The organism is Arthrobacter sp. Bz4 (assembly GCF_003075455.1).
Lineage (GTDB): Bacteria > Actinomycetota > Actinomycetes > Actinomycetales > Micrococcaceae > Arthrobacter_D.
The window spans coordinates 1-56036 of the sequence record NZ_QDAE01000020.1 but is presented as its reverse complement, the minus strand read 5'-3'; the positions used below and the strand labels follow the sequence as shown (position 1 = coordinate 56036).

Sequence of the window (56036 nt, the reverse complement as noted above, 5' to 3'; positions counted from 1 at the left end):
TGCGGTTCCAATTCAACCCCGGCGGGCAATATCGACGACGCTACCGGCGAGTCAGACGTCACTCTCACCGTTGCCACCTTCAACGAGTTCGGGTACGAAGACCTCTTCACCGAATACGAAGAACTCAACGACAACGTGACCATCGAACACAAAAAGGCGGCCACCTCCAACGAGGCCCGCGACAACCTCACCACCCGGCTAGCCGCAGGATCGGGACTCTCCGACATCGAAGCGATCGAGGTTGACTGGCTGGCGGAGCTGATGGAATTCCCCGACCAGTTCGCCGACCTCGCCGACCCTGCGGTCGACGGCCGCTGGCTGGACTGGAAGACCGAGGCCGCCACCACCCCGGATGGCAAGCTCATCGGCTACGGCACCGATGTGGGCCCCCAGGGTGTCTGCTACCGGGCCGACCTCTTTGAGGACGCTGGCCTGCCCACCGACCGGGACGAAGTCGCTGCGCTACTGGGCGGCACCTGGGACAGCTACTTTGAGGCTGGACGGGACTTCGTCGCCGCCAGCGACGGAGTCGCCTGGTTCGATTCAGCCGGAGCCACCTACCAGGGCATGATCAACCAGGTCGAGAATGCCTACGAAAATGAGGACGGCACGGTCATCGCCGCCGATAACGCCGAGGTCAAGGAAATCTACGAGACCGTGGTCGCTGCCTCGGTGGATGACAACCTCTCGGCGCATCTGGGCCAGTGGAGCGAAGACTGGACGGCGGGATTCCAGTCCGATGCGTTTGCCACCATGCTGTGCCCCGGCTGGATGCTCGGTGTCATTGAGGGCAACGCCGAAGGCGTCGAAGGATGGGACATTGCCAATGTCTTCCCCGGCGGTGGCGGCAACTGGGGCGGGTCCTACCTGACGGTCCCCGTGCAGGGCGAAAAACAGGCCGAAGCCAAGAAGCTCGCCGACTGGCTCACCGCACCCGAACAGCAGATCAAGGCATTCAACGCGAAGGGCACCTTCCCCAGCCAGGTCGAGGCACTGGAAAGCACCGACCTGCTGGACGCGACCAACGAGTTCTTCAACGACGCACCCACCGGGGAGATCCTCGCCGAGCGGGCGCTGGCCGTGGACGTCACCCCCTTCAAGGGACCGAAGTACTTCCCCATCAACGATGCGATGCAGCAGGCCCTGACCCGTGTCGACGTCGACCAGACCGACGACGTCGCCTCCTCCTGGGACAAGTTCGTCACCGCGGTCAACGCGCTCTGACACCATGGCCGTCACCGACCGGGCGCTGAAACCAGCCCCACCCCGGCGCCCGCCGTCGTCCAAAAAGGTCCGGCGGATCACCTTCTCCCATCGGCTTTCCCGCTGGGATGTGAAGTTTTCCCCGTACCTCTACATCTCGCCGTTCTTCCTCCTGTTCGCCATCACCGGCCTCTTTCCCCTGGGATACACGGCCTGGGTTTCCATCCACAACTGGAACCTGATCGGCGGCCAGGGGGAGTTCGCGGGGCTGGATAACTACACGTTCATCCTGTCCCAGCCGTTCTTCTGGAACGCTGTGGGCAACACGTTCAGCATCTTCCTGCTCTCCTCAGTGCCACAGGTGGTGGCGGCAATCGTCATCGCCGCCTTCCTCGACGCGAACCTGCGGGCGAAAACCTTCTGGCGGATGGGGGTACTGGTTCCGTTCGTCGTCGCACCGGTGGCCGTGGGGCTGATCTTCAACAACCTGTTCGCCGACCAGTTCGGGTTGGTCAACGAGATTCTCAGGTCGCTCGGCTTCGAGGGCGTGCGCTGGCACTCCGATCCGACCGCCAGCCACATGGCCATCGCCACTATGGTGAATTTCCGCTGGATCGGCTACAACACGCTGATTTTCCTGGCGGCCATGCAGGCCATTCCGCGGGACGTTTACGAATCGGCGGCCATCGACGGGGCGGGCCGGCTCCGCCAGTTCTTCTCGCTCACCGTGCCGATGCTGAGGCCCACGGTCATCTTCGTGGTGATCACCTCGACCATCGGCGGACTTCAGATCTTCGACGAGCCGCGGGTGTTCGACCAGTACGGGTTGGGTGGAGCCGACCGGCAATGGCAGACCCTCACGATGTACATCTGGGAACTGGGGTGGGGCCAACGCAACTTCGGACGCGCCTCGGCCGTCGCCTGGCTGCTGTTCCTGATCATCGTGTTGATTGCAGTCCTGAACTTTTTCATCACCCGGCGCATCGCCAACCAGGGAGGCACCAAGTGAGCTCCATTCCCTTGACCGCACAAACGGCAGGAAAGGGGGCAGCACGCGCTGCGTCCCGCCGGGGCAACCGACGTCGTCGGAAAGGCCCGGGCGGAACCGGGCGGCGCCCCGGGTTCCTCACTTACGGGTTCCTCGGCGCCGTCCTGCTCGGTTCGCTGTTCCCGCTCTACTGGTCCTTCCTGGTCGGCAGCCACGACAGTACCGTGTTGTCCCGCGGGATCCCCCTGCTGCCGGGCGGTAACTTCCTGGCCAACGCGGCGCAGGTGCTGGACAGCATTCCCTTCTGGACAGCGCTCGGGAACTCGTTGCTGGTCTCCAGCGTGACCGCGTTCTCGGTGGTCTTTTTCTCGACGCTGGCCGGGTTTGCCTTCGCCAAACTGAAGTTCAAGGGCAGTAAGTGGCTGCTGGTGTTTGTGATCGCCACCATGGCGGTCCCCACCCAGCTCGGCGTGGTGCCCCTGTTCATTGTGATGTCCAGGTTTGGCTGGACCGGGTCCCTGTGGGCGGTGATCATCCCAGCCCTCGTGACGGCGTTCGGCGTGTTCTGGATGACCCAGTACATCCGGGATGCACTGCCCGATGAGCTGATCGAGGCGGTGCGGGTCGACGGGGCGTCGATGATCAGGGCGTTCTGGCACGTGGGGCTCCCGGCCGCTCGGCCAGCCGCCGCCATGCTGGCCCTCTTCACCTTCATGGCCACCTGGACCAACTTCTTCTGGCCTTTCATCGTGCTCGACCCCAGCAATCCCACTCTTCCGGTGGCACTGCAGCTACTCCAGGCAGCCCACTTCGTTGACTACTCTGTGGTTCTCGCCGGTGCAGTGCTTTCGACCATCCCTCTCCTGCTGGTATTCGTTCTCGCAGGACGCCAACTCGTTTCAGGAATCATGCAAGGAGCAGTCAAAGGATGACCAACACAGACATCACCTTTCCGGAGGGATTCCTCTGGGGTGCGGCCACGGCGGCCTACCAGATTGAAGGGGCAGCCCACGAGGACGGCCGGCAGGATTCCATCTGGGACGTGTTCTCCCGGGAGCCCGGAGCGGTTGCCGATGCGCACAACGGTGACATCGCCTGCGACCACTACCACCGCTCAGCCGACGACGTGGCGTTGATGAAACAGCTCAACCTGCAGGCCTACCGCTTCTCTACTTCCTGGGCCCGGTGCATGCCGGACGGGGTGACGCCGAACATCGAGGGCATCGAGTTCTACTCCCGCCTGGTGGATCAGCTGGTCGCCGCCGGCATCAAGCCCTGGCTGACCCTCTATCACTGGGACCTGCCGCAGGCGCTGGAGGAGCAGGGCGGCTGGGCCAACCGCGACACCGCCTACCGGTTCGCTGAGTATGCAGCAGTGCTGCATGAAGCCCTCGGCGACCGGGTCCGCATCTGGACCACCCTGAACGAGCCGTGGTGTTCAGCGTTCCTCGGGTACGCGGCGGGGATTCACGCGCCCGGCAGGCAGGACCCCCGCGCCGCGCTCGCCGCAGCGCACCACCTGCTCCTCGGCCACGGGCTGGCGGCGCAGGAGCTGCGCCGGCGTGACCCGGCAGCGCAGCTGGGGCTGACGCTGAACCTCACCGTCCCGGATCCGGTCGACCCGGACAGCGACGCCGATGTCGACGCCGCCCGCCGCATCGACGGCCAGTTCAACCGGATCTTCCTCGATCCGGTGTTCAGGGGCCAGTACCCCCAGGACGTGCTCGACGACGTCCGCCACCTTGGCCTGGAGGATTTCATCCACGACGGCGACCTGGCCGTCATCTCCGAGCCTCTTGACCTGCTGGGCGTGAACTATTATCACGGCGAGGCGGTGACGACGTCGGTCGATCCTGCCAGCGACGACGGCGGGCACGCCCCGCAGGGCCGACCGGTCGCGTCGCCGTATGTCGCAGCCGACGGGGTACGGTCCGCACCGCGCGGCCTCCCGGTTACCGGGATGGGCTGGGAGGTGCAGCCCGACGGCCTGCGCCGGCTGCTGGTCCGCATCCACGAGGAGTACACCGGGCCGGCGGGCATCCCCGTCTACGTCACCGAGAACGGTGCTGCCTACGATGACGTGCCTGACGGGTCGGGGTTCGTTGACGACCAGGACCGGCTGGCCTACTTCGACAGTCATCTGAGGGCGGTCCGGGCAGCGATCGACGACGGCGCGGACGTGCGCGGCTACCTCGCGTGGTCCTTTTTGGACAACTTCGAATGGGCGTGGGGCTATCACCAGCGCTTCGGTCTGGTCCGGGTGGACTATGACACTCAGCAGCGGACTCCGAAGGCCAGCGCCCTCTGGTATGCCCGGGCCGCCGCGGCCAACGCGCTGCGGACCCCCGGACCGGTGCACCAGGTGGGACCCGGCCCCGCGGAGGCGGTGACTGGCCCGGGGGACACCGTGCTGGCCACCAGCAGGTAGGCCCCGCTGGCAGGTCATCGTGTCGTATTCTCTAGGTGATGAATGATCAGCAACCACGGGCCGGGCGTCCCGGACTCGCCCACCCGCCGGGAACGAAATACAGCCCCACCCTGGAGGATCTGGCGGCGGCGGCCGGCGTGTCCCGGTCGACGGCGTCGCGTGCCATCAACGGGGGCAGCCGGGTGAGCCCGGAGGCGCAGGCTGCGGTGGACGCCGCCGTCGTTGCCCTCGCCTACACGCCCAACCGTGCGGCACGGTCACTGGTCACCCGGCGTACCGCGTCGATAGCGCTGGTCATTCCTGAACCGGACATGCGCGTCATGATGGACCCCTTTTTCGCCATGGTCATCACCGGCGTCACCGAGTCGCTGCGGGAAACCGATGTGCAGCTGGTCCTGCTCATGTCCCGCAGCAACGATGCGGCGCGGACCGTGCGCTACCTGCGGGGCGGGCACGTGGATGGGGCCATCGTGGTGTCGCACCACCAGGGGGACACCTGGGTGGGGCCGCTGGCGGAGAGTGGCCTGCCCATCATCTTCATCGGCAGGCCCTGGCAGAGCCAGCACGGACTGACGTACGTCGACACCGACAACTATGGTGGCGGCACCCAGGCAGCGCAGCACCTGCTCGCCGCGGGTAGCCAGCGCCCCGCCACTATCGCCGGACCCGCCGACATGACCGCCGCCGTCGACCGCCTCCGCGGCTGGCAGGACGGGCTGCGCGACGCCGGGGCGGCGCCAAGCCCCGTCGAGTTCGCCGACTTCACCACCGTGGGCGCGGCCGAGGCGACCCGGCGGCTGCTCGACGCTGCCCCCGGCACCGACGCGATCTTCGCCGCATCCGACCTGATGGCCGTCGGTGTGCTGGAGGTCCTGCGGTCCCGCGGGCTACGGGTACCCGACGACGTCGCCGTGGTGGGGTATGACAACCACAGCATTGCCGCCCTGGCGTCGCCGGCCCTGAGTACCATCACCCAGCCGATGGTGGAGATGGCAACCAAGGCCGGCGCCATGCTGCTCGAGGAGATTGAGGCTCCCGGCACTCACCCCGACCCGGTGGTCTACCCGGCGGAACTGGTGGTCCGGAGCTCCTCGGCACCAAGGGCCGCCGCCACGAAGGCGTAGTCCCAGGCGACATCCTTCCACCGCTCATACCGTCCACTCGCACCGCCGTGGCCACCGTCCATCTCGGTCTTCAGCACAATCGGCTCGCTGCCCGTGGTGGTCTCGCGGAGCTTGGCCACCCATTTGGCGGGCTCCACATAGAGCACCCGGGTGTCGTTGAAGCTCGTCACCGCCGCGATCCGCGGGTACCGGGTCGCCTTGATGTTCTCGTAGGGGGTGTACTCCTTCATGTACTGATACACCGCGGGGTCGGTGATCGGGTTGCCCCATTCCTCCCACTCCAGTGCCGAGAGCGGCAGCTCGGGGTCGAGGATGGTGGTCAGCGCGTCGACGAACGGCACCTGTGCCACCACCGTCCGGTACAGGTCGGGTGCCAGATTGGTGATCGCGCCCATCAGCAGCCCGCCAGCGGACCCGCCCATTGCGGCGATCCTGCTGGGATCGACAAAGGGCGACGCCGCCACATGCCGGGTCGCATCGACAAAGTCGGTGAAGGTGTTCTTTTTGTTGAGCTTCTTGCCGCCCTCGTACCAGGTGCGGCCCATTTCTCCGCCGCCCCGGATATGCGCCACCACGAAGACGAACCCGCGGTCCAGCAGCGACAGCCGGGCGATCGAAAAGCCCGGGTCCATGCTGATTTCGTAGCTGCCGTAGGCGTAGACCAGTGCGGGGTTGGCGCCGTCGTCGGCGAGGTCGGCCCGGCGCAGGACGGACAGGGGGATCAGCGTGCCATCAGCGCTGTGGCCCACTGCCGCTCCGCCGTGTAATCCTCCGGGCGGTAGCCGCCACGCACCTCGGTCTCCTTGCGCAGCAGCAGGCTTCCGGTGTCGAGGACATAGTCGTAGACACGTGGGGGAGTGAAGAAGGAGGTGTAGGAGAGCCTGATGATCGGCGAATCGAACTCGGCGTCGGCCAGGTGGCAGGTGAAGAGCTCTTCATAGAACCCTGGCTCCTCGGGGGCGGGCTGGTCGGCCGCGCCGAGCCCGGCGAGCGGGAGTACCTGGACACGTTCGATAGTGCCTTGCGGACCGAGACGATCAGGTGGGTGGAGGTGACGGCGACTCCGCCCACCCGGACGGCGTCGTCGTGCGCCACCACCGTGTTCCACCGCTGGTCGGAGAGTGGCTTGGCGAACTCGGACTCCGCGGCCAGGCTGACCATTGAGTTCCGGGCATTCCGGTTGTGCGTGAGCACATAGTGGCGCTCGCCGTCGACCGTTACCGGATCGGCCTCGTAGAGGACCTTTTCGCTGCGCGGAATCAGGGTGAGCAGGCCGGCTGACTGGTTGGTCAGGTCCAGCACACGGTACTCGCTGTACTCGGAGCAACCGATGCCGATGAGCAGTTGGGTCCGGTCGGCTGACAGGTCGAAGCCGGTCCACATGGCGACGTCGTCCTCCTGATAGACCACCGTGTCCTGCTCCACCGGGGTGCCGAGCGTGTGGGATCTGACCTGGTAGGGGCGCCAGGAATCGTCGACCACCGTGTAAAACACCTGGGTGCCGTCGGGGGAGAAGGCCAGCCCGTAGAAGATGTTCGGCACCACGTCGGGAAGCAGATCGCCGGTACGCAGATCCTTGATCCGCAGGGTGAAACGCTCGTCGCCCGCGTTGTCTTCGCAATAGGCCAGGAGGTTCCCGTCCTCGGCAACCGCCAGCCCGCCAAGGGAGAAGAAGGGCTTCCCTTCGGCCTCCGCGTTTCCGTCCAGCATCACCTGTTCGCCCTCAATCGGCTTGCCGGGGACAATCTCCGGTGGCGTCCAGTCGCTGGCGAGATCACCAGTGTCAGTGGCGGCGACCCGGCAGTTGATGGCGTACTGCTTGCCCTCCTCGGTGCGGGCGTAATACCACCAGCCCTTCTTGCGGGACGGCACGGACAGATCGGTTTCCTGCGTCCGGTTCTTGATCTCGGTGAAGATGTCCTGCCGGAGCTGTTCCTGGCCGGCGGTCACGGCGTCGGTGTACTTGTTCTCGGCCGTGAGGTGGGCGAGGACCTCGGGGCTTTCCTTTTCCCGCAGCCACTCGTACTCGTCCACGAAGGTATCCGAGTGGTGGGTGCGTTCCGTCGGCACCTTTTTGGCAACGGGAGGGGTGGGGAAGTGCGTCTCTGCAGTCATGGAAACCATCCTGCCAGAGAGTCAGGCGTGCAGGTTTCAGCTGGTCCGGGCCCTGGAATAGCTGAGCTACGCGGCCAGGAAAGCCCCGACTGTGAATATCGCTGCTCCGATGGCCATCAGCCACGGAGCCAAAGCGACCATCACGCGCTCTACCGCACCGTCTTTGTCGTCGGTCGACGCCGCATTGGGTGGCGTAATGACACCCTCGCTGTTGTTGATCGCCGCTCGGGTCCAGAATCCGGCACCCACTAGAAGGACTCCAGTGATTGTTGCTACTGCGCCCGCGTTGGCTTCCAGCTCGGGAAGGTCAAGCAGCAGAGGGAGGAGCGAGGCGAGGATACCAAGACCAACGACAGCCATCCAGATCGCCAGAAGCCACCACCACTGCTTCACCAACCGAAAGATGTTCTTCACGATCAGCACCATGGATACCCCGAGGACGAGGAACAGTGCGAATTCGGTGCCGGTGAACCTCACCGGCTGTCCCTGTGCGACTGCGGCGATGGCAGGCAGGTAATGCATCAGACCGAAGATGCCGAGCAGAGCCGGCAGCAGCACCGGTGGAAGGCTCTCGTCCGGAGTGTCGGCGAACTCCAGAGCCTGGGCGTAGTCAACTGGGCTCCCAAACGCCTCCTCAGCTGATTCCCCGCTGTCGGCGAGGTGGGATTCGACTGATGCCTTGGCGTCGCCGATGTCCCGTCCGCCGACTCCGCGGTGCGAGAGCTCGAGGACAAAATCCGTCAGCCACTGCTGGTCTTTTTTGGTGTCGGTCACGGGGTGTCTCCGTTCAGATGGGTCAGTGTCCGGGTGGTGAAGGCCTGCCACTCGGCGGTCTGCCGAGCCAGTTCGGAGCGGCCGGCGTCGGTGAGTGAGAAGTACTTCCGACCCGGGCCGCCGTCGCCCGCGCGCCACTGAGTGGTGACCAGCTCGGCCGACTCGAATCGGGTGAGGAGCGGGTAGAGCGTGCCACCCTTGATCGAGCCGAGTCCCGCTTCCTCCAGGGCCGTGGCGATCGCGTACCCGTAGGTGGGTCCGGCCTCCAGGACCTTGAGGACGCTCATGCCTAAGGCTCCCCTCATCCACTCGCTGGGCCATTGTCTGTCGCTCATGACTACATAGTTGCACTAACTAGTCAGCCTGTCTACCTAGTCCAGCACACCCGAGCGCGGAGAGGCACAGTGGGTGGCGCCGCGGGTGGGGACGGCAGGCTGACGGCGGCTGTTGACTGTCCGGCCACCCTCCCGATATCCTGAACGAACGGTCGGTAATTAATTTGCGGCCGACCCCGCGTACTTTCGACGCTCACAGTGAGGTGACCACCATGGCAACAGCGCCAGCAGTTGACCAGATGCCGTCCGGGAACAGGTCCGAGGCAAGGACTGAAACCGAGGACGAGCGAGCTGGCCGGGAACAGTTTGAACGGCTCATCAGCGAGGACTCCCGCATCGAGCCCCGCGACTGGATGCCCGAGGCTTACCGGAAGACCCTCGCCCGGCAGATCTCCCAGCACGCCCACTCCGAGATCATCGGCATGCAGCCTGAAGCCAACTGGATCTCCCGCGCACCGTCGCTGAAGCGCAAGGCCATCCTCATGGCCAAGGTCCAGGATGAGGCAGGCCATGGCCTGTACCTCTACTCGGCGGCCGAAACCCTCGGCACGCCAAGGGACAAGATGACCGAGGACCTGATCGCCGGCAAGGCCCGCTACTCAAGCATCTTCAACTATCCGGCCGTCACCTGGGCCGACATGGGTGCCATCGGCTGGCTGGTCGACGGCGCCGCAATCGCCAACCAGGTGCCCCTCTGCCGCGCCTCCTACGGGCCCTACGGCCGTGCCATGGTGCGGATTTGCAAGGAGGAATCCTTCCACCAGCGCCAGGGCTTCGAGATCCTCCTGGAACTGGCCAACGGCACCCCCGCCCAGAAGGAAATGGCCCAGGATGCCGTCAACCGCTGGTACGCGCCGTCACTGATGATGTTCGGCCCACCCGACGACGATTCGCCGAACTCCAAGCAGTCGATGGCCTGGAACATCAAGCGGTTCTCCAACGACGAACTGCGCTCACGCTTTGTCGGCATGATGGTCGAGCAGGTGAAGGTGCTCGGCCTGACCCTCCCAGATGACGAGATCCGGTTCAACGAAGACACCCAGCAGTGGGAGCATGCCCCACTGGACTGGAACGAGTTCAAGGAAGTCCTCGCCGGTCGGGGGCCCTGCAATGCCCAGCGGATGGAACGCCGTCGGGAAGCCCACGAAGACGGCGCCTGGGTGCGCGAAGCAGCGGCAGCCTACGCCGACAAGCGGGCAGCAACAGCACAGCAGAAGGCGGCCTAGATGACCGGCGGTTCAACAACAGGCGACGACGGCTCGACAGCGCCGGCTCCATTGGCTCCCGAGAAACGCCAGCCCTGGCCCTTGTGGGAGGTGTTCGTGCGCTCATCACGCGGTCTGTCCCATGTGCACGCGGGTTCGCTGCACGCGCCCGACGCCGAGATGGCAGTCCGTAACGCCCGTGACCTGTACACCCGGCGTAACGAAGGTGTGAGCCTGTGGGTGGTGCCGGCGTCGTCAATCATTACCAGCGACCCTGATGCCAAGGGACAGTTCTTTGAATCCCCGCAGGGCAAGGATTACCGGCATGCGACGTACTACACAAAGAGCGATGGGGTGAAGCACCTGTGAGCGAATCGAACGCCAGCGCCACCCGCACCACGCCGGGCAACGCGCTGCGCCCGGAGGACATTGCCGCATCGGACCTGAAGCCGAGCACCGACGTCGCGGAATATGCGCTGCGTCTCGGCGACGACTCGCTGATCCTCGCCCAGCGGCTGGGCTGGTGGATCTCGCGGGCACCGGAGCTGGAAGAGGACGTGGCCCTCGGCAACATTGCCCTGGACCTGATCGGTCACGCCCGTTCCTTCCTCAGCTACGCTGGCCACGGCCTGGACAAGACCGAGGACGATCTTGCCTACTTCAGGCGCGAACCGGAGTTCCGCTGCGCCCACCTGTTCGTGCAGCCGAACGGCGACTTCGCCCGCACCATCGCCCGCCAACTGGTGGTCTCGCACTACCAGTTCGAGCTGTACTCGCGGCTGATGCATTCGACCGATCCGACCCTCGCCGCCATCGCGGCGAAGGCCGTCAAAGAGGTGGATTACCACCGCGACCACAGCAGCCAGTGGGTCCTTCGCCTGGCCCTCGGCACCGACGAGTCGCGCCGCCGCATGATTGCCGGTCTCAAACTGACCTGGCCCTATGTGGAGGAACTGTTCGTCGACGACCAGCTCATCGACACGCTCGGCGACGCGGCAGTTCGCCCGAGCACGCTGCGCGCACCGGTTGATTCCCTTCTCGCCTCTCTGTTCGCTGAGGCCGAACTCGAGATTCCTGCGGTGCCTGCCGCGGTGGGCGGCGGACGCCACGGCAAACACAGCGAACATCTCGGCTACCTGCTCGCCGAAATGCAGGTACTCGCCCGCGAGCACCCCGGCGCCACCTGGTAACGGAGGCGACAACCGTGAGCATTGATACATCTGGAGTCAACACCAGTACCAACACCGCCCACCGGCCCGCCGGTGCCGAGGCCGGGAAGGTCTGGGATATCGCCGCCACTGTGGTGGACCCTGAGATCCCGGTCCTCACCATCGAGGATCTGGGGATCCTCCGCGAGGCGCAGATCGACGACGACGGCGCCATCACCGTAACCATTACTCCCACCTATTCGGGGTGCCCGGCTATGGATGCGATCCGCGACGACGTCACCAGCGCGCTCGCCGGCCACGGGTATCAGAACGTATCGGTCAAGCTCACGCTCGCGCCGGCCTGGACCACCGACTGGATGACCAGCGCCGGCAAAGCGAAACTCGACGAGTACGGCATCGCCCCGCCCTCCGGGATGGCCGCGGCGGGCCCGGTCAGGGTGGGTCTCAGCGTGAAATGCCCCCAATGCTCCTCCCTGAATACCCGCGAACTCACCCGCTTCGGTTCCACCTCCTGCAAGGCGCTCTACGTCTGCAAGGACTGCAAGGAACCCTTCGACTACTTCAAGGTGCTCTAAATGGCCGTCAAGCTAGCCCCATCCACCCAGCGCCGTACGGCCTTCAACGAGCTCACGGTCGCCGAGGTCCGGCGCCTCACCGGAGACGCCATCGAGGTGACCTTCGCCGTCCCCGACCACCTGGCCGACAAGTACAACTACCTCCCGGGCCAGTACGTGGCGCTGCGCACCACGCTCGACGTCGACGGCGCCCCGGTGGAGGTGCGGCGCAGCTATTCCATCTGCGCCGAACCGGTGCCCGGTGAGATCCGGGTGGCCATCAAGAAGGATCTCGGTGGCGTGTTTTCCAGCTGGGCCAACGAGTCGCTGAAGGCCGGTGACCGGCTCGACGTGATGAGCCCCATGGGCCAGTTTATCTCGAAGCACGAGATGAACGAGCTCAACCGGCCCGAGGACCTGCAGGGAAATCTGGCTGTCGCCGGGGAAACAACTTTCGTCGCAGTGGCTGCCGGCTCAGGCATTACCCCGGTGATCGCCATCGCCCGAACAGTCCTCGCCGCGAACGCCTCCGTGCGTTTCGACTTGATTTACGCCAACAAGGCCGCCATGGACGTCATGTTCCTGGAGGAGCTCGCCGACCTGAAGGACCGCTATCCGGCCAGGTTCGCACTGCACCATGTGCTGTCCCGCGAGCAGCGTATCTCCCCGCTGCTGAGCGGACGGATCGATGCGGACAAGCTGCAAAAACTGCTGGGCACCGTGATCCGGACCGACGACGTCGACGAATGGTTCCTCTGCGGCCCCTTTGAACTCGTCCAGCTGTGCCGCGACACCCTGGGGGAGCGCGGCGTCGCCCCCGAAAAGATCAGGTTTGAGCTTTTCTCGACCGGCGAACCCACCCGTCCCGAAGGCCAGATTGGCCGCCCCGTCCGTGCCGACGACGGCGGCGAGAACTTCACCATCTCGTTCAACCTCGACGGGTTGCAAGGCCAGGTCACCAGCCCCACCCACGCGCGGGAATCGATCCTCAACGCGGCGCTGCGGGTCCGGCCGGATGTGCCCTTTGCCTGCGCCGGCGGGGTCTGCGGTACCTGCCGTGCCAAGCTGGTCACCGGCACGGTTGAAATGGAAGAAAACTACGCGTTGGAGGCGGACGAAATAGAGAAGGGCTACGTCCTCACCTGCCAGTCCCGGCCGACCAGTGACGCAGTATCGGTCGACTACGACGCCTGAGTCTTTCCAGAAAATCTGCTCCTGCTGCATCCAAAGTGCCCCCGCCGACGGTAGTACCGGGTGTAAGCATCTGGTGGCCCACCCGGGCCCGAGTGAGGAGCAAGAAAATGCGAAAGAGTCTTTATGCAGTAGGTGCTGTCGCCGTGCTCGGCGCCGCCTCGGTTGCCGCCCCGGCGGTAGCCACCGAGACCGCCGATACGGCCTCATTGTCAGTTCTGCACGCTGTCCCCGATCTCACGGTCGACGTCTATGTCAACGGTGACCTGACCCTCGACGACTTTACCCCCGGTGAACTTGCCGGACCACTGAACCTACCGGCAGGTGACTACGAGTTGGCCGTGACAGCTGCCGATGCCGCAGACGCCAGCGCACCGGTCATTGGTCCAGTGGCGGTGACCCTCGCGGCGGGTGGAAACTACACGGCCACGGCCAACCTCGATGCCGAGGGCGCCCCGACCGCCAACTTCTACACGAATGACGTTTCAGCGGTCGAGGCCGGACAGTCACGGCTGACCGTCCGCCATACCGCTGCCGCCCCAGCTGTCGACGTCCTCGCCGGCGACGCGGTAGTGGTTGAGAACCTCAGCAACCCGGACGAAGCGACCCTGACCACTGATCCAGGAACCATCTCCGCCTCGGTTGCTGCCACCGGAACCACTGATCCGGTCATCGGTCCAGCAGACCTGACCCTCGGCGAAGGCACCGCGACGATCGTCTATGCCTGGGGAAGCCTTGAGGACGGCAATCTCGCCCTCGCCACCCAGGTCATCGAGGGTTTGCATTCCGACCCCGCAGCTGTACCCGGTGCCCAGGCCGGTCCAGCTCAGGACAACACCGTAGCCATCATCGGAGCTGGGGCCCTCGGCCTGGTGCTCCTCTCGGGTGCAGCGGTCGCCGCACGGGTCCGGACCGCCCGCGCCGACAAATAAGCCAGTGTGGGCAGGGTGGGGCCCCTCTCGTTCCTTACCCTGCCCACCTGTCTGTCACCCTCTAAGCAGTCCGTTTGACCGGACCCGTTGAAAGCTCAAGCCGTTGCCCCGCAAATCCTGTCGTTCCGTAGCCGTCCTCCTGACCGCATCTTTTGGGCTGTTCGCTGGCGGGTGCGCCACGCCAGCTGCCCAGTCACCTACTCCTGACGCGCAGTCAGCCACCACCCCGGCCACCGCCCCCACCTCGGGATCGGCGACCGTGCAGGCACCGCCCGACGACGTCGACCTCCCGGCGAGCGACGTCGTCACCTCGGGGGTTGCCATCCGCCCGGCCACCGGCGCTCTGGCGGAGGCGACGCCGTCGCCCGTTTCACTGGATATCGCAGGCACCGACATCCAGGTCGGCGTCATCGACGTCGGGATTGAGGAGGACAACGAAATGGAAATACCGGAGAGCTTCTATGAGGCGGGCTGGTATCGCTATGGCCCGGCGCCGGGGTCAGCAGCGGGCAACGCCGTTCTCGCGGCCCACATCGACATTGGGACGGAAGTGATGCCCTTTACCCAGCTGAAGAACGTGCCGGTAGGCACCCTGATCACCGTCGGTCGCGAGAACGCGGAGCCGGTGCAATATGAAGTGACCGGCGTCAGACACGAGCCGAAGGCAACCCTGAACACCTCGGAAATTTTCCAGCGTGATGGGGAACATCAGCTGGTGATCATTACCTGCGGAGGAGACTGGCTAGTAGACAAGGATGATTATGAGGATAATGTTGTGCTGACGGCCTCCCCGCTCTGAACGGGTCAGAATGCAGCGACCCAGCGGAGAGGATGCCCAGCGGGGGGCATAAGAGACGCGGCCGCGGCGTAAGGAGAGTAGTTGACACCTCCAGGCCATGAGTGGACACCACAGCGCGACGTCGAATTCTCAGCGGGCGATGAGCACGCCCTCGCCCTTGCCTACCGAAGTTTTGCGCCACTGATTTTCACGGTGGCGCTTCGTTCACTGGGAGACCGGTCAGCAGCCGCCGATGTCACCCAGGAAGTATTTGTCAGGGCCTGGCGCTTTCGTTCAGGGTATAGCCCCGACGCGGGGAGCCTCCCTGCGTGGCTGCTTGGTATTAGCCGGAACCTGGTGTCCGATGCCCAGGCTGCCCGGCAAAAGATTGACAGCCTGGTGCAGCGGGTCCACACCGTCGGCGGTCCGAGGGAGCAGGAAAGGGGCGCCGACGAGATAGAGAGCGTCGCCAACCGGGTGGTGCTCAATTCAGAACTCGAACTTTTAGGCGAACCGCAGCAATCAATCCTTCGGCTCGCCTTCTACGAAGACTTAACGCACCAACAAATTTCTTCCCGGCTCGATTTGCCCCTCGGCACTGTCAAGAGCCATATTCGCCGAAGCCTCACCCAACTACGCAGCCGATTGGAGACCTGGAATGCAACACCTTGACCCGGGAACCCTCAGCATGGCTGCCCTGGACGAACCACTGGATACAGACTCGCAGGTTCACCTCGATGGGTGCGACGCGTGTGCCAGTGAGGTGCGGGAGCTGAACGGCGTGGTGCTTGCCGCTCGTGGCGATATCACCGCGGCGCCGCTGGAGTCGCCGGATTCGCAGGTGTGGGCTGCTATTCATCAGGAACTGGGCCTGCAGCCTGCACTCAGTACTGACCCTCTGACGTCGCCCTCCCCGGTTCAGGACGCCACTCCGGTCTCCGAGTTGTCACAGCTGCGGGCGGAAAAGCGGACCTTCACCCCGAAATTCCTGATCGCCGCCGTCACCGCCGGAGTCTTGACCGGTGCTGGAGCTGTGTGGGCGGTTCAGCAGGTGCGAGCGGAAGCCGCCCCGGATCTGGTTGCGCAAAGCCAGCTGGACCCGCTGGCTGGCTTCACCGCCGGGGGCAGCGCCAGTGTGTTTACGTCGGACGACGGCGTGCGCACCCTGCAGATCACCGTGACCGAGGATCAGGCCGACGGATATCAGGAAGTTTGGCTGATCGCACCAGACCTGCAGCAAATGTATAGTCTCGGTGTGATCGGGGGAGGCACCAGTTCACTGGTGATCCCCGACAACGTGGACCTTGTGGCCTTCCCGATCGTCGACGTCTCTGATGAGCCCCTCGACGGTGACCCGCTGCACTCAGGAGTGAGCGTCCTGCGTGGCACGCTGGAAGCCGAAGTCGGGTAGGTCACCGCTAGGCTGGAGGCACCAGACCGGAAGGCATTGACCATGATTGATCTGACCATTGAGAACAACGTCGCGGAAATTGTGCTCAACGCTCCAGCCAAACTCAACTCGCTCGATGAAGACGCACTCGGTGGCTTGTCCCGGGCCTACGACGAAGCGACCGCAGCCGCGGCCGACGGAACGGTGCGGGCACTGCTGCTGCGCGGCGAGGGCCGGGCGTTTTGCGCTGGACGCGATATTTCAAATGTCCATCCTGAGACCGACGACGCCGTCGCTTACCTGGAGGGGCTGGTGACACCCCTGCTCCAGAAGATGGCAGGCTTCCCCGCCCCGACGTTTGCGGCCGCCCATGGTGCCTGCCTCGGCGTCGGGCTCGGGCTGCTGGTCGCCACCGATGTGGTCTACGTCGCCGAAAACGCCAAACTCGGGTCACCGTTTGCCAATCTTGGAGCGACCCTCGACTCGGGCGGGCATTGGTTGTTCACCGAACGACTTGGCGCCCACCGCACCCTGGACCTGATTTATACGGCCGAGCTCATGAGTGGGGCTGACGCCGTCGCCGCCGGCCTGTTCAGCCGGGTCATGCCCGCCGAAGATCTGCTGCCGCGCACCCGCGAAACCGCCCAGCGGGTCGCCTCCGGTGCAACGGGGGCTTTCCGCGCCTCGAAGGAACTGGTAGCTGGCATCCGCGACCGGCGACTGGGGCTCTGGGAGTCAATCAGTGCGGAAAACGTTGCACAGGGCGAGTTGTGCCGCAGCGACGACTACGCGGAAGGGTTCACTGCCTTTCAGGAGAAGCGTAAACCCGTGTTCAAAGGCTGACCGCCGCCCGCACGGAGAACGGTCCGGCCCCGGCGAGTGTGTTTGGATGCAAAAAGTTTATAACTTTTCGGGAAACATTTAGAAACAATGGCGAATTCAAAGTATTTTCCTGAGGCAATGACTTTTACTGGTGGTGTGGCCAAGGAGCGGTTTCGCAGCGTCTCATGGGGGAGGATGACATTCAGAACGGGATGTCACCACCAGTCAGAGACCGCCCCTTGGCCACACCACCCAGCGCCCCCGAGGCACCCCGGGTTGCGCGCCTGCCCGGGTCAGCGAGTGTCAATGTCCTCGAACACCAGGAACGTCTGGGTGTCCATCACGCCTGGCATGGACTGCAGTTGATCGAAAATGACCCGGCGCAGCCCCACATTGTCTTCAGCCCGCACCAACAGAATGACGTCGAAGTCCCCGCCTACCAGAGCGATGTGGTGAATCTCAGGGACCAGCCGCAACTGTTCACGCAATTCACGCCAGGCATGCTGTTGGACCTTGAGGGTCACGTAGGCGGATGACCGCAGTCCTGCCTTGATCGGGTCAATTAGCGCAGTGAACTTGGTTAGCACTCCCGAATCCGTGAGTCGGGCAATGCGGGAGTAGGCGTGTGCGCGGGAGATGTGCACCCTTTCCGCCACTACGGTGACCGACTGGCGGCCATCCCTGGTGAGCTCGGCAAGAATTCTCCGGTCCACCTCGTCCAACGGCTGATCCACCATTTTGTCTACACCTTTCCACGTAACGCAGCTCACATTTACAATCCGTCCACTAATTTAGGGACTAAATGAGCATCAGTCTGGAACTTTACCGTTTGGTGGATACGAATAGGAACCGAAGTCCATAATTGGATGACACAGCATCCAGTGCTCGGCGACATCCGGGTTCGCGGGATCAAGCTAACCGCCGCCCCAGTGGGCGGTATGACGGAGGCGGAGATGACCATCTCGAGCGGCAATAAACTCGCACACGGCACAGTAGACACCTCGGACCGACAGGACGCCGAAATGCTTCCCTCGGCGGTTCCTGTCCAATTGGTGGACCCGAACGGCGTCAAGGTCCCGAACGATTCCTACCCGTTTCCGGACAGCAGTCGTCTGCTGGGCGCGTACCAGAAACTGGTCATCGGCCGTCGCATCAACGATCAGGCCAATGCCCTGGTACGACAGGGCCGGATGGCTGTCTACCCTTCATCCCACGGCCAGGAGGCATGCCAGGTGGCGGCCGCCGTCGTCATCGATCGCCAGGACTGGCTGTTCCCCACCTACCGGGACACGGTCGCGGTGATCACCCGTGGTGTGGACCCGCTCGAAGTTCTCACGCTGCTGCGCGGTGACTGGCACTCCGGGTACGACCCGCTGGAGCACAAGGTCGCCACGCAGGCCACGCCCCTCGCGACCCAGCTACTCCATGCGGTCGGGGTCGCTCATGCGGCCAAATTGAAGGGCGAGGACACCGTGGTGCTTGCCCTGTGCGGCGACGGCGCCACCAGCGAAGGCGACTTCCACGAAGCCTGAACTTCGCGGCGGTCTTCCACGTCCCGGTGGTCTTCCTCATCCAGAACAATGAGTACGCCATTTCGGTGCCCCTGAAGTCGCAAACCGTCGCGCCGTCGTTGGCGCATAAGGCGATCGGGTACGGGATGCCGGGCGAGCGAGTGGATGGCAACGACCTCGCCGCCCTGCTCTCAGTCCTCGGCGCGGCGGTTGACCGTGCGCGCGACGGCGGCGGCCCCTCCCTGGTCGAAGCCCACACCTACCGGATGCAGGCCCACACCAATGCCGATGACCCCTCCCGCTACCGATCCCCGGACGATGTTCAGAAGTGGATCCCCAAGGATCCGCTGAGCCGGATGCGCACCTACCTGCGTGGGTTGAACCTGCTCGACGACGACGGCGAGACCCGCATTGCGGCGGACGCCGAGGTGATGGCGGCCACCCTCAGGGACGGACTCAATACGGATCCGGTGGTCGACCCTGACGATCTGTTCAACTATGTCTTCACGGAGAAGACGAGCCAGCTGCGCGAACAAGCCGAACTGTTGCGCGGGGAACTTAGCCGGGAACATTCCGCCGAGGAAGTGACACCATGACCGACACCACTGAACGCCTGCGGGACGACGCCACCACTGTGCAGGCGGAACGATCCACCGCCCAGCCGGTCACCTTCGCCAGGGCCCTCAACGCTGCGCTCGCCGATGCCATGGCTGCCGACTCATCGGTGGTGATGTTTGGTGAGGACGTTGGGGCGCTGGGTGGGGTCTTCAGGATCACCGACGGGCTCACCGCCCGGTTCGGCACGGACCGGTGCTTTGACACCCCCCTGGCCGAGGCCGGAATCATGGGGATGGCCGTCGGCATGGCGATGAACGGGATGCGCCCGGTGGTCGAAATGCAATTCGACGCGTTCGCCTACCCTGCCTTTGAACAGGTAGTCAGCCACGTCGCAAAAATGCCGAACCGCACCAAAGGCAAGGTCAAGCTACCGATCGTGATCCGCATCCCCTACGCAGGCGGCATTGGCGGAGTTGAACACCACTGCGACTCGTCGGAGTCCTACTATGCCCACACGCCTGGGTTGACGGTCCTGGCCCCGGCAACAGTCCGGGACGCCTACACCATGCTGCGTGAAGCCATCCGCTACCCGGACCCGGTCGTCTTCCTGGAACCGAAAAAACTGTACTGGTCCAAGGAAGTGCTGGATCTTGAGGAACTCCGGGAAAACTTCGAGTCCTCCTCCAGCGCGCCGTCCATCGGCCGGGCAGTCGTTGCGCGGGCGGGTACCGACGCCACCCTGGTCGCCTACGGCCCCTCGGTACCCACGGCGATGGCCGCAGCGGCGGCCGCGGCGGAGGAGGGGCGTTCGCTGGAGGTTATTGACGTGCGCTCCATCGTCCCGTTCGACGACGAGACCGTGTGCGCCAGTGTCCGCAAGACCGGCCGGGCCGTGGTGATTGCTGAGGCGCCCGGGTTCGCCTCGGTCGCGGCAGAGATTGTTGCGCGCATCCAGGAACGCTGTTTCCACTCGCTGGCGGCCCCGGTCCGGCGTGTCACGGGGTTTGATGTCCCGTACCCATCGCCGAAGCTGGAACACTTCTTTCTACCAAGTGTTGACCGAATTCTGGACACCGTTGACGAACTGCAGTGGGAGGATCAGGCATGAGTGCTATGACCACCAGCGCACCCGCGCCGGGCACTGCCCTTCAGGTCTTCAACCTCCCCGATCTGGGCGAAGGACTTACCGAAGCGGAGCTGGTGAACTGGCTGGTTGCCGAGGGTGACGTCGTGGTGGTGGATCAGACCATCGCCGAGGTGGAAACCGCCAAATCCGTGGTTGAGGTGCCGTCACCCTTTGCTGGTGTGGTCGAGAAACTTCACGGTCGTGCCGGTGAAACCATCGACGTCGGCAAGCCACTCATCTCGGTGCGCCCTGCAGGCGCCCCCAGCGGGGCCGAGCCGACGGGCGAGGCGCCACCGACGGACGCCGAGGAAACCTACCGCGAAGAAGAACGAGCCGGAATCACCCCGCCCGAATCCTCGGAGCCGGTTGAGGCTCCCGCTGCCGATGAAGGATCGGGCAACGTCCTGATCGGCTATGGCACCCCCGGCGGACTCACCTCCGGGCGCCGGCGGCGGCCAAAGCAGCAGACCGCTGCACCCTCGGAAACCGCGCCGACTGGTGCTGCGCCGCTCTTCATCTCACCGCTGGTCCGAAAACTGGCCCGTGATGCGGGCCTGGCCCCTGCCGATCTCACCGGTTCGGGCACTGGCGGGTTGGTGCTCCGAAAGGATGTGCAGCAGGCCATCAGCCGTGCCACCGGCTCCGCGACAATCACGGGTTCGCCCACCGACAACAGCAGCGAAAGCGTCGCCCCTGATCCGGTGGGTGCGGATACTGATCGCAAGTCGGGGCTGGAGATTGCCGCCCGCACTCCGCTGAAGGGGGTGCGGAAGACTGTGGCGGACACCATGGCCCGTAGCCGCCGGGAGATCCCCGAGGCAACGGTCTGGGTCGATGTGGACGCTACCGCCCTGATGGACCTCAGGGCCTCACTCAAGGCAACAAATCCCGACCAGACCCCCGGGTTACTGGCTTTCGTGGCCCGGTTCGTGACGGCCGGGCTGGCAAAGTATCCGGACCTGAACACCCGAATCGTCACCGACGATGAGGGTCGCCAGGAAATTCTCAGCTTCGACGGGGTGAATCTGGGGATCGCGGCTCAAACCGATCGGGGTCTGATGGTGCCCTGCGTTCGACGCGCAGACACGCTGAGCGCCCGCGGGCTGGATGCGGAGATCCGCCGACTTACCGCCGTCGTGCGGGACGGCAAAGCCACGCCCGCCGAGCTGACCTCGGGGACGTTCACCCTGAACAACTACGGCGTGTTTGGAGTCGACGGTAGCGCAGCCATCATCAATCACCCCGAAGCTGCGATTTTGGGTATTGGCCGAATCATTGACCGGCCGTGGGTGGTGGGCGGTGCTCTGGCTGTGCGGAAAATTACCGAACTCACTCTGACCTTCGATCACCGGGTGTGTGATGGCGGTGTTGCCGGCGGGTTCCTGCGGTATGTGGCGGACGCGATCGAGAATCCGGGCACCGTGCTTGCAGACCTTTGAAGCGAGGGGCCCAGCGGTGACCGTACCGCTCATCGGCCCGGTAGCAGCCCCTGAGCAGCACGTGATGACCTTCAACATCCGACGGTCAATGCCACACCTTTTGCCTACCAACCGGGATTCCTGGGCGGTTCGCGCGCCTTTGGTGACCCGGCTCCTACGCGATGAGCAGCCCAGCCTGTTGGGCGTCCAGGAGGCACTCCCAACCCAGCTGGACGCGGTGCGGGCCGGGCTCGGACCCGACTACGCCGGCATCGGTCGGGGGCGCAACGACGATGGCAATGGTGAGCAGTGCCCGCTCTTTTACGACCGGCGCCGGCTGACGCTGCTCGACTGGGAGCAGTTTGCGCTCTCAAGCAAACCAACCGTTGCCGGTTCGACGTCGTGGGGAAACCGGATCCCCCGGATCGCGGTCCGTGCCAGGTTCAAGGATCTGGGCACGGGGAAGGACTTCGTGGTGATCAACACCCACCTGGACCATCTGTCCCGCCGCTCCCGCCTCTATTCGGCGGACACACTGCGACACCTGGTGCGGGACTCCCAACTCCCGGGCATCGTGATGGGGGACTTCAACATTGATGCGCCGTCCGGGCCCTACACGATCCTGACCGGGTCGGGGGTGCTGCGTGACACCTGGACCGCCGCGCACCGTCAACTCACCGAACAATGGGGCACCTTCCCCCATTATCGTAAGCCGCAGCGCGGCGCCAAGCGGATCGACTGGATCCTTTCCACCCCAGACTTCACCGTCCTGCGGGCAGGAATCAACGTCACCCGGTACGGTGGTGCGTGGCCGTCCGATCACGCCCCAGTGCAGGCTGTCCTGCTGCTGGGTGCCGGCGGCGCGTAGAACGGCCAGCACATCCATCGTTGTTGAGAGGAATCCATGTCTGAGACGCCAACAGTAGACACTGTGTCGAAGGAGACCGAGTCCCGTTGGCGGGAAGTGGGACCGCAGACCTGGATACTGCGTGACGCCGGATACCGGATCAACCCGGGTCTCGTCGTCGGCACCGAGCGGGCCCTCGTGATCGACACCGGTGCCGGCCCAGCGCAGGCCGCCGTCATCCTGGCCGCCGTCCGTGAACTCACGGACCTGCCGGTGACAGCTGTGAACACCCACTCCCACTTCGACCATGCGTTCGGCAATGCGTATTTCGCCGCACAGGGGGTCGAGGAAATCTGGGCCACCGCACGCTGCGCGGAAGACCTGGCGCAGACAGGAGAGCAGCAGCGTCAGTTCGTGGCAGAGCTCGAGCCAGCCATGGCCGACGACGCCGGTCCCCACACGGCCATCCACCCCACCAACAAGGTGGTGGACGGTGGCCCCGTCGACCTGGACCTGGGCGGCATCAGCGTAACCCTGTTCCATCTGGGGGCGGGCCACACGGATAACGATCTCCTGATCGGCGCAGGCAACGTACTCTTCACCGGGGATCTGGTCGAAGAAGGCGGCGACCCGGGGTTTGAAGATTCGTATCCTGCGGACTGGATCCGCACCCTGGGTAAGATCGCCGCGCTGGAGGACCTTTATGACGTTTTCATTCCGGGGCACGGCAACCCGGTGGGCGTCGAATTTGTCACGGCGCAGCTATATAAAATGCGCACCGCGGTGCGGGTCACCAAGGTGGCGATGGATGAAGCATCAGTGGACATGACCAAGGCCATCCCCATCCTGCCCTACGGTCCCGAACAATCCCGGGCGCTGCTCATTCGGTTGCGGACCCTCGCGCACTGGAAGTGGCATCAGGCCTCCAAGTCCTGATCCCAGGCTCCCGCCGGGCAATCCGCGCCCTACCCCGTGACGAACCTCATAATGAAGAGGATCATGGTGCTAACGGTGCCCAGGGCTTTGGAAAACAGCTCTGATCGGGATTCTGAGGGAAAGGCTAATCATGGATATTCGAAAGAGCGTTATGGGAGTACTTCTGGCCGGTGCACTGGTGGGAGTTGCCGGTTGTGGGGCGTCGGAGGAATCTGGCAGTGCGGCCCCGGAGCCGGAAACTACTACCACCAGTCCGGCGGCCACCAGTCCGGCGGCCTCCAGTCCGGCGGCCGCGCCAGCCGAGACCACCGAATCAGCTGAAACCCCGGCCGAGGCGGCCGAAGAGGTGGTCATCACCATCACAGACTTTGAATTCGAAGTTTCCGGACCGGTGGCACCGGGCGCCGAAGTAACCGTCATTAACAATGATTCTGTCGGCCACACTGTCACTTCGGATGAGGATGGCCTGTTCGATTCAGTCTTCGGCCCCAACGAGACTGTCACCTTCACGGCACCCGAGGACGCGGGGGAGTACTCCTTCTTCTGCACGCCGCACCCAGGCATGATCAGCACACTGGTCGTCGAGGAATGAGCAATCGGGCACTCGCCCACAACCGCCCGGTTCTAGTCGGTCTCCGCGTGGTGATCGCCATCGGACTGGCGATCGATGCGTTCGTCCATGTGCAACTCGCCGCCAACTATCAGATCGCGTATCCAGGGGGGATGGGCGGTGGCACCCTGTTCTGGCTGCAGGCGGCCGCGGCGGTGCTCGCTGCCCTCTACGTCCTGCTCAGGGGCAGCCGGTTGTCCTACCTCGTTGCCGCGGTGGTGGCTCTATCAGCATTCGCGGCTGTGGTGGTGTCGACCTACGTCCAGCTGCCCGCGATCGGGCCCATCCCCGCCATGTACGAGCCGATCTGGTTCTTCGAAAAGGCCCTCAGTGCGGTCGCTGAGGGGGTGGCCGGAGTTCTCGCCGTCGTCGGGATGATTCTCGGGGGGCGGCGTACCCCTGAGGCCTGATCGATAAGAGGGCGAACGGCGCCGGTGGCTACAGTAGAAGCGTGCCGGGCGAATCGTTCAACCTCAAGTCGATCGCTGTCGGCGCTTACGGCCCGTCGCTGCTCTATGGGATGGCGACGGGGGCGATCCTTCCAGTAATAGCGCTCTCGGCGCGCAGCCTCGGGGCTGACATTGCGACGGCGGCACTGATCATCACCCTCACCGGGATCGGCTCCCTGGTCACCAACGTGCCCGCAACGCTCCTGACCACCCGGTTCGGTGAACGGTGGGCCCTGGTCGGGGCGTCACTCTGGTGCTCGACGGCGATGGTACTGGCCTTGCTGGCCCCCAACCTCGCCGTGTTCGCCGCAGCCATCTTCATGATCGGGATGGCCGGTGCCGTTTTCGGTCTGGCCCGCCAGAGTTACCTCACCGAAGCCGTTCCCATCCACTTCAGGGCGAGGGCGCTGTCCACGCTCGGCGGTGTCACCAGGATCGGCGTTTTCCTCGGCCCTTTCGCGGCGGCTCTGGCCATGAGCTTCGCTGGATTGGCTGGTGCGTACTGGGTGGGGGCGGGGGCCGCTCTCGCTGCTGCCGCCCTGAGCAGCAGGGTGCCTGAGCTGGTCGCCCCCGGGCGGTTGGCCATGAACGGATCCACTGCCCTCGAGCGGGTAGCGGACCCGCCGTCGTCGGCCCCGACAGTCCGGTCCATTCTGCGATCCCACCGCAGGGTTTTTGCGACGGTGGGCATTGGTGTCCTGCTGATCGCCGCCATCCGGGCCACCCGACAGGCGGTGTTGCCGCTCTGGGCGCAGGATATCGGTCTGGACGCCACCACCACTGCCCTGATCTATGGCCTGTCCGGCGCCATCGACATGCTGATCTTCTACCCGGCCGGGAAGATGATGGACGTCAGGGGGCGGCGGTGGGTTGCCGTACCCTGCATGCTGATCATGGGCGTAGCGCTGATCCTGTTGCCCTTCACCGGCGATGCAGTGGGGCTGCTGCTGGTGGCGCTCCTGATCGGATTCGGCAACGGTATCGGCTCGGGCATCGTGATGACCCTGGGGGCTGACTTCTCACCGAATCCCGGCCGGCCCCAGTTCCTTGGAATCTGGCGGCTACTCAGCGATGTCGGGACCATGACCGGCCCGGGGGTTCTTGCGGCGGTCACCGCCGTCGCGACCCTCTCCGCAGGCATCTGGGCGACTGGCGGGCTGGGCCTCCTTGCCGCGGCAGTCTTGTGGTTCTGGGTGCCACCGCACCGGCCGACTTCGCTCGCCCGGAGCTAGCCCACGCGGCGCCGTGCCTGATGGCTGAACAGACAGCTGGCAGCAGCGCTGAGGGTGAACCCCACCCCAACAATCATTGACAGCCCGGACCAGAAGAACAGGGGAATGCGTGCTGTCCCGGGGACGGGTGCTGGTCCGATGAGCTGGACGTACAGGTACAGGATGACACCGAGGGCGAGCCCCGCCACTCCCGCAGCCCAGCAGAAGGTGAGCCACAACCGTGAGGCCGCCCAATGCTCGCCGTAGCCGGACCACACATTCCAGGCGTTGCCGAACCGCATGATCAGCAGACCGCCCAGCAGGGTCCACGCACCCACCACCAGGAAGGCCGCGATGACGTCTGCGGGACGATGCCACAGGTTGAGGAAGGTGGCGGCCCCGGCCGCCACCGAATAGGTGCCACCGGCTGCGGCAGCCAACGGTCTCCACCTCGGAGTGACCACCAGGAAAATCGCTGCAGCAGCTGACGCGGCGAGAGTGGTGTGGCCGGACGGCAGCGAGTTGAAGTCGAGCGTCGGCACGCCCCGGTCAGGGCGATCGAACAACAGGTTCTTCAGGACCTGGGTGGTGAGGTTGGCCCCGGCAATGGTTCCCAGGGCGATCACCGCTGCCGACCACCGCTGCCTGCGTAGCGTCACGAACAGGATGACCGCCGCTGCGAACAGCACCGACAGCGCCGGCAGGCTGTCCAGAAACTGGAGGAAGGGTTGCTGCGAGTCGGGGGCCGCGAAACCAGCCTCACGCCAGGCCGATTCGTCCGCGAACTGGCCGGTGCTGGTCCGCACGAACGCCCAATAGGTCCAGCCCAGCGCCACGGCACACACCAGCGAACCCATCAGGAACAGTGATGGGTTCCGGGCGGCGGGAAGTTTCCTCCCCGTCGGGTTCGCGGATTTCTGTGGGCTCACCCTGCAAGACTTCCATACCGGCGCTGCACTTCTGCAATCCAATCGTGATCTTCCGGCAGGCCGTGATGCCGGCCCGGCTACGCACAATGAGAACATGGGTTGGCATACTGGGCCTCTGGCGGCATCGCTCGCCGCGATCGCGGTGGCAATGTCTGCGTGCGGTGCGGTCGGGGTTCCGGCGTCGGCGCCTACCGGTTCGAGCCCCGCCGATCCGGTGGTGCCTGATCCATCCCCGTCCAGCGGCATCGCGGCGACAGGGGAGGTGCTGGCCCAAACGACCGTCTGGCAGCAGGGCGATGGTCTTCCCCAGCTTTGCCTTGGCGCGGTTGGGGAGTCCTATCCGCCCCACTGTGGTGGCCCCGTGGACCTGCTCAACTGGGACTGGGACGCCGTTGAGCAGTTCGAAACCGCCTCCGGGGTGACGTGGGGCACTTACGCCGTCCAGGGAACCTGGGACGGCAAAGCCTTCACCCGGACCCAGGAACCCATCCCACTCTCGCTGTACGACCCGATAGCCGACTTCGATCCGCGACTGGACCCAGCGAACCCCGGATCCAATGACGAGGCCACCCTTGAAGGGATCGAGCTCGACATCCGGGCGTCGGGCGACCCGGTGATCTACTCGTCGATAACGAACGGTTATCTGGTTGTCGCAGTCGACTATGACGACGGTACCCGCCAGGAACGCTACGATCGCGAGTTCGGGCCGGACACGGTGATCGTCCAGTCGGCACTCCGGCCGGTGCCCTGAGCGACGACGTCCTGGGTTCGGTGAGGAGCACCGTCGCGCTGCCTGAACCCGGTCGCGTAGCCTGAACCCGTGAGTACACTTCCCTCAACCGCCGAGCTTCTCGCAGTCGCCCGTGTGGTCTCGATTCCCATGCGGGTGACTTTCCGCGGGGTCCAGCACCGTGAGGCGCTGCTGGTGCAAGGGCCGGCCGGCTGGGGCGAGTTCTGCCCGTTCCCTGAATACGACGACGCCGAGGCCGCGCCGTGGCTACGGGGGGCCATCGAGGCCAGCTGGGAGGGCTTCCCCGCTGCTGTTCGCGGGAAGGTTGCAGTCAACGCGACGGTCCCGGCGGTCCCAGCCAGTGAGGTCGAATCGGTGCTTGCCCGGTTCGGTCCGGTTACCGCGGTCAAAGTGAAGGTCGCCGAACGGGGCCAGACCCTTGCCGACGACCTGGCCCGCGTCGCCGAGGTGCGGCGGCTGCTACCGGCTGCAGGGCTGCGCGTTGACGCCAACGGCGGCTGGACTGTTGCTGAGGCGGTGATCGCCCTCACGGTGCTGGCCGAGCACGGCCTTGAGTATGCGGAGCAACCGGCGATGACCATTGACCGGCTCCGCGCCGTCCGGCTCGAGTTACGCCGTCGGGAGATCCCCGTCCTCATCGCAGCCGACGAGTCCGTCCGGAAAGAATCCGACCCGTTGCGCGTGGCACGCGAAGATGCTGCCGATCTGCTGGTCATCAAGGCTGCGCCACTTGGCGGGGTCCGGCGGGCCCTGGACATCGTTGCGCAGGCCGGGCTTCCCGCCGTCGTCAGCTCCGCCCTGGATACCTCGGTGGGAATCAGCGCCGGGGTGGCGCTCGCGGCCGCGCTGCCGGAGCTGCCGTACGCCTGCGGACTGGGCACCGTCTCTCTCATGCGCGGCGACGTCACCGAACGGTCGCTGGTGCCCGACGGCGGCTGGCTGGCGGTGGGCAAGGTCCAGGTCTCCGATGACCTGCTGGAGCGCTATGCGGCAGATCCTGAACGGACCGCCTGGTGGCTCGACCGGCTCGAACGCACCCGGGCACTGCTCGGCTCCGCCTAGATCTCCCACCCCCTCCGCCTCTTGGATCCGGGGTGGCGGGGGGCCGAAACCGGCAAAAGTCCTGCGGAATGGCTGAACGGAGGCGGAAGTTCACCTTCCTGTCACCTGGACTGCCCGCAGTGTTAGCCCGGCCTTGTCAGTGTGGAAGCTGCTCACCCCGCTCCACTGCTGGAAGGCACCACATGAGTGACACGAAGAAGCGCTTTTTGCCCATGCTTGGCCACACGAATGGAAAGCGCAGCGCGGTGACGTGCGCGTTGAAGTGTGACAATGCGTGCGCTTCGGCAGTCTGCAACACGTCCGACAACAGCTATTTCAGGGATGTCGTCTCCTCTGAGTACTCCCGCCGGAACGTGCTTGGCGTCGGTGCCGTCGGGGCGCTGGCCCTCATCGTTGGTGGACAGACAGGCACCCGGGTGCCGACAGATCCCCAGCTGGCGCCCGCCGTCGCCCTCCAAAAGCGGGGGCCCCGGAGCAACCTGAAGTTCGCCCCGATCCGTCCGGTAGATGCTCTGGTAGATGATTTCACGGTGCCGAAGGGCTTCACCTGGCAACCGATTATCCGCTGGGGCGATCCCCTGTTCCGCGAGTCGCCGGTGTTCGACGTCTTCAACCAGTCCGAGGCCGCACAGCAACTGCAGTTTGGCTACAACTGCGATTACACGGACATTCTGGATCTGCCGGGAAGCAAGGGCAAACGGGCCGTGATGTTCGTCAATCACGAGTACACCAACGAACCCATCATGGTGCCACCCAGTCTGCCGGCCGCGGAGGTGCGGGGTATCGGCCGCGCAGCGCACGGTCTGACAGTGGTGGAACTGGAGCGTCAAAACGCTTCGAAGGCCTGGAAGTATGTTCAGGGCGCACCGTTGAACCGTCGCTTCCTGCTCGACACCCCCTACGAGTTGACGGGTCCCGCCGCCGGATCCGATTTGGTCAAAACCATTGATGATCCCGCGGGCCGAACCATTCTCGGAACCCTCGGCAACTGCGCCGGCGGAACCACTCCCTGGGGAACTATCCTGTCAGGGGAGGAAAACTTCAACGGCTACTTCGTCAGCCCGGGAACCAGTGCCTCGGACCGTAGATACGGGCTCACCGCGTCTCCGACGGCCCGTGGCTGGGAGGTCGACGAACCTCGGCTGGATACCCGGAACAAGGGATACCAGAACGAAGCGAACCGTTTCGGTTACATCGTCGAGGTGGACCCCTTCGACCGGACCTCGACGCCGAAGAAGCACTCGATGCTTGGCCGCTTCAAGCATGAGGGCGCCAACGTGATCGTGGCTGGCGACGGCAGGGTGGTGGCTTATTCCGGTGACGACGAGCGGTTCGATTACCTCTACAAGTTCGTCTCCCTGAACCGGATGGACACCGCCGGCACTCCCGCAGCTCGGCGGAAGAACATGACGCTCCTCTCCGAGGGGTCGCTCTACGTGGCGCGGTTCCAGGGCAACTCGGCCCCCGAAATTGATGGGTCCGGCGATCTGCCCACCGACGGGAAGTTCGACGGCGTCGGCGAGTGGTTGCCACTGATCGTCAACAACAAGTCGGCAGTGCCGGGAATGAGCGCTGCTGAGGTGGCGGTCTATACCCGGCTGGCCGCCGACAAGGTGGGTCCCACCAAAATGGACCGGGCCGAAGACGTGGAGCCTAACCCCAGCACCGGCAAGGTTTACGTGGCCTGCACCAACAACACCAACCGCGGTGTCGGCGCCAACTCGCCCGCTGACGAGGCGAACCCGCGAACCGCTAACCGGTCGGGACATGTCGTTGAGATCACCGAGAACGGCGGAGACCAGACCTCTGCTCGGTTCACCTGGAACCTGTTGATGGTCTGCGGTGACCCGGCCAATGACCCCACCGTGTACTTCAGCGGATTTCCAGCGCAGAAAGTCTCGCCGATTTCATGCCCGGACAACCTGGCGTTCGACTCGGTCGGCAATCTGTGGATCTCCACTGACGGGCAGCCGGGCACCATCGGGTACTGCGATGGCTTGTTTCAGGTCACCCTCGACGGGGAGGAACGCGGCAAGGTGGAACAATTCCTCGCCGTACCACGGGACGGCGAGACGTGTGGGCCGATCATCAGGGACAAGGACCGCCACGTTTTCGTTGCAGTCCAGCACCCGGGGGAGAACGGCGTCTGGGGAAACCAGACCTCCCTGTTTCCCGACTATGTTGCTGATGGCAGTAAACCGCGCCGCGGCGACGCAGCGGTGCCACGCCCCTCGGTGATACAGGTCCTTCCGGGTAAAGACAAACGTCCCGGTCGTGGCCGCGGTGCGGGCAGGCTGCACAGTGACGACGATCGAGGCGGCAGGGAAGCGAAGGCAACAGGCAACCGTTAGCCCCACTTTCCGCCGGGAGCCCCGCCCTTCGCATCGAGTCAGCACAGATAGCGGGTTTGGCGCCGGAATCCTGTCAGATGTGTTGACTCGATCCGGGTGGGGGAGCGCGTTCTGGGCGGGGGAGCGCGTTCCGGGTGGGGACGAGCGCGGAACCCGATGTGTGAGGATTGAAGCGTGAATGAGCAGCTGAACTCCGTCGACGCCGCCCGGCTAGCCGTTGCCGCCTTGACCGCGGCGGGCGTCCGCCACGTTGTCGTGGCACCGGGATCCCGAAGCGCCCCCCTGGTGTATGCGCTGGCCGAGGCTGAGGCCGCGGGTGCGGTGCGGTTGCATGTCCGGATCGACGAGCGGGTTGCCGGGTTCACCGCGCTCGGCCTGGCGCAGGGATCGCAGCGCCCCGCTGCGGTGCTGACGACGTCGGGTACCGCCGTGGGGGAACTGATGCCAGCGGTCATGGAGGCGAACCACGCGGCCGTGCCCTTGGTGGTGTTGTCAGCGGACCGGCCCGACGAGCTTCGGGGGAGCGGCGCCAACCAGACCACCAACCAGGTCAACCTCTACGGTTCGCATGTGCGGTGCGCACTCGACGTCCCGGCGAGCACTGATCCCTCGGCATTCGTTGCCAGGGCCCTGGCCGAGGCGCTGGGGGCCTCAGGCCCACGTGGTCCGGTCCAACTGAACCTCGCGTTCCGCGACCCGCTGGTCCCCGGCACTGTAGACCCCGGCACTGTAGTCCCCGGCGCTATAGTCCCCGGCGCTATGGCCCCCGGTGCTGTGAGCCACGACGGCGCCCCTGCAGGGTTCCCGCCAGCCACCGCTCCTGCCACCGACGCCATCCTGCCGCTGACCAGCCAGTACGACGACGACGCCGCGACCCACGCCGCCGCCACTCACGACGCCGCGACCAACGACGCCGCCCTCCCGACGTCAACCGCCCGAACCGTGGTGGTCGCAGGCCACGGCGCCGGGGAACTGGCGGCGGTGTTCGCCCAGCACCTCGGCCTCCCGTTGCTCGCCGAGCCCTCCTCGAACGCCCGGTTCGGTCCCAATGCGGTTGCCCAGTACCGGCTGCTGCTGGAACATCTGGGGCCCGACGTCGAGCGGGTGATCGTGTTCGGGCGGCCCACCCTCTCACGACCAATAGCAGCCCTGCTGTCCCGACCGGAGGTGCAGCAGGCACTTTACCTCCCGGGGCCGGTGGCCTGGTTCGAAGCAGGCCGACGCCGGGAGCGGATCATCACCACCCTCGATGAGTTGCTGCAGTTCGCCGGTCAAGGCGAGGACGGATGGTTGGGGCGGTGGCAACAGGCCAGTGCCCGCGCTGATGCCGCTCTTCGGTCGACCCTCGCCGAAAGCGCCTCCCTGACCGGGCTCCACGTGGCAGACGCGGTCTGGGAAAGCACTGACGGAAACCTCATGCTCGGATCCTCCAATCCCATCCGGGACGCCGATCTCATCGCGTCCCCTGGCTGGCACCCCCTGGAGGTCTACGCCAACCGCGGCCTCGCCGGTATTGATGGAACCATCTCCACCGCCACCGGTATCGCGCTCGCGACCGGTATCCCCACGCGCCTGCTGCTCGGTGACCTGACTTTTCTGCACGACGCCGGTGGGCTGCTTTTGGGGCCCGGCGAGGATGAGGCCGACCTGCAGATAGTGGTGCTCAACGATGCTGGCGGAGGCATCTTCGGTCTCCTGGAACACGGGGAGGAGAAGAACCTCGAACGCCACAGCAGGGTCGTAGAGCGTCTCTTCGGCACCCCCCACACCGCCGATCTCGAGGCGCTGGCCCATGGGTACGGCGTCAGGCATTCACTGGTCACCTCGGCCGCTGGCCTTGACGCTGCATTGGCGCCACCCATCAAGGGGCGCTCGGTGATCGAGGTCCGGGCCGACCGATCGGGCCTCCGCGCACTGCACGCCTCGATCAAGGCAGGCGTCGCCCGGGTGGTGTAGGCCGGAACCGTGCGGTGTGGGCCTACCGAAAGAGCCGGTAGTTCTGCCACCCCAAACCGATGGTGAAAGACCCACCCCAGCCGCCGGAGTTGATCGGGTAGTGCCTGAGGGCGCCGGAACTGGTTCGAGCGGTCAACCCGTAGGAGTCTGGGCCCCGGAAACCCGAGACGGCTTGTGCGCTTTCGATGTGTTGCCAGCCGGAGCCGATGGTACGTCGACTCTCGTAGATGAAACGTGCTTTTCCATTGGACCGGTAAAGCACCAGTTCACCGTTGGTGCGGGTGGCGAGCACGTCCTGGTTGTCGTCCCGGTCAAAGTCGGCCAGCGTGATCTTCAGGTTCTGCCACCCCGACCCGATCTGCCCCCGGGCCTGCGAGGACAGGGCTCCGCCGGTGTTGTTTGCGTAGTGCCACAGCCGTCCTGCGCCGTCCTTGGTGACCACCGACGGGTACCGGCTCCCCCGCCACCAGGTGCCGACAGTGATCTCATGGTTGGCCCAGCCGCTGCCGATCCGGATGGGTGACTGGAAACCGCCGCCCCGGAGCCCCCGATAGAGCGTGAGTTTTCCGTCCTGCCACTGGGCGAGGATGTCCTGGATGCCGTCGGAGTTCCAGTCGGTGGTGAATCCGGCCTTCAGACCGCCCCAGCCGCTGCCCACCCGGGCGCGCTGCGCGAATCCGCCGGTCCAGTTGGGTGGGTAATTCCACAGTACCCCTGCGGAATCCACTGCGGTGAGGTCCGTTGGGCTCTTGATGGTCGGGTTGGAACCGTCGAAATAGTGCTCCAGCGTGGGGATTCCGCGGGTCTTCATCTCGGTGGCGAGTGGTCGCCCCACGTAGCGCAGATGCCACGGTTCGTAGGTGTAACCGGTGGTCGATTGGTAACCGTCCGGGTAGCGAATAATGAACCCGTACCGCCATGCATTGGCAGCGACCCACTTGCCGCCCGCGGTGGTCCCGAAACAGGCACCCAGGCCACAAGAGCCGTTGGCGTTGCCGACGTCGACGGCGAGTCCGGTCTGATGCTCGCTGTGCCCCGGGCGTGCCGAAATGGTGTCGGCCACTGCCTGCCCGTATCGCGCCACATAGCTGTTGTAGAGGGATGCCTGCTCGGCGTAGGAACGGTAGGCGCTCACCACGCTCAGTGGTGCCCCAGCGTTACGGGCGCCAGCAAAGAGGCTTTCCAGATTCGCCGAGACCGCACGCCGGAGTACATAGTTGGTGCCGGGAAAATAGACCAGATCCGGTGCGATGTAGTTCAGGGGGTTCAGCGGCCGTGACTTGGTGACCAGCACGTGATAGCTGTTCGGGTTCGCCACAGGGACGGCGGCCGTTGCGGGCTGGGCTGCGAGCATCCCACCCAGTAGGGTGCAGCACAGCACGACGACGCTGAGGAGTCTTGCGCGAAGCCTTGGGGTCCGGATGGGTGAGGGCATGAGGATTCCCGCGGGTAGGTGGGTCTGGTGGACCTATCGTCCCACGCACTCCGGTCCGCCGCTAGGGGACCAAAGGCGCAGGACATTGCCGCCAACCGAGTGGTTACAGAACCTTCGAGAGGAACTCTTTGGTGCGTTCATGCTGCGGGTTGCCAAGGACATCCTCGGGTTTGCCCTGCTCGACCACCACTCCGCCGTCCATGAATACCACCCGGTCCCCAACTTCGCGGGCGAAGCCCATTTCGTGGGTGACCACCATCATGGTCATGCCGTCCTTGGCCAGCTGCTTCATCACATCGAGCACGTCACCCACCAATTCGGGGTCCAGGGCGCTGGTGGGTTCGTCGAAGAGCATCATGTCCGGGTCCATGGATAGCGCACGTGCAATTGCCACGCGCTGCTGCTGCCCGCCGGAAAGCTGGGCCGGAAAGGCCATGGCCTTGTCCTCCAGACCCACCTTGGCGAGGTTGCGCGCCGCGACCTCACCTGCCTCTGACTTGCTGCGCTTCTTCGCCCGGATCTGAGCCAGGGTGAGGTTACGGGTCACGTTCAGGTGCGGGAAGAGGTTGAACTGCTGGAACACCATGCCGATGCGGGTGCGTACTTTGTCCAGGTCCGTCTCGTCGTCCGTGATATCGACGCCTTCCACAAGGATGGTGCCGCTGGTGGGCTCTTCCAACCGGTTGACGCACCGGAGCAGGGTGGACTTCCCGGAGCCGGACGGGCCGATCACGCAGACCACCTCGCCCTGATCCACATGGAAGTCGATGCCCTTGAGGACCTCGTTGTCCCCGAAGCTCTTGTGCAGGTCGCGGACCTCGATGGCCGGCACGCCCTTGCGGAGCGCTGCTTCAGTCACAGGGCTCACCGCCCTCTCTTGTTGTGTCGTTCAAGCTTGGCCACCAGCTGGGTGAGCGGCAGGGTGATGATCAAATACAGGAGGGCAGCGAGGACCAACGGCGTTGCGTTGGCGGATGAAGAGACCATGTCACGGGCGAAGGTGGTCAACTCGCGGTCGCCCAGAGCCATGCCCGCGATGAACAGGAGTGAGGTGTCCTTGATCAGGATGACCAGTTCATTGGTCAACGGCGGGGTGATGATCCTGAACGCCTGCGGCAGGACGACAGAGATCATGGTCCACGATGGATGCATCCCCAGGGATCGAGCGGCCTCCACCTGGCCTGGCGGAACAGCTTCAATCCCCGCTCGGATGGTTTCGGCGATGTAGGCGGAAGAGACGATGATCAGGGCGATCAGGCCAGCACCGGCGCTACCGCCCGGCGGACGCCAGCCAAAGGCGATCGGCACCGCGAACGCAAAACCGAAGATCACCAGCAGAGCGGGGAGCCCCCGAAACAGCTCGATGTAAGCGGTCGCTGCCCAGCGATAGGGCAGGACCGGAGAGAGCTTCATCAGCGCCAGAATCAGGCCGAGGAGCAGCCCACCGACAAACGCGATGGCTGTGTAGAGGACTGTGTTCTTCGCCGCGACGGTCAGAATTTCGGGGAATGCCTCGACAGCAACGTCCAGGTCGAAGAAGTTGCTTTGGATCGCCTCCCAATCGGCGAGCCAGACGACGACGGCGACGGCGAGGATGAAGAGTGCGTACAGGGCGCCGCGGGTCAGACGTCTGCGGGTTGAGCGTTTCAAGTCGGGAGCCAATCTTTCTCGGGGGCTGTCGGCCCGGAACCCGTCAGGATCCGAGGATCCCGGGCCGGTTCCGGGCCGGGGTTTCTACTCCGAGAAGTAGGTGTTGTAAATCTCGTCGTACTCGCCGTTGTCCCGCAGCTCGGCGAGCTGCTCGTTGACGGCCTCGAGGAGATCCTCGCTGCCTTCCTTGGGCAGTGCGAAACCGTATTGCTCATCGGTTTCGAACTCTTGGGCGATCGTGTAGGTGCCGTCCTCGGTGTGGCTGAGGTTCACAGGCAGGTCCTGCAGGATGGCTGCGACGTTGCCGGCCTGGAGAGCTGAGTACAGTTCCGCGTCGCTCGGGAAGGCTACAACCTCGGTGTCGGAAGGGACGTTCTCGCGGGTGTACGTTTCACCGGTGGTTCCGGCCTGGACACCCACCGACTCGCCCGCAAGATCGTCGATCGAGGCAAGATCCGAGTCCACGGGAACCAGCAGGGACTGCAGGGAATCGTAGTACGGCTCGGTGAACGCAATGTTCTCCGCGCGCTCCTCGGTGATCGTGATGGCGCTGGCACCGACGTCGCACTGGCCGGCCGCAAGCACCGCGCCACTGGCGAGGCCGTCGAAGCCGACGTCGACCACCTCAAGCTCGAGGTCCAGGCCGGTGGCGATGGCGCGCATCAGGTCCATGTCGAAGCCGACGTATTCGCCGTCCTCTTCATACTCGAATGGCGCGTACGGGATGTCCGAGCACACGGTGAGCGCGCCCTCAGCAATCAGGCCGAGGCCCGAATCATCGGCGGCTGGCTCGTCGGAGCCACCGCAGGCGCTAAGTGCTAGCGCACCGATGGCCGCGATGGCGAGGGTCTTGGGAACGGATGAGCGCTTGGCAAACATGCAAATACCTCTTTGGTGGACGGGAAAACTTCGATTCAAATTCTAGCCGCATGGAGATGTGCATCACAGGCTACAGGTATTGCGTACTGGTAACCATCGGGACCTGGCAGTACTGAGGACCGGTAATTCTACCGCCGGATGCCCAGGGCCTCGATCATGGGCCTGAACTTGCTCCACGATTCCGCCAGCTCAGCTGCGGCATTCGATGCAGCGACGATGCCACACCCCGCGTACATTCGCACCCGGGTTGGACTCTCGATTACCGCGCCGCGTAACGCGATGCCCCACTCTCCATTGCCCCGGGCATCCATCCAGCCCACGGGCCCGGCATAGGGTCCGCGCTCCATATGCTCCAGTTCCCGGATCAGGGCTCCCGCTACGGTCGTCGGTGTCCCACAGACCGCCGCAGTGGGGTGCAACGCCCCGACCAGGGCCAGCGACGTCGGTACGCTGCCATCGGCGCCCGGTTCCAGTTGCGCTGTGACATCGGAAGCCAAATGCCAGACGTTGGGTAGTTCGAGGACGAACGGCTCGCTGTGTGATGTCATGGTGCTGGTGAATGGCTCCAACTGGCCGGTCAGCGAGTCGATGGCGATCTGGTGCTCATGCAGTTGCTTCTCGGAGCCAGCGAGCACCCGCTGCGCGTAGTCCGGATCATCGGCCGGTGCATTGTTGCGGTCCAGGGTGCCGGCGAGGACCCTGGCCTGGGCCGTCGAGTTCTCAACTTTAATGAGCATTTCAGGTGTTGAACCGATCAACCCGTCCACCGAGTAGGTCCAGCAGTCCGAGTACCTGACTGCCAGTTCGCGCAGCACCTGGGCGGTCGCCACCGGAGAACCGAGCTCGGCGACGACGTCACGCGCGAGCACCAACTTACTCAGCTCGCCGCTGCGAACGTGCTCGATCCCCTGCTCCACGGCGGTCATCCACTGCTCCTCGGAGAGAATTCCCGGGGTGAGCCGGTCGGCGGCGTCAGGAACACGTTCGATGGCCGTCTCGTCGAGGTATTCAGCCAGTGCCGCCTCGGCGGCGTCGGCGGTTACTTCAGCGCCTTCGTCGTCGGTGATGTAGGTCAGCCAGCTGTGACCATCGCGGCAGCCCACCACAATGCGCGGCACAATCAGCCGGGACTGATGCTGGGAGGTCTTGGAGAACGCAAACGAGCCGAAGGCCACCAGTCCGGAACCGGGAACGGCGAGCGGATTGTCGACGTCGGCGGCGTCGAGTTGGGTGCGCCACCACTCCTGGGCCTCAATGAACCGGTCGGGGCCCGCCGTCGTGAACCGGGCGCTTTCACCGAAGGCAACCAGGCCATCGCCGCGGCGCACCCAGGTGTGAACGTCATTGCGGGCAACATAGTCGAGCAGGCCGGTACTGTCGTCGAGCTGTCCCCGGGGAATGGTGATGCTGCGCAGACCGCGCACTGGTGTCAGCGGCGGCGCGACCGCGATGGAGGACGGAGTGCTCATGATTTCCAAGCCTACTCTTGCCCGGCAGTGGCAGGGACGGGCTGGCCGTGCCACTGCCGGAACCCGGTTGCCCGGAACCCGGTTGCCCGCGCCCCGATTATGGACCTGTCAATTGTTTGAGACAATACAAGGGTGAACCGTGCATCACTGGAAAAGCGTCCCGAAGAAGTTGCAGCCATGTTTGACGACGTGGCGCCCAAATACGACGTGGTCAACGACGTCCTGTCCCTCGGACAGACCCACCGCTGGCGTCGCATTGTGGTGGATGCGGTAGGAGCCGCGAAGGGCCAAAAGGTGCTCGACCTGGCCGCCGGAACCGGCACCTCCAGCGAGCCCTACGCAGACAACGGGGTGTACGTCGTCGCCTGCGATTTCTCCCTTGGCATGTTGCGGGTCGGCAAACGCCGTCGCCCGGACATTGATTTCATTGCCGGCGATGCCACCGATCTGCCGTTTGCCGACAACTCCTTTGACGCGACGACCATCTCCTTCGGACTCCGTAACGTGCACCGTCCACAACAGGCGCTCGCGGAGATGCTGCGCGTCACCAAACCCGGCGGAAAACTGGTGATCGCCGAGTTCTCACAACCAACCGTTCGACTGTGGCGCACCATGTACACGGAGTACCTGATGCGGGCATTGCCCGCGATTGCGACGAAGGTCAGTTCGAACCCGACCGCCTACGTGTATCTCGCGGAATCCATCAGGGCCTGGCCTGATCAGGATGCACTGGCTAGCTGGCTCACTGATGCCGGGTGGCAGGACGTGGCCTACCGCAATCTCAATGGCGGTATCGTCGCCGTCCATCGCGCGACCAAGCCCGCTGACACTGCTACAGCACCCGCACAGGCGCGCCTCAGCCGCCGCAGCACGCGGCCAGCAAACTAAGTGTCGGTACTGATTGTCGGGGCTGGCCCCGCTGGCTCAACCGCTGCCTACTACCTGGCGCGTGCCGGGGTAGACGTGACAGTGGTGGAAAAATCGGTCTTCCCGCGTGAGAAGGTCTGTGGAGACGGGTTCACGCCCCGCGCAGTCCGTGAGATCCAGCTGCTCGGCCTGCCCCATGAGGAGACGGCGGGATGGCGCCGCAACGTCGGGCTGCGGCTCAAAGCTGGCGGCCGCACCGTCGAGGTGCCCTGGCCGGAGCTAACCGACTTCCCCGATTACGGGCTGGTCCGCACCCGGTTCGGATTCGATGAACAACTAGCCGAACACGCTCGCGCGGCGGGCGCCGTCATCCTTGAGGGTCACTCCGTCACCAGAGCGATCCGCAACGACGCCGGCCGAGTGACCGGCGTCGTCGTCAATATCCTGGACTCGTCCGGGCGTAAGACGGGGGAGACCCGGCAGTTTCACGCTGACACCGTCCTGGCGGCCGATGGCAACTCGACCCGGACGGCCGTCAGCCTGGGCTTGGCGAAGCGCGATGATCGCCCGCTCGGCGTCGCGGTACGAACCTACTTCACCAGTCCGCGCCATGAGGACCCCTGGATGGAAGGGTGGCTCGAGCTCCCCGACGCGACCGGCAAGCCGCTTCCCGGCTACGGCTGGGTCTTCGGTGTGGGGGATGGCACGTCCAATGTGGGCCTGGGCATCCTCAATTCCTCTGCCGAGTTCGGCAAGCTGGATTACAAGCAGGTGCTGCGGGACTGGACCGCCGGGATGCCCGCTGAGTGGGGTTTCGTTCCCGAGCAGCAAGTCGGCGAGATCCGCGGCGCCGCCCTGCCCATGGGCTTCAACCGGACACCCCACTACAGTCCGGGGATGCTGCTGCTCGGCGATGCCGGTGGAATGGTGTCCCCGTTCAACGGCGAGGGTATCTCCTACGCGATGGAGTCGGCCCGGTACGCTGCCGAGTTCATCATCAACGCCGAACAGGTCGTTTCAACCCTGGGCCGCGATCAGGTCCTGGCCGGTTACGCGCCACACATCAGAGGGCTGTGGGGGAGCCACTTTACCCTCGGCACCATCTTCGCTCAGCTGATCGGCAAGCCGGCCATTCTGCGGTTGGCGTTGCGGACCGGCATGCCGATCCCGGTGCTGATGCGCTTTGTGGTGCGGATGCTCGCCAACCTGACCGACTCCGGTGGCAAAGGTTTCGAGGACCGCGTCATTCACCTGCTGGAGCAGCTGGTGCCGGCCGTCAGCAACCAATCCCATCCGCGCGCGCGGACGCATGCCAGTTCCACGCGCTCTACTAGTTAGTCTTAGACAGTGACAGAATCTGCAAACCCCGGCTGGACCCGTGCTGGACACTCGCTGTCCGACGGCGCCGAGCTCGACACTGCCACCGGAGCCATTGCTACCGGTCTGCGGCTTCCGCCCGGATTTGCCTTGATCGCCGAGGATCCTCACCTTGGGCCCGCGGTCACCACCTGCCTGGCCAAGGTCGAGAAGCAGCTCCGGGAAGCCATCGCCAGCTCCGATCCGCTCGCCGATGCCACCAGCCGCCACCTCGTTGAAGCGGGCGGCAAACGCATCCGGCCACTGTTGACCATTCTGGCGTCGCACCTCGGGGATGCCAGCCGCCCCGAGGTGGTGCAGGCCGCCGTCGTCGTCGAACTGACCCACCTGGCCACGCTCTATCACGACGACGTCATGGACTCGGCGCCGTACCGTCGTGGTGCGCCGACGGCCCACGAGGTGTGGGGTAACTCGGTAGCCATCCTGACCGGTGACCTGATCTTCGCCCGTGCCTCCATCCTGGTGTCGGAGCTGGGCGGCCGGGCCCTGGGGATCCAGGCTCGGACCTTTGAACGGCTCTGCCTGGGACAGCTTCACGAGACGGTCGGGCCCCGCGAGGACGAAGATCCGGTGGAGCACTATCTGTCGGTCATCGCAGACAAGACCGGGTCTCTGGTTGCGGCGTCGGGGCAGCTCGGCGCGCTGTTCGGCCAGGCCTCGCAGTCGGTCATCGACGTCATGCTGTCCTACGGCGAGAAGGTGGGGGTGGCGTTCCAGCTCGCCGACGACGTCATCGACGTCACTGGCGTCAAGGTCACTTCCGGCAAGTCACCAGGCACCGACCTGCGCGAGGGCGTCCCGACGCTGCCGATTCTGCTGATCCGCCAGGCCGCTGCTGCCGGGGACGCTTCGGCCGCCAATGTTGTCGACCTGGTCGATGGGGACCTCACCTCGGACGAGTCGCTCGCTACCGCCGTCGCCGCCGTCAGTACCCACCCGGCAACCCAGGACGCCTGGAAGGTCGCTCAGCAGTGGGCCGACGACGCCGTCGCCGCCCTCGAACCACTGCCGGAAAGCATCGTCAAGCAGGCGCTGACCGCTTTCGCCCAGGCCGTCGTCACCCGGGACGTCTAGCCCCGGCTCCTCTTGTCGACCTGACCTGCGCCAATCAGGACCCGACGACGTGTTGGCGCTGCTCGCCCAGACCGTCAATGCCGATCGTCATAATGTCCCCGGCCGCCAGATAGGGGAAACGGCCGGACAGGGCAACACCCTCGGGGGTGCCGGTGTTCACCACGTCTCCGGGATCCAGGGCCATGTACTGGGAGAGGTTGTGAATGATCTCGGCGACGCTGAACACCATGTCAGCTGTCGTGGAATCCTGCCGGGGGTCACCGTTGACGGTTGAGTAGAGCCGGAGTGCCTGCGGATCCGCGACGTCGGCGACCGGCACCAAGGCTGGTCCCATCGGGTTGAAGGTCGGCGCGCACTTGCCCTTGGACCACTGGCCTCCCGAGTGCCCGATCTGGTAGTCGCGTTCCGAGACATCGTTGCTGATCGTGAACCCGGCGATACAGTCGAGAGCCTCTTCGACGCTGGACAGGTAGGACGCCCGCTTGCCGATGACCACGGCAAGCTCCACCTCCCAATCAACTTTCTGGGCGCCCGGCGGGATGACGACGTCGTCGTTCGGCCCGACGACCGTATTGGGATGCTTGAAGAAGATGATCGGGGCCTTGGGCGGCTGGTCGCCGGTCTCGGCAGCGTGCGCCGCATAGTTCTGGCCCACGCAGACGACGGCGTTAATACCAGTCAGCGGAGCTCCCACCCGCATCGCTGTGGCCCCCTCAAGTGGTGGCAGGGTGCCGGCAGCCAATGCATCACGCACCCGGCCGATACCGTCCTCCCCGAGGAACAAGCCGTTAATCTCGGCGGTCAGTCCGCGCAGGTCATAGGTTTCCCCGTCCTGGCGCACCGCAGGGATTTCCCGGCCGGGCTCACCCAATCGCATTAGTTCCATTTTAAGTCTCCTTTTTGTCGCGTAGTAAACAGGTGGTCTAGGCATCAGAGCGGAGCAGAAGAGAATGCATCCCGCCGTCGACAGTCAGGGAACTTCCGGTTGTGGAGCCATTGGCCGGGTCGGCCAGAAAGAGGATTGATGATGCCACCTCTTCGGCGGACACCAACCGACCATGCGGCTGGCGGGCTTCCAGCGCCTGGCGCTCAGCGGCGGGATCCGTCGCAGCTGCAAGTAACCTGCCAACCCATGGGGTGTCTGCGGTGCCGGGATTGACGCAGTTGACCCTGATGTTGTCCCGCATATGATCCGCTGCCATTGCTCGGGTGAGCGCGGCCACTGCGCCTTTGCTCGCAGAGTAGAGCGCCCGTTGCGGCAGGCCATGGGTCGCTGCCACCGAAGCGGTGTTGACAATGGCTGCGGAAGCCGATTCCCTGAGGTAGGGGAGTGCCGCCCGTGACACCCGGGCGATCCCAACAACGTTGATGTTCAACACGCGGAGCCACTCGTCGTCAGCATTGTCGGCCACAGTCCCGGCTGCGCCTATCCCCGCATTATTGACGACGATGTCGATGCCCCCGAGCTCACTGGCCACCGACGCCACTGCCGAGTCAACCGAAGCGCTGTCACCGATGTCGCAGGTGAAACCGACGACGCCGTCAGGCAGATTGTCGGGCTGCAGGTCAAGCACAGCGACCCGGGCACCGCGGGCCACCAGCTCGGCGGTGACCGCGGCACCTATTCCAGACGCTCCGCCGGTCACGAGAGCGCGCACGCCATTGAAAGTGTTTGCCATGGTTGTCCTTATTCTTCGTTGAATGGATGGTCAGCAGAGCTTGGCTGGCGGCGGAACTCTCAGCTCGGAATCTTCCTGAGAGAAGGCTTCCGCGAAGCGGTGGTACGCACCGATCAAATGTCGATGCATGGCCGATTCCGCAGCGTCGGGGTCGCACAGTGCGATGGCATCAACGATCGCTCGGTGTTCCTCCACTGTGCTGGTTCCCTGATAATCGGCTGGATGGAGACGGAAAAGGTGTAGGTGGCAGTGAGTCGCTCGGTAGGCATGCAGGGCGAACTCGTTGCTGCTGGCCAAAAGGATCCGATCATGAAACATGGTGTCGTGCGCTACCAGCTGGTGACGAATACTGCCGTCGGTTGATGCGCCGGCCTCGAACTCGTCAAGGGATGCGTGAAGGATGCGCGCCGGGTTGCTGAGACGATTGACGGCGGCCGCCCGTGCCGCCCACGGTTCGATCAGCAGACGAAATTCAAACAACTCCCGAAGTTCTGCTGTCTCAAGTAGCGCCGTCGTGCGGTAACCCTTGCCGGGTGTCTTGACGATCAACCGGTCGCCCTCTAGCTGACTCAAGGCCTCACGAATGGGAGTCTGAGACACACCGAGCTCCCGAACAAGAGCATCAATGTTTATTTTGGCGTCCGGCGGGAGCTGCAGGTCCAGGATCTTCGCTCGAAGTCTCCAATACACGTGTGCCCCGGATCTCCCGCGGTGTTCAACGTCCGAGGAGGAAAAACTGGTCATCTCCCACCAGCCGGGTGAGTGTTTCGTTGAGCGAGGATGTAGCTGAGTTGGCTGCCGATTCCAAACTTCCACGGGTCCAGATCTTCAGTGGGTTTCACCATGTTGGTCAGTTTACCCAGCCGATCGCTACCGATTTCCACGACATCGCCGGCCTTGTGGGTGAATCCCATCCCCGGTGTTTCGCGGTCCTCATTGGGAGCGAACAATGTCCCGGTAAATAGCACGAACCCGTCGGGATACTGATGATGCTTGCCGTAGGCCGCACCGACAAGTTCCTCGAACGGGCGGCTGAGCCGTTGAACGCTGTTGGTTCCGGTCAGGACATACCCATCGGCCCCGCGAACCGTGAGCTGGATGCTCTCGTGGCGTGCGTCGTCGAGCGTGTAAGAATCGTTGAACAATCTCACGAAAGGACCCAGCGCTGCCGAGCCATTGTTGTCCTTCGCCATGCCGAGCAACAGGGCGCTGCGGCCTTCGACATCGCGAAGGTTGACGTCGTTGCCGAGGGTGCAGCCGCGGATACGGCCCTGGTTGTCCACCACGAGTACCAGTTCTGGCTCGGGGTTATTCCAGGAAGAAAACCCCGGGATACCGATGTCAGCCCCGGTGCCAACTGCGGATAGGACCGGGGCCTTGGTGAAGACCTCGGGATCCGGTCCAATGCCGACTTCCAGGTACTGGGACCAGAATCCCTCGCGCACCAGTACCGCCTTCACCCGGGAAGCCTCGACGGATCCTGGACGGAGTCCTTCAAGACTCCCACCGAGAGCATCCAGCACCAGCGTGCGCATCTGTTCGGCCAGCGTGAAGTCGCCCGCGCAGCGTTCCTCAATGACGCGTTCGATCATGCTGTCGACGAACGTGACACCGCAGGCTTTAAGAGCCTGGAGATCTACTGGTGCCAGCAGAGATGGTGAGGCACCGCTCATCGAGTCATGATCAGCCTTCTCGAAGGTCGCGCTGATGACCTCGGCGAGGTTCCAGCGTTGCGCATCCGACTGACGGACGTGCTCGAGGAGCATAGTCGTATCTTCACGATTCAGGAGGTCAGATACCGTCGTGGCAAAGTCGAACAAATCGACGACCGTGTCACCATCCACCATGATCGGGCGTGGCCCCCCGGTCGCTGGGTCCCAGAGGCGTCCAACCAGGAGGGCCACGCTAGCGTCCTCGGGCAGCAAGCCGCTCATCCTTCAACGCTCCCGGACTGGGACTGGGACTGGGACTGTGCGACGACGACGTTGCCGTCGACGCGGCGGGCAACGTTCCACGGGTTTGCCTCTTGGAGGGGGACGGGTAGCTCACGGTCGGGCAAGTCCTGGTAGGCGACGGGCCGGGTGAAGCGACCGATCGCTGCGGTCCCCACGGACGTGGTGTGGGAGGTGGTGGCCGGGTATGGCCCACCATGCTGTTGTGCGTACGAGACGGTCACCCCCGTCGGCCACCCATTCCAAAGCACCCGGCCCGCTATGCCGGTGACCGCGTCGATGAGCGACGCAGCATCGTCGGCGTCGTCCGCATGGATAGACGCCGTCAACTGACCCTCCATCAGAACTGCCAGGCCCGGCAATTCCTCCGGTTGCTGATACCGAACCACTAGGGTGGCCGGTCCAAACATCTCCAGGTGCAGGATTTCAGGATTTGCAGCGACCACTGTGCTGTCAGTAAGCAGAACGGTAGGAGCAGGTACCAGGTCATCCGATCCGGGAATCAGGGCGGTGACTCCATCGTGGGCGGCCGCCTCATCACGAGCGTGACCGAAGGATTCGCGCAGTCCAGGCGTGAGAAGCTCGCTCAACGCTGCATGTCCCAACTCCGGTTCGAGCACGCCGCGGAGGTCCTCCTCTGAATAAGTGTCAGGAACAAACAGCACCCCTGGTTTGGTGCAGAACTGTCCCATCCCGGCGGTGAACGATGCGGCATAGCCGGTGAGGATTGACTGCGAACGGCTTTCCCACGCTTGGGGGAGCACGAAGACCGGATTGATGCTGCCGAGCTCGCCGTAGAACGGGATGGGTTCCGGCCGTGAGCTGGCCCTGTTGAAAAGCGCGCGCCCGCCAGCCGTGGACCCGGTGAAGCCAATAGCCTTCACCAGCGAATGGTCCACCAGTGCCTCGGCCGCGGTTCTGCCCTCGATCACCGAAAACAGGTGGTCTGGCGAGCCGCTCTCCCGGAGAGCTTCGGTGACGATCTCGGCTGTTCGCACGGCGAGCGTTCTATGCCCTCCATGGATCTTGTGAAGAACCGCGCATCCAGCCGCCAACGCCGAGGCGGAGTCTCCGCCGATCACACTAAAGGCGAACGGAAAGTTGGACGCACCGAACACTCCGACTACCCCCAGGGGAACATTGACCCGCCGGATGTCAGGTCGAGGGCCCATGCCCCAGTCAGCATCGGCATGGTCGATCGTCGCATCTAATGGAATGCCAGCGATGACCTCTTCGGCAAAAAGGTCTAGTTGGAACGCGGTGCGTTTGAGCTCGCCTTGAAGCCTGGCGGGTGCCAGGTGCGTGTCAGCCTGACCAAGCTCAACGAGTTCGTCGGCGTGGGCCCGTAGTGCAGCAGCGACAGCGGTCAATCTGTTGGCTCTGAGGGAGGGGGCCTCAGTAGCAACGTGCAGGAAGGCTTGATGCGCCGCCCGGGCCGCGTGGTCGACGTCCTCGGTGGTGACTGCGATGGGGAGGGTGATAGCGGTCATGGTTCTCCTTCGGGTGGATCTGCAGATCAGCGTGCGTTGAGTTCCTGCCAGCCAGCGCCGGCAGGGAAGGTCCACCGAGTGGTCGAGGCGTCCAGCATCTCAGCACCCACACCCGGACGCTTCGGCGCCTGATAGCGTCCACCGGTCACGATGACGGGCTCAGCGAAGTGCTCGTGAAGGTGATCAACGAACTCGATGACTCGGTCTTCCATGGTTCCGGTAATTGCTGCGTAGTCGAAGAATGAGAAGTGCTGCACCAGTTCGCACAGGCCCACACCACCCGCGTGTGGGCACACCGGGGTCTCGAACTTTGCTGCGAGCAGGAGATTGGCGATGTTTTCGTTCACACCCGCGACGCGAGTCGAGTCGATCTGCATGATGTCGATGGCACCGGCCTGAAGCAGCTGCTTGAAGATGATCCGGCTTTGCACCGCCTCGCCCGTCGCCACCTTGACCGGGTGGACAGCCTTCCGGATGGCGGCGTGGGCCAGGATGTCGTCGGTGCTGGTGGGTTCCTCTATCCAGTACGGGTTGAAGTCCTGCAGCTGGTTGACCCAGTCAATAGCATCCTGTTCTTCCCACCGCTGATTGGCGTCGATAGCGATCCGGACGTTCGGGCCAACTGCTTCCCGGGCGAGCGACAGGCGACGTCGATCATCGGCAATGCTCCCGGCAACCTTCAGCTTGATCATGCCGAATCCATCAGCCACTGCTTCCTTGGATAAACGCACAAGCTTCTCGTCGCTATACCCCAGCCAGCCAGGGGTAGTGGTGTACGCCGGATAGCCGTTCTGCCTGAGCTCGGCGATCCGTTCCTGCTTGCCCTCCTGTCCACGCTGAAGAAGGTCGGTGGCGTCCTGCGGGGTCAGGGCGTTGGATATGTGGGTGAAGTCAACGGCGCTGACCAGTTCCTCGACCGGCATCTCACTGAGCAAGAGCCAGAGGGGTTTGTTCTCTCGGCGTGCGCGGATGTCCCAGAGAGCGTTGATCAGGCCTCCGCAGGCCATGTGGGAAACACCCTTCTCGGGACCGAGCCAGCGCATCTGCGAATCGTGGATCAGCCGTTTGGAGGCGTCGCCGAGGTTGTTGACCAGCTCATCGGTGTCCTGGCCGATCAACAGCGCCCCATAGCTGTCCATGGCGGCAGTGATGATCTCGTTGCCTCGCCCACAGGTGAAGACCAGACCGTAGCCCCGCTCGCCGGAGTCTGTCGCCACTTCAACGTAGGCGGCTGAATAGTCAGGGTCGACATTGACGGCGTCCGACCCTGACAGGTCCAGGGATGTTGGAAAGCGCACATCGGACGTGCGCACTGAGGTGATGCGGGACATAGGAACTCCTAAAGGTTCAGGTCTTGCAGACAGTTGGGGTTAGAGGAAGCCCAGTAGCGTGGGCAATCCAACGGTGAGCGCCGGGACAAAGGTTATGACGAGCAGAGTGGCGACCATGGGGATGAAGAAGGGAAGAATTCCCTTGATAACCGTCGGCACTGGTATGCGGGTGACGCTCGACAGGACGAAAAGCACCAGCCCCACAGGGGGCGTGATCAGCCCGATGAGGAGGTTGAAGATGACCATAATGCCGAGGTGGATCGGATCGATACCGAAGGTTTCCGCGACGGGAAGCAAAACCGGTACGAGAATCAGGATTGCTGCCGTGGGCTCCAGAACACAGCCAACAATCAGCAACAGGACGTTGACCAGGATCAGGAACACAATGGGCTGATCGGTGATCTGCAGGATGAGGTTTGCTGCCACCTGGGGTGCCTGTTCACGAGCCAGCACCCACCCGAACAACGCAGCGGCAGCCACGATCAGGAGCACTGAGCCGGAAGTCTCCACCGTCGTTAGCAGGGTACGGTACAGCTTCCGCCAGGTGAGCGCGCGGTACACAATGGCGAGGATGAAGATGTAAACGACGCCGATCCCACTAGCTTCGGTGGGGGTAAACACGCCGCTGAGGATGCCGCCCAGAATGACAACTGCCGATCCCATTGCTGGAAGAGCTGCAAGCGTGGTGCGGCCACGCACTTTCCAGGTCGACTTTGGCAGGCGCAGATGGTTCTGCTTCCGCATAAGAATCCAGACCGTGAAACAGAGGGCTGATACCAGCACCAGAGCGGGCAGGATGCCAGCCATAAAAAGGGCCCCCACAGAAACCCCGGCGGTGACTGCGTAGATGACCGCCGGAATGCTCGGCGGAATCATGGGTGCGATGAGACTCGAAGCGCCAGTCACCCCCAGCGCAAATTCACGGGAGTAGCCGCGCTGAACCATAGCTGGAACTTGCACCCGCCCCATGGCAGCGGCATCGGCAATAGCTGCACCGCTCATCCACGAGAAACCAAAACTCGTCGCCACGTTGACGTAGCCAAGGCTGCCACGGAGATGCCCGATACCCGCGACGGCTGCATCGTAGAGCTTGTCGGTCACCCCGGATACATTGGCAAGGTTCCCGAGGAGGATGAACATGGGGACGGCGAGGATAGCAAAGCTATCGACACCGGAAACAGTCTGCTGGACCGCTGTACCAATCCGTGCGGTCGGGTCCATGATGACGTAGGCCACTGACGGGATCAGAAGAGCGAAGGAGACGGGCACGCGCAGGGCGAGCAGCACCAGCAGAGCGATGAGCATGATGAGAAGGGTCATATCGTGTCCTAGGCCGCTTCCCGTTCGAGGTTCTCCATGGCATCGGGGACAACTTCGGGGTGGCGGATGTTGAGGAAAATGTGCAGGGCAGCATGCAGGAAAATCAGCGCAAAACCGGTGACGGCCGCAAAGTAGACCACACTCATTGGCAGGCCCGTAGCGGGAGCCTGGAGCCGGTTGGCGCCGGATGCAAACTCGGCCCCCGCGACGGCCAGCACGCCAGCGGTGACCAGGACGGTAAGAAGGGCGAACGTATCCAGGACGATCGTTCCGGTTCGACCCAACTTGCTGGCCAAGAGATCCACGGCGATGTGTATCCGCCGTGCCATGACAAAACCGGCAGAGACGAACGTGAACCAGAGCAGCATGAACCTGGCTAGTTCCTCAGTCCAGCTAAACGGTGTATTGAACACATAACGGCTCACCACCTGCAGCATGATCAGGCCGAGCAAGGACACCAGGAGCGTGCAACACGCGATCCGTTCAACATTCACCAAGCCCCGGTAGAGCTTGCTGCGCTGTTCGGCAAAGTCCGGCAGATCGGGTTCGTGAGGAACATGGGCCCCGGTGGCAATGTTGTTTTCGTTGAGGGCGTCAGCCCTGGAAGAGTCTGAACTCATCGGGCGTCCTTGATTTCTCGATACAGCTCACCCCAGGGCTGCTGCAGGAGTGCTTCCTCGGCGGCGGCGGCGAAGGACTCGCGGTCGACGTCCTCGTTCACCTGAATCCCGTTGCCCGCGCGCCATTCGTCGAGGATGCCCTCTTCCTGCTCCTCGATGCACACGCGAGTGTCATCGGCGGCGACAGCATCGCGCCCTCTAGTGCTTCACGCTCGTCATCGGTCAAACCCTCGTAGACGGTGCGTCCGGTGGTGATCATGACCCCCTGGATCATGTGTCCGGTGAGGTTGATGTAGTCCTGAACCTCATTGAACTTGGCCGTTGAGATGGTTGGGATGGGGTTTTCCTGGGCGTCAATGACTCCCTGCTGCAGGGCGAGGTAAACCTCGTCCAGTGCCATCGGTGTGGCGGTGCCGCCCATAGCCGCGATGTTCTCGAGGTACAGCGGTGCGTTAGGGGTACGGATCTTCAGACCGTTGAAGTCAGCAGACTCACTGATCTCCGTGTTGGCGGTTACGTGTCGGGTACCGTAATACCAGCTTGAGAGAACACGGATGTCAGAGCTTTCATAGAGGTTATCGAAGACGGTTGCCATGGATTCGCCCTCGACGGTTTCCTCGAAGTGGTCGACGTCTTCAAACAGGTAGGCGCCGTCAAGCACAGCCGCATCCTCTTCCCACACGCCGAGGAAGGACGGGCCAGCGATCGCCATGTCCAGCGCGCCAGAGGCTACTTGTTCCAGGGACTCTGACTCGTTGCCGAGCTGGGCTGCAGGGAAACTCTCGATCTGAATACCGCTACCCTCTAGTTCCTCCTTGAGCGCTGCGACACCGCATTCTTCTACAGGGTGCCCTGCTTCGTAGACATGGGCAAGGCGCAGTGTCTTGGCATCAGTATCGGCCTGGCCTACCTCGTCGCGGTCCACGGGTGTGCCGACGTTACATCCTGACAGTAGGAGCGCTGCGCAGGCAGCGAGACCGATCGCGGCGGTGGAACGACGACGGCTGGTGGGCGTGGAGTTTTCGAGCTTCATTGCTGGATTCCTTCCGGGAATACTTCGTTGTGGGTATGGATTAGATGTTGATGTTCAGAGAAAGTTTGAGTGCCAGTTCACGAAGTTGTTCCGCTGTGGATACGGGAAGGCGGACCGAGGTGGCGGCCGCACCCTCCTTGCTACGCTCTGGATCGCCAGGAGCGTGTATCTCACGGCTCGCCGGACCGGCGTCACGGACCCGTTGCTGGAGGTCTGCAACTCTTGCTTCGGTGTGACTGCGGCTCGTGAACGCCTCGGCGTTGATACCGACGATGAGGTGTCCGTTATTCATCCGCGATGATGGACTGGACCAGATGTCAACGGTCTCGTAGGCGTATGTAGCTGCCGTCAATGAGGAGGCGAAGGCTTCCAGAAGCACTGAAACAGCCGATCCCTTGTGGTTACCAAAAGGAATCATCGAGCCGGCGGCGGCTTCGTCGGGATCGGTAGTGGGGTTTCCATCGGTATCGACAGCCCAGCCTTCTGGAAGCTGCTGTCCCTCGTTTCGAGCGGCGATCACTTTGCCATAGGCCCCATTGCTGGTGGCCAGGTCAGCGGTGAGGGGCCAGTCGGCGGAGGCGGGCGCCCCGAGCGTCAGCGGGTTTGTTCCCAATACTTTGGCCGTGCCCCCATGGGGTGCCACGACGGGGCCGGTGGAGGAGGTGATGAAGGAGAGAAATCCGGCTGCGGCCAGCTGGTCACTCCAAAAGGCACCCGCGCCATAGTGACTGCTGTTCTGCACAGCAACAGCCGCGATCCCCTGGACTCGACCCATTTCGAGGACCTTGTCGACGGCCGATTGCATGGCTACCTGGCCCAGTGCGGCGTCGGCGTCGAGCACGGCCACCGCATTGGCCTTCGAAGAGTAGGACAGGGTCGGTGTTGGGTTGATCCCGCCGAGTCGGATCGCTTCCGCGTAAAGGGGGAGACGCAACAGTCCGTGCGAGAAGATACCTCGCTGGTCTGCCTGGACAAGTGATCGAGCGGTGAGGTCAGCGTCGTCGGACGGAACACCGGAGGACACGAGGATCGAAACGGCGAGCCGGTGAAGATCTGTAACAGCAAAGCTTTGATGGGTCTGCAACATCGAGCACCTTTAATATAGGAATTACACAAATCCTATATCAGGCGTGCTCGGGGTCACAAGGGTATGCCAGAAATTTCTGTCAATTGCTGGATGGTGGGGTCTTCGGGCAGGGAAATCCGCCGGTGCCGCGCAGGATGCCCCAGGTAGTGGACCGGAAATCGGCGGGCAACCGTCGTGCCGGGCCGGGATACGCATGTGGGACTTCGCAACTCGGGGAAATCCGCACAGCCAAGGAGGCACGAAGGCGCGGCATGACAGCGCAGCGCCGTGCACGCTACAGGCAGGCGCGCAGCTCGGCTGCCTTCCTGGCCCGCACCGCAGGATCAACGACGGGTCGCTTCGGGGTGAAGTAGAAACCGTCGTCGTGCCAGCGGGGGAGCACATGCTGGTGATAGTGCCAGACATGTTGGCTGCCGGCCGGCTCATTATGCTGGCGGGTGGAGATGCCGTCAGGTGACCAGGCCCGCTTGATGGCGACCGCCATGTCGCGGGTGACGATCATGATGCGGGCGGCGACGTCGTCGGGCAGCTCATAGAGCAACTCGAAGTGGGCCCGGGGAGTCACCAACACGTGGCCGGGTTGCGGGTCGAAGCCGTGGGAGGCAATGAACGCCAACACCAGGTCGTCTGAGTAGATCAGGTCGCCGGGCTCGCACAGGTTTTTTGGGTTTGCGAAATCCCCGGCGGCGAGGTCGCAGAAGGGGCACCGGTAATTGTCAGGAGCATGCCGCACCCACTCGGTCACTCCTCGACCGCGTCTTCCTCGAACACCCACTCGAACATGTCGAGAACGTATTCGCTGAACGTGCCCTCTTCACTCTTCCAGGTACCGCGAGCGTTGTTCCGACGCCAAATGATGGGATCGGGGACATCCAACTGATCCACCCTGATACCCCAGGTGTACTTTTCCTCTTCGTCTTCGAGGAAAAGCAGGTGTCCGTCCTCGATCGTGAGCTCATCGGGATCCCAGAAGAAGTGGTACGCCTCCATGATGTCTTCGACGGCCCCGACGGCAAGGTAGAAGTCGCGCAGAGCGAGGGGAAGATCGAAATCCTGGTCCTCCATGAGGTCCTGAAGTTCTTCCTTCGACAGGCCATCTTCCGCCGACCACTGGTCATCGAAGTACGCCGGAACCAGGGCACGGAATTTGTCCAGGAATAGCTCAGTCAATTGAAACTCCAGGGGTGGGATTGGGGGATACATCCATCCTAGCCCCCACAGTGCGGTGGCTTATGCAGTGCCCGAGCGCTTCCAGCCCAGGACTGCCAGCGGCGCTCGCCAGCTGAAGCGCCATGCGAGGACCCGGAGGGTGAAGACCAATGCAGCGACGACGCCGCCGGTCGCCACATTGAACCAGCCGTTGCTGACCAGCAGGGTGGTCAGACCGGCCCCGAGCATGGCCGGAAGCGCGTAAATGTCCCGGGGATCGAAGAGTTGGGGCACCTCATTGGCCACCACGTCACGGAGCAGGCCACCGCCAACCGCCGTGGTCACGCCGAGGAGGATACCCGCCACCGGGTGAAGCCCGAACTCCAGCGCTTTCACCGTGCCGGTGATGCAGAACAGGCCCAGGCCGGCGCGTCGAACACCACCAGCAGGTTGCTGACCCGTTCGACGCCGGAGAAAAGGAAATACACCAGCAGGGTCGCGAGCACCGGTGGGAGCAAGTAGAAGGGATTGGAGAAGGCCGCAGGGACCGTATCGATGATCAGGTCCCGAGCCACCCCGCCGCCCAATCCGGCCAGGGAGGCCAGCAGCAGGGAACCCACCAGATCAAAGCCTTTGCGTGCGGCAAGGAGAGAGCCGGACACCGCGAAGAAGAAGACCCCGAGCAAATCGATCATCAGGGCAACGTCGACGGCGTTGGTCATGGGTTCCTCACTGTCCGGGGTGCGCGTGGTTGGTCCGTGCCAGCTGCAATCCCGGCCAGTCTGAGTTTACCCAGCGCAGGCTCCCAATGTGGAGTCAAATGGCGTTGCCCCGACTGATTGGAGCTAGCGTATCCGCCGGGCCAGGCCGGGGTAGTCGACCACCACGCCGTCGTCGTCGACAGTCAGCTCGGCAGTGAATCCGCGGTTGCCGGAGCTATACAACACCATCGCAGGACTGTCGGGTCGCGCCGGCCGCACATGGCTGTACACCTGAGTGCTGGGGATTACCCGCAGGCTCGGCACCTCAACCCACGCCATGGTGAGTTCGGTTTCGTCTGCCGGCGCGTCGTCGTCCGAGACCAGGTTGAGTCGGAGGATCGGCATCGTGTTGGTCACCGGACACAAGCCCAGATCGCAATCCAGCGCAGCGGCCAGTCCATCGGGATCCGTGATCCCGGGCGGGGGGAGATCGACGGCACCGGAGCTCTGCGTATCGCTGGACCAGTGGCCGTCCTCCGATCTCACCAGCTCCAGGTGACGGCTCCACCCTTGGCCATGGACGGTGACGGTGAGCCGCTGGGTCACCCAGCCCGACGTCGTGGCGAGCGCCCAGCTCACCGCATAATCTGTGGTCCTGGAGGTGCCGTGAGCGGTAAGCCGGTCGGATTCGAGGTTGATGGTGGCCGTGTCCAGCCGGCCGGGGTCGTCCTCGCCCTGCCAGCTGTGCTGGAGGCTGGTGTGCGATGGGTTTGCCATCCTCATACCCTATGGACCGGCGCACCCCAGCGCCAGACCCCGTGCCAGACACCGTCGCTGGAAATAGGGCGAGCCCCGAGGCCAGCCCGGGGCCGGGCTCGTGACAAAGTTGAGCTTATGAGCCCTACCCCCCAGTCGGCCGCCGAACCTGCAGCGAGCGCACCGATGAGAGTCGTCAACGCCTTGCTGGGTTGGACTTCGACGAAACGGCACTACAACTCGCTCGAATGGATGCGGGCCCGGTACCTGCAGCGCGCCTACCCCACTCCGGCGCCGTTGCCCCGAGCCCTGCGGCGGCTTTGCACCGTCGAGGAGCTGGCGGTCGACGGCGTCCGCACCCTCACCCTGCGTCCCCGGTCGGCGGGCCCCGGACGCCACATCATCTACACCCATGGTGGGACCTACATCAACGAACTGGCCCGCCCGCACTGGTGGATCATTGCAGCGCTCATCAGAGCCACTGGGGCAACGGTGACTGTGCCGCTCTACCGGTTGGCGCCCGAACACAGCTTCAGGGAAACCTACGACTACCTCGCCGCCGTCTACGAACTGGTGCTCTCAACAACGAGCGCCGACGACGTCGTCCTGGCCGGGGATTCGGCGGGCGGCGGGTTGGCGGTCGGCCAGGCCTTGTACTTCGCGGCTCTCGGCCTGCCACAGCCCGGCCACCTGATCCTCTTCTCGCCCTGGCTGGACGTCACAGGCACAAACCCAGCCATTCCGCAGTACGACCGGGTCGATCCCATGCTTGCGGTTCCAGGCGCAGTCGAGGCGGGAAAATGGTGGGCGGCAGGCGAGGACCCCAAACATCAGCTGCTGAGCCCGATCTTCGCCCCGCCCGCCGCATTGGCTGAGCTCCCGCCCGTGACGCTCTATCAGGGGAGCCGGGACATCTGCATGGCAGACGCCATCGCGTTCGATCGGGTGATGCGAGACGCCGGCCGCGTCATAGCGTTCAACCGGTACCCGGGTGCCTTCCACGTGTTTGTGGGGCTCCCCTGGCTGCGTGAGTCGCGGGCGGTGTTCGACGATATCCGCCGGACAATGGCAGCCCCCGAAACTGTGGAAGCAGATAGACCTCAGCAGCCATAGACGCGCTGCCTGCAAGGGTCTAGAGTGAATGTACTGCCCCAGACCCCGGCGCCGTGTTGAGTGGAAAAACATTCCATGGAAGTATCCGGACGGGGCAGATTTCTTTTAACATCTCTCGCTGCGAAAAGGTTCTTCCCTCTGGACGTTCTTTACTCATCCGGTTCCAACTCACAAGCTGAGGCAGCGCAGCGAATCCTCAAGATCGTCGGTATTTCGGGGAGGTATATGAGTAATGAGTTCTGAGACAGTCAAACGACGCTTGGAAGGTGACCATATGGTAGCTAAACCGCGGTCAGTGAGTCGGATAGGTACATCGGCAAACTGACGGCAA

At 64.1% G+C, this 56036-nt stretch carries 52 protein-coding genes and 3 pseudogenes; 31 read left to right on the top strand and 24 right to left on the bottom strand.

Annotated elements, in window-relative coordinates; all coding sequences use genetic code 11:
* The 5 genes from DDA93_RS13450 to DDA93_RS13430 all read left to right on the top strand — a co-directional run.
* Positions 1–1224 (top strand): extracellular solute-binding protein (locus tag DDA93_RS13450; RefSeq protein ID WP_116779042.1); only part of this gene is annotated, 1224 nt, incomplete at its 5' end.
* A gap of 4 nt (positions 1225–1228) precedes the next feature.
* A complete protein-coding gene (locus tag DDA93_RS13445) occupies positions 1229–2212 on the top strand; it encodes a sugar ABC transporter permease (RefSeq protein ID WP_116779041.1) in 984 nt (327 codons plus the stop codon).
* Positions 2209–3123: a carbohydrate ABC transporter permease gene (locus DDA93_RS13440; RefSeq protein WP_116779040.1), complete on the top strand. Its 915-nt coding sequence runs from the start codon at positions 2209–2211 to the stop codon at positions 3121–3123. Before DDA93_RS13445 ends, DDA93_RS13440 begins: the two co-directional genes overlap by 4 nt.
* A complete protein-coding gene (locus tag DDA93_RS13435) occupies positions 3120–4619 on the top strand; it encodes a GH1 family beta-glucosidase (RefSeq protein WP_116779039.1) in 1500 nt (499 codons plus the stop codon). Before DDA93_RS13440 ends, DDA93_RS13435 begins: the two co-directional genes overlap by 4 nt.
* Positions 4620–4657: 38 nt before the next feature.
* Positions 4658–5743, top strand: coding sequence for a LacI family DNA-binding transcriptional regulator (locus DDA93_RS13430; RefSeq protein WP_116779038.1), 1086 nt, complete (start codon positions 4658–4660; stop codon positions 5741–5743).
* On the opposite strand, the pseudogene DDA93_RS13425 reads toward DDA93_RS13430, so the two are convergent.
* From DDA93_RS13425 to DDA93_RS13415, 3 genes and pseudogenes are all read right to left on the bottom strand, one after another.
* Positions 5680–7858: pseudogene (locus DDA93_RS13425) on the bottom strand (S9 family peptidase). The gene DDA93_RS13430 and the pseudogene DDA93_RS13425 overlap by 64 nt on opposite strands.
* Before the next feature lie 66 nt (positions 7859–7924).
* The gene (locus tag DDA93_RS13420; RefSeq protein WP_019481849.1) at positions 7925–8632 is read right to left on the bottom strand and encodes a hypothetical protein; all 708 of its coding nucleotides are present in this window, start codon (positions 8630–8632) and stop codon (positions 7925–7927) included.
* Complete coding sequence (locus tag DDA93_RS13415; protein ID WP_116779037.1) at positions 8629–8967, bottom strand: PadR family transcriptional regulator; 339 nt, start codon at positions 8965–8967, stop codon at positions 8629–8631. The genes DDA93_RS13420 and DDA93_RS13415 overlap by 4 nt, the downstream gene beginning before the upstream one ends.
* 239 nt (positions 8968–9206) lie before the next feature.
* Here DDA93_RS13415 and paaA point away from each other — a divergent pair, with 239 nt between their 5' ends.
* The 10 genes from paaA to DDA93_RS13365 all read left to right on the top strand — a co-directional run bounded on the left by paaA (position 9207) and on the right by DDA93_RS13365 (position 17029).
* Complete coding sequence (gene paaA, locus DDA93_RS13410) at positions 9207–10193, top strand: 1,2-phenylacetyl-CoA epoxidase subunit PaaA (RefSeq protein WP_116779045.1); 987 nt, start codon at positions 9207–9209, stop codon at positions 10191–10193.
* A complete protein-coding gene (gene paaB / locus DDA93_RS13405; protein ID WP_243400636.1) occupies positions 10194–10541 on the top strand; it encodes a 1,2-phenylacetyl-CoA epoxidase subunit PaaB in 348 nt (115 codons plus the stop codon).
* Positions 10538–11362, top strand: coding sequence for a 1,2-phenylacetyl-CoA epoxidase subunit PaaC (gene paaC / locus DDA93_RS13400; RefSeq protein ID WP_116779036.1), 825 nt, complete (start codon positions 10538–10540; stop codon positions 11360–11362). Before paaB ends, paaC begins: the two co-directional genes overlap by 4 nt.
* A gap of 98 nt (positions 11363–11460) precedes the next feature.
* Complete coding sequence (gene paaD / locus DDA93_RS13395; RefSeq protein ID WP_243400637.1) at positions 11461–11916, top strand: 1,2-phenylacetyl-CoA epoxidase subunit PaaD; 456 nt, start codon at positions 11461–11463, stop codon at positions 11914–11916.
* Positions 11917–13089 carry a 1,2-phenylacetyl-CoA epoxidase subunit PaaE gene (paaE, locus tag DDA93_RS13390; RefSeq protein WP_019481844.1) on the top strand — a complete coding sequence of 391 codons (1173 nt, stop codon included), beginning with the start codon at positions 11917–11919 and terminating at the stop codon, positions 13087–13089. It abuts the gene before it with no gap.
* Between the two features lie 107 nt (positions 13090–13196).
* Positions 13197–14018 (top strand): DUF4397 domain-containing protein, encoded by an 822-nt coding sequence (locus DDA93_RS13385; RefSeq protein WP_116779034.1) that lies wholly within the window; start codon positions 13197–13199, stop codon positions 14016–14018.
* Positions 14019–14121: 103 nt separating this feature from the next.
* Positions 14122–14817 carry a class F sortase gene (locus DDA93_RS13380; RefSeq protein ID WP_243400635.1) on the top strand — a complete coding sequence of 232 codons (696 nt, stop codon included), beginning with the start codon at positions 14122–14124 and terminating at the stop codon, positions 14815–14817.
* Positions 14818–14898: 81 nt separating this feature from the next.
* Positions 14899–15468 carry a sigma-70 family RNA polymerase sigma factor gene (locus tag DDA93_RS13375; RefSeq protein WP_019481841.1) on the top strand — a complete coding sequence of 190 codons (570 nt, stop codon included), beginning with the start codon at positions 14899–14901 and terminating at the stop codon, positions 15466–15468.
* Positions 15455–16207 (top strand): anti-sigma factor, encoded by a 753-nt coding sequence (locus tag DDA93_RS13370; protein ID WP_019481840.1) that lies wholly within the window; start codon positions 15455–15457, stop codon positions 16205–16207. Before DDA93_RS13375 ends, DDA93_RS13370 begins: the two co-directional genes overlap by 14 nt.
* 42 nt (positions 16208–16249) lie before the next feature.
* A complete protein-coding gene (locus DDA93_RS13365; protein ID WP_116779033.1) occupies positions 16250–17029 on the top strand; it encodes an enoyl-CoA hydratase/isomerase family protein in 780 nt (259 codons plus the stop codon).
* Positions 17030–17301: 272 nt separating this feature from the next.
* Here the strand turns inward: DDA93_RS13365 and DDA93_RS13360 are convergent, their stop codons facing one another.
* Entirely contained in the window at positions 17302–17745 is a 444-nt protein-coding gene (locus DDA93_RS13360; RefSeq protein ID WP_019481838.1) for an Lrp/AsnC family transcriptional regulator, read from the bottom strand.
* A gap of 285 nt (positions 17746–18030) precedes the next feature.
* Here DDA93_RS13360 and DDA93_RS13355 point away from each other — a divergent pair.
* From DDA93_RS13355 to DDA93_RS13320, 8 genes and pseudogenes are all read left to right on the top strand, one after another.
* Positions 18031–19115 (top strand): annotated as a pseudogene (locus DDA93_RS13355) (thiamine pyrophosphate-dependent dehydrogenase E1 component subunit alpha).
* Positions 19112–20185: a transketolase C-terminal domain-containing protein gene (locus DDA93_RS13350; RefSeq protein WP_019481836.1), complete on the top strand. Its 1074-nt coding sequence runs from the start codon at positions 19112–19114 to the stop codon at positions 20183–20185. The pseudogene DDA93_RS13355 and the gene DDA93_RS13350 overlap by 4 nt, the downstream one beginning before the upstream one ends.
* Positions 20182–21642 carry a dihydrolipoamide acetyltransferase family protein gene (locus DDA93_RS13345; protein WP_243400634.1) on the top strand — a complete coding sequence of 487 codons (1461 nt, stop codon included), beginning with the start codon at positions 20182–20184 and terminating at the stop codon, positions 21640–21642. The genes DDA93_RS13350 and DDA93_RS13345 overlap by 4 nt, the downstream gene beginning before the upstream one ends.
* A 16-nt stretch (positions 21643–21658) precedes the next feature.
* Positions 21659–22489 (top strand): endonuclease/exonuclease/phosphatase family protein, encoded by an 831-nt coding sequence (locus tag DDA93_RS13340; RefSeq protein WP_019481833.1) that lies wholly within the window; start codon positions 21659–21661, stop codon positions 22487–22489.
* Between the two features lie 36 nt (positions 22490–22525).
* Positions 22526–23404 carry an MBL fold metallo-hydrolase gene (locus tag DDA93_RS13335; RefSeq protein ID WP_243400633.1) on the top strand — a complete coding sequence of 293 codons (879 nt, stop codon included), beginning with the start codon at positions 22526–22528 and terminating at the stop codon, positions 23402–23404.
* 130 nt (positions 23405–23534) lie between these two features.
* A complete protein-coding gene (locus DDA93_RS13330; RefSeq protein WP_116779030.1) occupies positions 23535–23996 on the top strand; it encodes a plastocyanin/azurin family copper-binding protein in 462 nt (153 codons plus the stop codon).
* Positions 23993–24424 (top strand): hypothetical protein, encoded by a 432-nt coding sequence (locus DDA93_RS13325; protein ID WP_116779029.1) that lies wholly within the window; start codon positions 23993–23995, stop codon positions 24422–24424. Before DDA93_RS13330 ends, DDA93_RS13325 begins: the two co-directional genes overlap by 4 nt.
* Positions 24425–24465: 41 nt before the next feature.
* Positions 24466–25695, top strand: a complete 1230-nt coding sequence (locus DDA93_RS13320; RefSeq protein WP_019481829.1) for an MFS transporter — start codon at positions 24466–24468, stop codon at positions 25693–25695.
* On the opposite strand, the gene DDA93_RS13315 is transcribed toward DDA93_RS13320, so the two are convergent.
* Complete coding sequence (locus tag DDA93_RS13315) at positions 25692–26603, bottom strand: phosphatase PAP2 family protein (RefSeq protein WP_243400632.1); 912 nt, start codon at positions 26601–26603, stop codon at positions 25692–25694. The genes DDA93_RS13320 and DDA93_RS13315 overlap by 4 nt on opposite strands.
* Before the next feature lie 94 nt (positions 26604–26697).
* Here DDA93_RS13315 and DDA93_RS16205 point away from each other — a divergent pair, with 94 nt between their 5' ends.
* The 4 genes from DDA93_RS16205 to menD all read left to right on the top strand — a co-directional run bounded on the left by DDA93_RS16205 (position 26698) and on the right by menD (position 32723).
* Positions 26698–27354, top strand: coding sequence for a hypothetical protein (locus tag DDA93_RS16205; protein WP_133185527.1), 657 nt, complete (start codon positions 26698–26700; stop codon positions 27352–27354).
* 69 nt (positions 27355–27423) lie between these two features.
* Entirely contained in the window at positions 27424–28416 is a 993-nt protein-coding gene (locus DDA93_RS13305) for an o-succinylbenzoate synthase (protein ID WP_019481826.1), read from the top strand.
* 182 nt (positions 28417–28598) lie between these two features.
* Positions 28599–30767 carry a PhoX family phosphatase gene (locus tag DDA93_RS13300; RefSeq protein ID WP_116779026.1) on the top strand — a complete coding sequence of 723 codons (2169 nt, stop codon included), beginning with the start codon at positions 28599–28601 and terminating at the stop codon, positions 30765–30767.
* A 174-nt stretch (positions 30768–30941) separates the two neighbouring features.
* Positions 30942–32723 carry a 2-succinyl-5-enolpyruvyl-6-hydroxy-3-cyclohexene-1-carboxylic-acid synthase gene (gene menD / locus DDA93_RS13295; RefSeq protein ID WP_116779025.1) on the top strand — a complete coding sequence of 594 codons (1782 nt, stop codon included), beginning with the start codon at positions 30942–30944 and terminating at the stop codon, positions 32721–32723.
* A gap of 22 nt (positions 32724–32745) precedes the next feature.
* On the opposite strand, the gene DDA93_RS13290 is transcribed toward menD, so the two are convergent.
* The 5 genes from DDA93_RS13290 to DDA93_RS13270 all read right to left on the bottom strand — a co-directional run bounded on the left by DDA93_RS13290 (position 32746) and on the right by DDA93_RS13270 (position 38156).
* Positions 32746–34158: a D-alanyl-D-alanine carboxypeptidase family protein gene (locus DDA93_RS13290; protein ID WP_243400631.1), complete on the bottom strand. Its 1413-nt coding sequence runs from the start codon at positions 34156–34158 to the stop codon at positions 32746–32748.
* A gap of 103 nt (positions 34159–34261) precedes the next feature.
* Positions 34262–35026, bottom strand: a complete 765-nt coding sequence (locus DDA93_RS13285; protein ID WP_279325277.1) for an amino acid ABC transporter ATP-binding protein — start codon at positions 35024–35026, stop codon at positions 34262–34264.
* A complete protein-coding gene (locus DDA93_RS13280; RefSeq protein WP_019481821.1) occupies positions 35023–35808 on the bottom strand; it encodes an amino acid ABC transporter permease in 786 nt (261 codons plus the stop codon). Before DDA93_RS13280 ends, DDA93_RS13285 begins: the two co-directional genes overlap by 4 nt.
* An 84-nt stretch (positions 35809–35892) precedes the next feature.
* Entirely contained in the window at positions 35893–36687 is a 795-nt protein-coding gene (locus DDA93_RS13275; RefSeq protein ID WP_116779023.1) for a transporter substrate-binding domain-containing protein, read from the bottom strand.
* A gap of 128 nt (positions 36688–36815) precedes the next feature.
* On the bottom strand, positions 36816–38156 hold the full coding sequence (locus tag DDA93_RS13270; RefSeq protein WP_116779022.1) for an isochorismate synthase: 1341 nt from the start codon (positions 38154–38156) through the stop codon (positions 36816–36818).
* Between the two features lie 132 nt (positions 38157–38288).
* Here DDA93_RS13270 and DDA93_RS13265 point away from each other — a divergent pair, with 132 nt between their 5' ends.
* From DDA93_RS13265 to DDA93_RS13255, 3 genes are read left to right on the top strand one after another with little or no spacing between them, the layout of a single operon-like run.
* Positions 38289–39044 carry a demethylmenaquinone methyltransferase gene (locus DDA93_RS13265; protein WP_116779021.1) on the top strand — a complete coding sequence of 252 codons (756 nt, stop codon included), beginning with the start codon at positions 38289–38291 and terminating at the stop codon, positions 39042–39044.
* On the top strand, positions 39045–40361 hold the full coding sequence (locus tag DDA93_RS13260; protein ID WP_116779020.1) for a geranylgeranyl reductase family protein: 1317 nt from the start codon (positions 39045–39047) through the stop codon (positions 40359–40361).
* A gap of 9 nt (positions 40362–40370) precedes the next feature.
* Positions 40371–41474 (top strand): polyprenyl synthetase family protein, encoded by a 1104-nt coding sequence (locus DDA93_RS13255; protein ID WP_116779019.1) that lies wholly within the window; start codon positions 40371–40373, stop codon positions 41472–41474.
* A gap of 34 nt (positions 41475–41508) precedes the next feature.
* Here DDA93_RS13255 and DDA93_RS13250 read toward each other — a convergent pair whose 3' ends face one another.
* From DDA93_RS13250 to DDA93_RS13185, 14 genes and pseudogenes are all read right to left on the bottom strand, one after another.
* Positions 41509–42360 carry a fumarylacetoacetate hydrolase family protein gene (locus DDA93_RS13250; protein WP_116779018.1) on the bottom strand — a complete coding sequence of 284 codons (852 nt, stop codon included), beginning with the start codon at positions 42358–42360 and terminating at the stop codon, positions 41509–41511.
* A gap of 37 nt (positions 42361–42397) precedes the next feature.
* Positions 42398–43153, bottom strand: coding sequence for an SDR family oxidoreductase (locus tag DDA93_RS13245; RefSeq protein WP_116779017.1), 756 nt, complete (start codon positions 43151–43153; stop codon positions 42398–42400).
* A 30-nt stretch (positions 43154–43183) separates the two neighbouring features.
* Positions 43184–43897: a GntR family transcriptional regulator gene (locus DDA93_RS13240; protein ID WP_116779016.1), complete on the bottom strand. Its 714-nt coding sequence runs from the start codon at positions 43895–43897 to the stop codon at positions 43184–43186.
* Positions 43894–45087, bottom strand: coding sequence for a fumarylacetoacetate hydrolase family protein (locus tag DDA93_RS13235; protein ID WP_116779015.1), 1194 nt, complete (start codon positions 45085–45087; stop codon positions 43894–43896). Before DDA93_RS13235 ends, DDA93_RS13240 begins: the two co-directional genes overlap by 4 nt.
* Positions 45084–46595 (bottom strand): aldehyde dehydrogenase (NADP(+)), encoded by a 1512-nt coding sequence (locus DDA93_RS13230; RefSeq protein ID WP_116779014.1) that lies wholly within the window; start codon positions 46593–46595, stop codon positions 45084–45086. Before DDA93_RS13230 ends, DDA93_RS13235 begins: the two co-directional genes overlap by 4 nt.
* 26 nt (positions 46596–46621) lie before the next feature.
* The gene (locus DDA93_RS13225) at positions 46622–47926 is read right to left on the bottom strand and encodes an enolase C-terminal domain-like protein (RefSeq protein ID WP_116779013.1); all 1305 of its coding nucleotides are present in this window, start codon (positions 47924–47926) and stop codon (positions 46622–46624) included.
* A gap of 39 nt (positions 47927–47965) precedes the next feature.
* Positions 47966–49246 (bottom strand): TRAP transporter large permease, encoded by a 1281-nt coding sequence (locus DDA93_RS13220; protein ID WP_116779012.1) that lies wholly within the window; start codon positions 49244–49246, stop codon positions 47966–47968.
* An 8-nt stretch (positions 49247–49254) separates the two neighbouring features.
* Complete coding sequence (locus DDA93_RS13215; RefSeq protein WP_116779011.1) at positions 49255–49866, bottom strand: TRAP transporter small permease; 612 nt, start codon at positions 49864–49866, stop codon at positions 49255–49257.
* 97 nt (positions 49867–49963) lie between these two features.
* The gene (locus DDA93_RS13210) at positions 49964–50899 is read right to left on the bottom strand and encodes a DctP family TRAP transporter solute-binding subunit (RefSeq protein ID WP_243400630.1); all 936 of its coding nucleotides are present in this window, start codon (positions 50897–50899) and stop codon (positions 49964–49966) included.
* Between the two features lie 40 nt (positions 50900–50939).
* Positions 50940–51986, bottom strand: coding sequence for an Ldh family oxidoreductase (locus tag DDA93_RS13205; protein WP_116779010.1), 1047 nt, complete (start codon positions 51984–51986; stop codon positions 50940–50942).
* 274 nt (positions 51987–52260) lie between these two features.
* On the bottom strand, positions 52261–52731 hold the full coding sequence (locus DDA93_RS13200; protein WP_116779009.1) for an HIT family protein: 471 nt from the start codon (positions 52729–52731) through the stop codon (positions 52261–52263).
* On the bottom strand, positions 52728–53156 hold the full coding sequence (locus DDA93_RS13195) for a hypothetical protein (protein ID WP_019481804.1): 429 nt from the start codon (positions 53154–53156) through the stop codon (positions 52728–52730). The genes DDA93_RS13200 and DDA93_RS13195 overlap by 4 nt, the downstream gene beginning before the upstream one ends.
* Before the next feature lie 60 nt (positions 53157–53216).
* Positions 53217–53857 (bottom strand): annotated as a pseudogene (locus tag DDA93_RS13190) (TRIC cation channel family protein).
* Positions 53858–53980: 123 nt separating this feature from the next.
* Complete coding sequence (locus tag DDA93_RS13185; RefSeq protein ID WP_116779008.1) at positions 53981–54613, bottom strand: putative glycolipid-binding domain-containing protein; 633 nt, start codon at positions 54611–54613, stop codon at positions 53981–53983.
* Between the two features lie 117 nt (positions 54614–54730).
* Here DDA93_RS13185 and DDA93_RS13180 point away from each other — a divergent pair, with 117 nt between their 5' ends.
* Positions 54731–55705, top strand: coding sequence for an alpha/beta hydrolase (locus DDA93_RS13180; protein ID WP_116779007.1), 975 nt, complete (start codon positions 54731–54733; stop codon positions 55703–55705).
* Positions 55706–56036 lie beyond the last annotated feature (331 nt).

Bases quoted from the DNA above. Each gene is read 5' to 3' on its own strand.
- DDA93_RS13445 (WP_116779041.1), top strand. From the start codon at position 1,229: ATGGCCGTCACCGACCGGGCGCTGAAACCAGCCCCACCCCGGCGCCCG.
- DDA93_RS13435 (WP_116779039.1), top strand. From the start codon at position 3,120: ATGACCAACACAGACATCACCTTTCCGGAGGGATTCCTCTGGGGTGCG.
- DDA93_RS13430 (WP_116779038.1), top strand. From the start codon at position 4,658: ATGAATGATCAGCAACCACGGGCCGGGCGTCCCGGACTCGCCCACCCG.
- DDA93_RS13415 (WP_116779037.1), bottom strand. From the start codon at position 8,967: ATGAGCGACAGACAATGGCCCAGCGAGTGGATGAGGGGAGCCTTAGGC.
- paaA (WP_116779045.1), top strand. From the start codon at position 9,207: ATGCCGTCCGGGAACAGGTCCGAGGCAAGGACTGAAACCGAGGACGAG.
- paaB (WP_243400636.1), top strand. From the start codon at position 10,194: ATGACCGGCGGTTCAACAACAGGCGACGACGGCTCGACAGCGCCGGCT.
- paaE (WP_019481844.1), top strand. From the start codon at position 11,917: ATGGCCGTCAAGCTAGCCCCATCCACCCAGCGCCGTACGGCCTTCAAC.
- DDA93_RS13385 (WP_116779034.1), top strand. From the start codon at position 13,197: ATGCGAAAGAGTCTTTATGCAGTAGGTGCTGTCGCCGTGCTCGGCGCC.
- DDA93_RS13370 (WP_019481840.1), top strand. From the start codon at position 15,455: ATGCAACACCTTGACCCGGGAACCCTCAGCATGGCTGCCCTGGACGAA.
- DDA93_RS13365 (WP_116779033.1), top strand. From the start codon at position 16,250: ATGATTGATCTGACCATTGAGAACAACGTCGCGGAAATTGTGCTCAAC.
- DDA93_RS13360 (WP_019481838.1), bottom strand. From the start codon at position 17,745: ATGGTGGATCAGCCGTTGGACGAGGTGGACCGGAGAATTCTTGCCGAG.
- DDA93_RS13350 (WP_019481836.1), top strand. From the start codon at position 19,112: ATGACCGACACCACTGAACGCCTGCGGGACGACGCCACCACTGTGCAG.
- DDA93_RS13345 (WP_243400634.1), top strand. From the start codon at position 20,182: ATGAGTGCTATGACCACCAGCGCACCCGCGCCGGGCACTGCCCTTCAG.
- DDA93_RS13335 (WP_243400633.1), top strand. From the start codon at position 22,526: ATGTCTGAGACGCCAACAGTAGACACTGTGTCGAAGGAGACCGAGTCC.
- DDA93_RS13330 (WP_116779030.1), top strand. From the start codon at position 23,535: ATGGATATTCGAAAGAGCGTTATGGGAGTACTTCTGGCCGGTGCACTG.
- DDA93_RS13325 (WP_116779029.1), top strand. From the start codon at position 23,993: ATGAGCAATCGGGCACTCGCCCACAACCGCCCGGTTCTAGTCGGTCTC.
- DDA93_RS16205 (WP_133185527.1), top strand. From the start codon at position 26,698: ATGGGTTGGCATACTGGGCCTCTGGCGGCATCGCTCGCCGCGATCGCG.
- DDA93_RS13300 (WP_116779026.1), top strand. From the start codon at position 28,599: ATGAGTGACACGAAGAAGCGCTTTTTGCCCATGCTTGGCCACACGAAT.
- DDA93_RS13290 (WP_243400631.1), bottom strand. From the start codon at position 34,158: ATGCCCTCACCCATCCGGACCCCAAGGCTTCGCGCAAGACTCCTCAGC.
- DDA93_RS13275 (WP_116779023.1), bottom strand. From the start codon at position 36,687: ATGTTTGCCAAGCGCTCATCCGTTCCCAAGACCCTCGCCATCGCGGCC.
- DDA93_RS13270 (WP_116779022.1), bottom strand. From the start codon at position 38,156: ATGAGCACTCCGTCCTCCATCGCGGTCGCGCCGCCGCTGACACCAGTG.
- DDA93_RS13250 (WP_116779018.1), bottom strand. From the start codon at position 42,360: ATGGAACTAATGCGATTGGGTGAGCCCGGCCGGGAAATCCCTGCGGTG.
- DDA93_RS13245 (WP_116779017.1), bottom strand. From the start codon at position 43,153: ATGGCAAACACTTTCAATGGCGTGCGCGCTCTCGTGACCGGCGGAGCG.
- DDA93_RS13240 (WP_116779016.1), bottom strand. From the start codon at position 43,897: ATGACCAGTTTTTCCTCCTCGGACGTTGAACACCGCGGGAGATCCGGG.
- DDA93_RS13235 (WP_116779015.1), bottom strand. From the start codon at position 45,087: ATGAGCGGCTTGCTGCCCGAGGACGCTAGCGTGGCCCTCCTGGTTGGA.
- DDA93_RS13230 (WP_116779014.1), bottom strand. From the start codon at position 46,595: ATGACCGCTATCACCCTCCCCATCGCAGTCACCACCGAGGACGTCGAC.
- DDA93_RS13225 (WP_116779013.1), bottom strand. From the start codon at position 47,926: ATGTCCCGCATCACCTCAGTGCGCACGTCCGATGTGCGCTTTCCAACA.
- DDA93_RS13220 (WP_116779012.1), bottom strand. From the start codon at position 49,246: ATGACCCTTCTCATCATGCTCATCGCTCTGCTGGTGCTGCTCGCCCTG.
- DDA93_RS13215 (WP_116779011.1), bottom strand. From the start codon at position 49,866: ATGAGTTCAGACTCTTCCAGGGCTGACGCCCTCAACGAAAACAACATT.
- DDA93_RS13210 (WP_243400630.1), bottom strand. From the start codon at position 50,899: ATGAAGCTCGAAAACTCCACGCCCACCAGCCGTCGTCGTTCCACCGCC.
- DDA93_RS13205 (WP_116779010.1), bottom strand. From the start codon at position 51,986: ATGTTGCAGACCCATCAAAGCTTTGCTGTTACAGATCTTCACCGGCTC.
- DDA93_RS13185 (WP_116779008.1), bottom strand. From the start codon at position 54,613: ATGGCAAACCCATCGCACACCAGCCTCCAGCACAGCTGGCAGGGCGAG.
- DDA93_RS13180 (WP_116779007.1), top strand. From the start codon at position 54,731: ATGAGCCCTACCCCCCAGTCGGCCGCCGAACCTGCAGCGAGCGCACCG.